Source organism: Candidatus Oscillochloris fontis (genome assembly GCF_004138135.1).
In the GTDB taxonomy this organism is placed as follows: domain Bacteria; phylum Chloroflexota; class Chloroflexia; order Chloroflexales; family Chloroflexaceae; genus Oscillochloris; species Oscillochloris fontis.
The window spans coordinates 1-53,949 of the sequence record NZ_RYFD01000030.1 but is presented as its reverse complement, the minus strand read 5'-3'; the positions used below and the strand labels follow the sequence as shown (position 1 = coordinate 53,949).

Annotated in this window: 42 protein-coding genes; 14 read left to right on the top strand and 28 right to left on the bottom strand. The window is 57.1% G+C overall.

Features of this window, described 5'->3' with window-relative positions; translation table 11 throughout:
- Nucleotides 1–370: 370 nt before the first annotated feature.
- The 9 genes from EKD03_RS12235 to EKD03_RS12195 all read right to left on the bottom strand — a co-directional run bounded on the left by EKD03_RS12235 (nucleotide 371) and on the right by EKD03_RS12195 (nucleotide 12,030).
- Entirely contained in the window at nucleotides 371–1,981 is a 1,611-nt protein-coding gene (locus tag EKD03_RS12235; protein ID WP_129630994.1) for a type I restriction-modification system subunit M, read from the bottom strand.
- Nucleotides 1,978–2,670, bottom strand: a complete 693-nt coding sequence (locus EKD03_RS12230) for a DUF4276 family protein (RefSeq protein ID WP_129630991.1) — start codon at nucleotides 2,668–2,670, stop codon at nucleotides 1,978–1,980. Before EKD03_RS12230 ends, EKD03_RS12235 begins: the two co-directional genes overlap by 4 nt.
- Complete coding sequence (locus EKD03_RS12225; RefSeq protein WP_129630988.1) at nucleotides 2,667–3,779, bottom strand: AAA family ATPase; 1,113 nt, start codon at nucleotides 3,777–3,779, stop codon at nucleotides 2,667–2,669. Before EKD03_RS12225 ends, EKD03_RS12230 begins: the two co-directional genes overlap by 4 nt.
- Nucleotides 3,780–3,998: 219 nt before the next feature.
- Nucleotides 3,999–4,787 carry an ABC transporter permease gene (locus EKD03_RS12220; protein WP_129630985.1) on the bottom strand — a complete coding sequence of 263 codons (789 nt, stop codon included), beginning with the start codon at nucleotides 4,785–4,787 and terminating at the stop codon, nucleotides 3,999–4,001.
- Nucleotides 4,784–5,695, bottom strand: a complete 912-nt coding sequence (locus EKD03_RS12215) for an ABC transporter ATP-binding protein (protein WP_129630982.1) — start codon at nucleotides 5,693–5,695, stop codon at nucleotides 4,784–4,786. The genes EKD03_RS12220 and EKD03_RS12215 overlap by 4 nt, the downstream gene beginning before the upstream one ends.
- Before the next feature lie 27 nt (nucleotides 5,696–5,722).
- On the bottom strand, nucleotides 5,723–6,958 hold the full coding sequence (locus EKD03_RS12210; protein WP_129630979.1) for a restriction endonuclease subunit S: 1,236 nt from the start codon (nucleotides 6,956–6,958) through the stop codon (nucleotides 5,723–5,725).
- Nucleotides 6,948–9,902, bottom strand: a complete 2,955-nt coding sequence (locus EKD03_RS12205) for a type I restriction endonuclease subunit R (protein WP_129630976.1) — start codon at nucleotides 9,900–9,902, stop codon at nucleotides 6,948–6,950. Before EKD03_RS12205 ends, EKD03_RS12210 begins: the two co-directional genes overlap by 11 nt.
- 245 nt (nucleotides 9,903–10,147) lie before the next feature.
- Entirely contained in the window at nucleotides 10,148–11,029 is an 882-nt protein-coding gene (locus EKD03_RS12200) for an LLM class F420-dependent oxidoreductase (protein ID WP_129630973.1), read from the bottom strand.
- A gap of 296 nt (nucleotides 11,030–11,325) precedes the next feature.
- Nucleotides 11,326–12,030: a hypothetical protein gene (locus EKD03_RS12195; RefSeq protein ID WP_129630970.1), complete on the bottom strand. Its 705-nt coding sequence runs from the start codon at nucleotides 12,028–12,030 to the stop codon at nucleotides 11,326–11,328.
- Between the two features lie 166 nt (nucleotides 12,031–12,196).
- On the opposite strand from EKD03_RS12195, the gene EKD03_RS12190 reads away from it, so the two are divergent.
- The 8 genes from EKD03_RS12190 (at nucleotide 12,197) to EKD03_RS12155 (ending at nucleotide 22,005) form a co-directional block, all read left to right on the top strand.
- On the top strand, nucleotides 12,197–13,486 hold the full coding sequence (locus tag EKD03_RS12190; RefSeq protein ID WP_129630967.1) for a hydroxymethylglutaryl-CoA reductase, degradative: 1,290 nt from the start codon (nucleotides 12,197–12,199) through the stop codon (nucleotides 13,484–13,486).
- A 359-nt stretch (nucleotides 13,487–13,845) separates the two neighbouring features.
- Entirely contained in the window at nucleotides 13,846–14,895 is a 1,050-nt protein-coding gene (locus EKD03_RS12185; RefSeq protein ID WP_129630964.1) for a hydroxymethylglutaryl-CoA synthase, read from the top strand.
- A 20-nt stretch (nucleotides 14,896–14,915) separates the two neighbouring features.
- A complete protein-coding gene (locus tag EKD03_RS12180; protein ID WP_238613507.1) occupies nucleotides 14,916–16,079 on the top strand; it encodes a thiolase C-terminal domain-containing protein in 1,164 nt (387 codons plus the stop codon).
- Between the two features lie 23 nt (nucleotides 16,080–16,102).
- Nucleotides 16,103–16,498 carry a Zn-ribbon domain-containing OB-fold protein gene (locus EKD03_RS12175; RefSeq protein ID WP_174842862.1) on the top strand — a complete coding sequence of 132 codons (396 nt, stop codon included), beginning with the start codon at nucleotides 16,103–16,105 and terminating at the stop codon, nucleotides 16,496–16,498.
- Between the two features lie 157 nt (nucleotides 16,499–16,655).
- A complete protein-coding gene (locus tag EKD03_RS12170; RefSeq protein ID WP_129630958.1) occupies nucleotides 16,656–17,792 on the top strand; it encodes a TolB family protein in 1,137 nt (378 codons plus the stop codon).
- Between the two features lie 163 nt (nucleotides 17,793–17,955).
- Nucleotides 17,956–19,095 carry a M48 family metalloprotease gene (locus tag EKD03_RS12165; RefSeq protein WP_129630955.1) on the top strand — a complete coding sequence of 380 codons (1,140 nt, stop codon included), beginning with the start codon at nucleotides 17,956–17,958 and terminating at the stop codon, nucleotides 19,093–19,095.
- A gap of 171 nt (nucleotides 19,096–19,266) precedes the next feature.
- Nucleotides 19,267–20,577 (top strand): WD40 domain-containing protein, encoded by a 1,311-nt coding sequence (locus EKD03_RS12160; protein WP_161569255.1) that lies wholly within the window; start codon nucleotides 19,267–19,269, stop codon nucleotides 20,575–20,577.
- Between the two features lie 18 nt (nucleotides 20,578–20,595).
- Nucleotides 20,596–22,005 carry a pyridoxal phosphate-dependent decarboxylase family protein gene (locus EKD03_RS12155; protein ID WP_129630949.1) on the top strand — a complete coding sequence of 470 codons (1,410 nt, stop codon included), beginning with the start codon at nucleotides 20,596–20,598 and terminating at the stop codon, nucleotides 22,003–22,005.
- Nucleotides 22,006–22,039: 34 nt separating this feature from the next.
- On the opposite strand, the gene lpdA is transcribed toward EKD03_RS12155, so the two are convergent.
- Nucleotides 22,040–23,452, bottom strand: coding sequence for a dihydrolipoyl dehydrogenase (lpdA, locus tag EKD03_RS12150; protein ID WP_129630946.1), 1,413 nt, complete (start codon nucleotides 23,450–23,452; stop codon nucleotides 22,040–22,042).
- A 250-nt stretch (nucleotides 23,453–23,702) separates the two neighbouring features.
- Here lpdA and EKD03_RS12145 point away from each other — a divergent pair, with 250 nt between their 5' ends.
- The 3 genes from EKD03_RS12145 (at nucleotide 23,703) to ybeY (ending at nucleotide 25,294) form a co-directional block, all read left to right on the top strand.
- Nucleotides 23,703–24,254: an inorganic diphosphatase gene (locus tag EKD03_RS12145; protein ID WP_129630943.1), complete on the top strand. Its 552-nt coding sequence runs from the start codon at nucleotides 23,703–23,705 to the stop codon at nucleotides 24,252–24,254.
- 7 nt (nucleotides 24,255–24,261) lie between these two features.
- Complete coding sequence (locus EKD03_RS12140) at nucleotides 24,262–24,708, top strand: NUDIX hydrolase (protein WP_129630939.1); 447 nt, start codon at nucleotides 24,262–24,264, stop codon at nucleotides 24,706–24,708.
- 106 nt (nucleotides 24,709–24,814) lie between these two features.
- On the top strand, nucleotides 24,815–25,294 hold the full coding sequence (ybeY, locus tag EKD03_RS12135; protein ID WP_129630936.1) for an rRNA maturation RNase YbeY: 480 nt from the start codon (nucleotides 24,815–24,817) through the stop codon (nucleotides 25,292–25,294).
- A gap of 128 nt (nucleotides 25,295–25,422) precedes the next feature.
- Here ybeY and EKD03_RS12130 read toward each other — a convergent pair whose 3' ends face one another.
- The 4 genes from EKD03_RS12130 to EKD03_RS12115 form a co-directional block, all read right to left on the bottom strand.
- Nucleotides 25,423–26,646 (bottom strand): MFS transporter, encoded by a 1,224-nt coding sequence (locus EKD03_RS12130; RefSeq protein ID WP_161569254.1) that lies wholly within the window; start codon nucleotides 26,644–26,646, stop codon nucleotides 25,423–25,425.
- Nucleotides 26,630–27,796, bottom strand: a complete 1,167-nt coding sequence (locus EKD03_RS12125; RefSeq protein ID WP_129630932.1) for a methyltransferase domain-containing protein — start codon at nucleotides 27,794–27,796, stop codon at nucleotides 26,630–26,632. Before EKD03_RS12125 ends, EKD03_RS12130 begins: the two co-directional genes overlap by 17 nt.
- Nucleotides 27,738–28,880 carry a M20 family metallopeptidase gene (locus EKD03_RS12120; RefSeq protein ID WP_238613506.1) on the bottom strand — a complete coding sequence of 381 codons (1,143 nt, stop codon included), beginning with the start codon at nucleotides 28,878–28,880 and terminating at the stop codon, nucleotides 27,738–27,740. The genes EKD03_RS12125 and EKD03_RS12120 overlap by 59 nt, the downstream gene beginning before the upstream one ends.
- A 110-nt stretch (nucleotides 28,881–28,990) precedes the next feature.
- Entirely contained in the window at nucleotides 28,991–29,956 is a 966-nt protein-coding gene (locus EKD03_RS12115; RefSeq protein WP_129630930.1) for a 1-phosphofructokinase family hexose kinase, read from the bottom strand.
- Nucleotides 29,957–30,043: 87 nt separating this feature from the next.
- On the opposite strand from EKD03_RS12115, the gene EKD03_RS12110 reads away from it, so the two are divergent.
- Nucleotides 30,044–30,961: an isoaspartyl peptidase/L-asparaginase family protein gene (locus tag EKD03_RS12110; RefSeq protein ID WP_129630928.1), complete on the top strand. Its 918-nt coding sequence runs from the start codon at nucleotides 30,044–30,046 to the stop codon at nucleotides 30,959–30,961.
- A gap of 47 nt (nucleotides 30,962–31,008) precedes the next feature.
- Here EKD03_RS12110 and EKD03_RS12105 read toward each other — a convergent pair whose 3' ends face one another.
- The 3 genes from EKD03_RS12105 to EKD03_RS12095 all read right to left on the bottom strand — a co-directional run bounded on the left by EKD03_RS12105 (nucleotide 31,009) and on the right by EKD03_RS12095 (nucleotide 42,495).
- Nucleotides 31,009–36,012, bottom strand: a complete 5,004-nt coding sequence (locus EKD03_RS12105; RefSeq protein WP_129630926.1) for a hypothetical protein — start codon at nucleotides 36,010–36,012, stop codon at nucleotides 31,009–31,011.
- A gap of 64 nt (nucleotides 36,013–36,076) precedes the next feature.
- Entirely contained in the window at nucleotides 36,077–40,297 is a 4,221-nt protein-coding gene (locus EKD03_RS12100; RefSeq protein ID WP_129630924.1) for an adenylate/guanylate cyclase domain-containing protein, read from the bottom strand.
- Nucleotides 40,298–40,350: 53 nt separating this feature from the next.
- Nucleotides 40,351–42,495 carry an ATP-binding protein gene (locus EKD03_RS12095; RefSeq protein WP_238613505.1) on the bottom strand — a complete coding sequence of 715 codons (2,145 nt, stop codon included), beginning with the start codon at nucleotides 42,493–42,495 and terminating at the stop codon, nucleotides 40,351–40,353.
- A 302-nt stretch (nucleotides 42,496–42,797) separates the two neighbouring features.
- Here EKD03_RS12095 and mce point away from each other — a divergent pair, with 302 nt between their 5' ends.
- Together mce and EKD03_RS12085 are read left to right on the top strand one after the other, a co-directional pair.
- Entirely contained in the window at nucleotides 42,798–43,229 is a 432-nt protein-coding gene (mce, locus tag EKD03_RS12090; protein ID WP_129630920.1) for a methylmalonyl-CoA epimerase, read from the top strand.
- The gene (locus EKD03_RS12085) at nucleotides 43,226–44,224 is read left to right on the top strand and encodes a DinB family protein (protein WP_129630918.1); all 999 of its coding nucleotides are present in this window, start codon (nucleotides 43,226–43,228) and stop codon (nucleotides 44,222–44,224) included. Before mce ends, EKD03_RS12085 begins: the two co-directional genes overlap by 4 nt.
- Nucleotides 44,225–44,664: 440 nt before the next feature.
- On the opposite strand, the gene EKD03_RS12080 is transcribed toward EKD03_RS12085, so the two are convergent.
- The 11 genes from EKD03_RS12080 to EKD03_RS18835 form a co-directional block, all read right to left on the bottom strand.
- Nucleotides 44,665–45,363, bottom strand: a complete 699-nt coding sequence (locus tag EKD03_RS12080) for a class I SAM-dependent methyltransferase (RefSeq protein WP_129630916.1) — start codon at nucleotides 45,361–45,363, stop codon at nucleotides 44,665–44,667.
- Nucleotides 45,364–45,365: 2 nt separating this feature from the next.
- Nucleotides 45,366–46,376 (bottom strand): rod shape-determining protein, encoded by a 1,011-nt coding sequence (gene mreB, locus EKD03_RS12075; RefSeq protein WP_129630914.1) that lies wholly within the window; start codon nucleotides 46,374–46,376, stop codon nucleotides 45,366–45,368.
- Between the two features lie 201 nt (nucleotides 46,377–46,577).
- The gene (locus tag EKD03_RS12070; protein ID WP_129630912.1) at nucleotides 46,578–46,991 is read right to left on the bottom strand and encodes a F0F1 ATP synthase subunit epsilon; all 414 of its coding nucleotides are present in this window, start codon (nucleotides 46,989–46,991) and stop codon (nucleotides 46,578–46,580) included.
- 57 nt (nucleotides 46,992–47,048) lie between these two features.
- Entirely contained in the window at nucleotides 47,049–48,467 is a 1,419-nt protein-coding gene (gene atpD, locus EKD03_RS12065) for a F0F1 ATP synthase subunit beta (protein ID WP_129630910.1), read from the bottom strand.
- Nucleotides 48,468–48,510: 43 nt separating this feature from the next.
- Nucleotides 48,511–49,383, bottom strand: a complete 873-nt coding sequence (locus EKD03_RS12060) for a F0F1 ATP synthase subunit gamma (RefSeq protein WP_129630908.1) — start codon at nucleotides 49,381–49,383, stop codon at nucleotides 48,511–48,513.
- Nucleotides 49,384–49,453: 70 nt separating this feature from the next.
- Nucleotides 49,454–51,019 (bottom strand): F0F1 ATP synthase subunit alpha, encoded by a 1,566-nt coding sequence (atpA, locus tag EKD03_RS12055; RefSeq protein WP_129630906.1) that lies wholly within the window; start codon nucleotides 51,017–51,019, stop codon nucleotides 49,454–49,456.
- Nucleotides 51,020–51,130: 111 nt separating this feature from the next.
- Complete coding sequence (gene atpH, locus EKD03_RS12050) at nucleotides 51,131–51,619, bottom strand: ATP synthase F1 subunit delta (RefSeq protein ID WP_129630904.1); 489 nt, start codon at nucleotides 51,617–51,619, stop codon at nucleotides 51,131–51,133.
- Between the two features lie 85 nt (nucleotides 51,620–51,704).
- The gene (locus EKD03_RS12045) at nucleotides 51,705–52,199 is read right to left on the bottom strand and encodes a F0F1 ATP synthase subunit B (protein ID WP_129630902.1); all 495 of its coding nucleotides are present in this window, start codon (nucleotides 52,197–52,199) and stop codon (nucleotides 51,705–51,707) included.
- A 68-nt stretch (nucleotides 52,200–52,267) separates the two neighbouring features.
- Entirely contained in the window at nucleotides 52,268–52,501 is a 234-nt protein-coding gene (atpE, locus tag EKD03_RS12040; protein ID WP_129631000.1) for an ATP synthase F0 subunit C, read from the bottom strand.
- A gap of 87 nt (nucleotides 52,502–52,588) precedes the next feature.
- On the bottom strand, nucleotides 52,589–53,623 hold the full coding sequence (locus EKD03_RS12035; protein WP_238613504.1) for a F0F1 ATP synthase subunit A: 1,035 nt from the start codon (nucleotides 53,621–53,623) through the stop codon (nucleotides 52,589–52,591).
- A 117-nt stretch (nucleotides 53,624–53,740) separates the two neighbouring features.
- Nucleotides 53,741–53,949 (bottom strand): hypothetical protein (locus EKD03_RS18835; protein ID WP_238613503.1); only part of this gene is annotated, 209 nt, incomplete at its 5' end.

Sequence of the window (53,949 nt, the reverse complement as noted above, 5' to 3'; positions counted from 1 at the left end):
TGACTGATTTCCCCTTCCATCAATGCGGACAACCCGGTTGCCGTCGTTTGACCGAAGGAGCTAATGAGATAATCACTATAGAGGTCGAACAGTTCATCGTTTTTCATAGTTCAGATTGTAGCATATCCCTGATTTTCTGGGTGCGTAAGGTGAGTTATGCAGATTATGCAGATTATGCAGATTATGCAGATTATGCAGATTATGCAGATTATGAAGCAAGGAGCGAGAGGGCGCTTCTTCTCTGTGCGTCCTCTGTGTCCTCTGTGTCCTCTGTGTCCTCTGTGTCCTCTGTGTCCTCTGTGTCCTCTGTGTCCTCTGCGTTCTCTGCGGTTAATCTCTAGAGTCCGCTACGTGCAACTCGCTCGGTTCCTTACTCCGGCAAAAGCGGCAGGCCAAGCTCTTTGAGGAACTTGTTATGCTGCTGGGTTGACGCCGCGATCTTCTGCTCTAGCTCAACCAGATTGGCATTGACCACGTCCAGATCAATCTCCGCATCCGACACGGCGGTGCTGATGTAGCGCGAGATGTTCAGGTTGTAGTCATTCGCCGCGATGGTTTCCATCGTGACGCGCCGCGAGTAGCGATCTTCTTCTTTGCGATACTGGTAGGTGTCAATGATCTTGGCGATCTGCGCCTGCGATAGGCTGTTCTGGCGCTTGCCTTTTTCATAGTGTTCGCTGGCGTTAATGAACAGCACATCGTCGGGCTTCTTGCACTTTTTCAGCACCAGAATGCAGACCGGGATGCCGGTGGAGTAGAAGAGGTTGGCGGGCAGGCCGATCACGGTGTCAATGTGGCCGTCTTTCAAGAGTTTCTGGCGGATGCGTGCCTCTGCGCCGCCACGGAACAGCACGCCGTGTGGCAGGATGATCGCCATGGTGCCTTCCTGCGCGAGGTAGTGAAAACCGTGCAGCAAAAAGGCGAAGTCGGCGGCGGATTTAGGCGCCAGACCGTGGTTCTTAAAGCGCACATCCTGGGCCAGCGTGTCGGTTGGCTCCCAACGGTAGCTAAAGGGCGGATTGGCGACCACCGCAGCAAACTGCGGCTTTTTGGCCGGGTTATCTTCGCGCAGCATCTCCCAGTCGTTCAGCAGGGTGTCGCCATGCCAGATCTCGAACTCCGAGTCTTTGACACCGTGCAGCAGCATGTTCATTCGCGCCAGGTTGTAGGTGGTGATGTTTTTCTCTTGGCCGTAGATCTTGCCGATGCCGTGCGCACCGAGCCGGTTGCGCACATTCAGCAGGAGCGAACCGGAGCCGCAGGCGAAATCGAAGACGCTTTCGAGGCGCTTTTTGAGGCCGGTGCTGGGGTCCTGGCTGTCGAGTGTGACGATGCCGGACAGGATGCTAGAGATCTGCTGCGGGGTGTAGAACTCACCGGCCTTTTTGCCGGAGCCAGCCGCAAACTGACCGATCAGGTATTCGTAGGCGTCGCCCAGGGTGTCGCTGTCGGTGGAGAACTGCGCTAACCCCTCAGCAATCTTGGTGATGATAGCACAAAGCTTCGCATTGCGATCTTCATACCGTTTACCAAGTTTTTCCGAATTCAGATTGATTTCGGAGAACAGACCCAAGAACGTACTGGCGAAGGATTCTTCTTCGATATATTTGAAAGCATCGTGCAGGGTATTCAGCAGTTCGCTATCATGGATGCGCGCCATTTCGACAATGCTGCCCCAGAGATATTCGGGTTTGATGACATAATGCACCTTACGGCGCATCTGCTTTTCAAATTCTTTGATGTCGTCGGGGTTATGCTTGTACCAGAGCATCAGTGGCGGCGCGTTGGAATCGGCCTGCGGATATGGGTAATCCGTCCCCAACTCGCGCTTGGTGGCCGCTTCGTAGTTATCGGACAGGTAGCGCAGGAAGAGGAACGCCAGCATATAGTCGCGGAAGTCATCGGCATTCATCGCGCCGCGTAGCTGGTCGGCAATTGCCCAGAGGGTTTTGCCCAGTTGTTGGTGGTTCTTATCGGTCATAGATCTGGTATCTCTGTAGATAATGCCACGAGTCTTTTGAGCCATGCAGCAAAGTGGGGGCATTTTGCTGCTATTGATGGAATACCAATTTTTTCTGCAATCAGCGAGCCTGCTGAACTTTTACGACCTTGATATTCCGGTATGAGTTGAATGATCCGTTTTGAAGGTGCGGTGTTTGGGTTGTCATTGATTAATTCAGGACTGTCAAACTGTGAACAGACCTCAATAAGTTGGGATATTGCTTTATTATGGTTGATAAACTCCCAGTCAAAGCAACGAGGATCTGAAAGAATAAGTGCTTCAAATTCGTGTAACTGTATATATGGAATAAATCTAGGATCTGAAATATCTTTCTCAAAGGCTTGTTCCATAATTTCTACTCGATCATACGCATCGTTTGATTGCTTTGCTAAAGTAAATTCCGGGAAGTCATTGGGTAATGCGTATAAGTCAAACATTGTAGTAAAGAAGGCGTCATTATTTTGATCTTCTTTCATCCATAAAGTAACGTCTTTTTTTATTTTTATGTACTCTGTTATTCCACCACGATAAATTTTTCCACTTCTTCTGCTAGTTTCTATACGCCGAACATCAACAGAAATCATGTACTGACCGAGAAAGTGTGACAGTACACGATTCACGAAGGTCTCCTCTGTCTGGCCTTCGACAATAAAATGCAATCTGATCATTGTGCAGGCTTTCCTCCAATGACGTTTTTCTCCCAAAGTTCAGCAATTGAGTACTCCTCTAACCAATCCTTTAGCTTGTCTTCATTTAATCGTCTGAATTCAGAAGATCTTCGCGGTCGATCTACAACAATTATCTGGTTTGGTAAAAAATGATCAATTAACGTCATTGACTGAGTTGCTAAAATAATTTGGGTGTGTGTCGCGATACTTTGTAGAATTCCTGCCAGGATGCTAATTGCATACGGGTGTAATCCCAATTCTGGTTCATCAAGAATGACTACCATTGGAAGTTCATTCTCTGGTTGTAATAACAGTGTGATAAGCGCCATTATTCGCAATGTGCCATCAGAAGCTTGATGTGGTCCGAAAACTATGTCGGTATCTTTCTCGCGCCACTGAAGGATTACAGTATCATTTACCGGTTCTAGGACGAAATCAGCAAAAAAAGGTGCTACTTGTCGAATGGTTTCGACAATTCGTATATAGTATTTTGGATTGCTATCTCTTAATCTTAGTAATAATGGCGCAATATTTGCTCCATCTTCTTTCAAGAAACGATTATCATTGATGTTCCATTTCTGTTTGATACGTGCAGTTTCGGAGGTATTGTGGAATTGATAAACAACACACTGTTTCATAAGGGACAGAATCTTTCGGGCTGTCCGATCTCCTTGCTCAGCCTTTAATATGATATTTGCCTCTCTGTGTCCTGCTCCCAAAGATATCCAATTCCTTGCATCTGTTGATGTATTCGGGGTATATCTAATACGCTCTTCTGCAAAAATTAGTGTATCTGTTGCAGCATGAAACAGCCGGAAGTAGTATTCGTTTATTCCTTCTTTTGTCTGAAATGTGAGATTGGCGCTGATTTGCGGAGTTATTGCCGCACCATCGTGCAGTAGCGCATTTGCTCCTCCTATTCGACCAAGGAAGAACTGTAAATTTCCTGGTGATGGGGTCATCCAATTTAAGAGTTTAAAAAAAGAAATAAGATTAGACTTTCCTGAACCATTAGCTCCTATCAGAATATTGATCGTATCTAGTTTTAAGTTGTCTATTTTTTCGATAGATTTATAGCCTTGTAGGCTTAACGATGTAAGCCGTTCCATATAAATGCCCTCCTATACTAAATTATTTGCCCTGATTATATCATAATAGGCGTTCGGTGCTACCCTTCGGGCGCACCGTATGGCTTCGACAGGCTCAGCCAACGGTGCGGTGGCTTCGGTGCGCTGGCTGAGCCTGCGCTGGCTGAGCCTGCGCTGGCTGAGTTTGTCGAAGCCACCCCGCCGCCTCATAAAACCTTGGCGTCTTTGCGTCAACAATAGCTATTGCGCTTGATCTGCATTCCGCCACCACGCGAAGGTTGCCGCAATCCCTACGATAAAAGCGAGCGATACCACAATATAACTGTGCAATTCAATACGCTCGGTGCTCGCCCCACTGAGACTAGCTATCAGCCCTGGCACAGACCACGGAAACCAATCTCCCCAACCCATGACGATGGCGATTTGGGCAAGTGCCATCGTGAGAATGGCCCAACCAAGCGGAAGCATGTAGCCGCGTCCCGCGCTGGCAAACAAAGCGACAAACGGCACGAGCATAGAGGTTATGAGAACGATGAGCATAAGCGACCAAAATGATGCCCATTGTAATTCGGGAGACCAGTCGGGAATAGTGACGACCGTTCCAATCCCAAGTCCGATCACGAAGATCATGAGGGTGAGTCCTAGCATCCAAAGGGCAATCACTACAAACTTTGCGCCGACGATGATCCCGCGTGGGGTGGGGAGGGCTAGTAGTTCTTTCACGGTGTGATCGGAAAACTCACGGCCAAAGACCCACGCCGTAATGAATGCAAATAGGATGCCTGCCCCAGTAGCAGTTCCCAGTAAGAGCATTTGAAAGAATGTGGGCCAATCGGCCACACCTGCGGTGATCTGTGCTTTTACGCCGATCAATCCCATCGTCCGCGCACGCTCCGGGTCTTTCAGGATGAACATGAATAGTCCGTCTACGATGGGAAGGATCAAGAATCCGGCGGCTGTTAGCAGAGCGACTTTGGATCGGCGTGCTTTGAGTGTCTCGGCCCAAAAAGCAGCAAGGAAAGTGTTCATTTCCGTTCTCCTGTTAACCGCAGGAAATGCTCTTCCAGATCCTCCTGTTCCACAGCGAGCCTGAATGGCGGTATTCCTGCGTTGACAAGAATGCTTGCCACCTCCTCCGGTGCGTTTATGGCGCGCTCTTCGTTCAAGATAAGCGTGGTGTCGCTGATCTTTACGGTGAAGCCGGCCTGAGTCAATGTGCTTTGTGCGGCTTCAAGATTGCGCGTTTTGATTTCAAGGCGCTGCAATCGCATTTCTTCCAGTTTCTCTGCATCGAGCTCCTCGATCAAACGCCCCTTGTGGATGATGCCGATGCGCGTGGCGAGGCGGTTCACCTCCGTTAGGATGTGGCTGGACATGAATACGGTCACGCCTTTTTCGTGGGCGAGACTCGCCAGCAGTTCACGAATCTCGACTACGCCTGCTGGGTCGAGGCCATTGGCGGGTTCGTCGAGGATCAGCAACGTTGGTTCGTGCAATAACGCGCGCGCTAGGCCCAGGCGTTGCAGGTTACCTGTCGAAAGTGTGCCCGCTTTTCGATCTGCATAAGGGGTAAGCCCCATGCGCTCGATGACATGGGTTGTGGCGTTCCTGCTCGAAATCCCTTGCAGGCAGCGGGCGATCTCTAGGTTTTCCCGAACGCTCAATTCAGGATAGGCAGCAGGACTCTCGACCAAATAACCGACCTGCCGCCATGGCCCGCGCTCATTTGGCCCGATGACTTGCCCTAGTACCTTGACCGACCCCGCACTTGGACGGATCATGCCTAACAAGGCGCGGATGGTGGTGGTCTTACCTGCGCCGTTGAGTCCGAGAAAGCCGTAGATTTCTCCGTGTCTCACGCGCAGACTGACCGATTCAACCGCGCATACGTGACCGAAGGATTTTGATAATCCGCTTGTTTCGATTGCAAAATCCATGCTGCGCCTTCATATCATGTAGTTCTGTTAAGGAAAGATCTGCTGCATCAAGCCTTTTTTGTGCGCCTTGAGCAGATCCACCTTCTGAACCTGTGCGGCGATGAGGTTGTCGAGCGAGGTCAGGAAGTCGGCGATGCGTTGTTGTTCGGGGAGTGATGGGAAAGGAATTTCTATTTTGCTCATTACCCCGTTCATAAGCTTCGGATTTCCGACATAGGAAACATGATTTCTTGAAACGTTGTTAATTAGGGCAGCCATGCAAGCGTTAGCAAAACCATCTTCACTTATTAAAACCCCACAAACATTTGTGCAAAAAAATTTGCCTAGCCGATAATTTACATCACCGGCATTTGCGCCATCAGTCGTCCATGTAATAGCATCTTCATAGAGATACTTCGAGTAAAAACCTGCTAATCCATTATTTTTTGTCTGAGATGAATAGACTGGATATGGTATTTTTTCTGTCTTTGTATCTTGTACTAAATTCATAGAAAGAACTTCGCCACGAGTGACCTTGAAAACTTCTCCAACTTCTTTGATCTCCCACTTCCCCGCCTCCTGGAACTCCGGAAATCGCAAGCGCGGCACCGTCTCGCCCTCGGCGGGGAAGAGGTGTTGCAGCAGCCCGCTCTTGTACACCCTGAGCGCGTCGAGCTTCTGGCTCTGCGTAGCGATGAGTTCATCAAGGGAGTCGAGGCAGTCGGCGATGCGCTGTTGTTCAAGTGGTTTGGGAATTAACACTTTGAGTAGTTTCAACTGGTTCGCATACAAATGAACAACAGTATCGCCTTGGGCTTTTTTTGCAATTTCTATCTTAAGTGAACCGTTTAGCAAATAGCTCAAAAAGATGCCGTTCTCGTTTGTCCTGAGAATGTTCAAATCACCACCTAGAGCAACACCATCAAGCAAGACACAAGATGCTCTTGCGATATCCAACTTTGTTTCCCCTGATGATGGAATTAACACATCATTCTTTTGACTGAGAAAAAGTTCAGATGCAGGTAAACCTGTTTTTGAGATAACTTCGTTGATAATCTCATTGTAAATCGTGTAAAGTTCTCCGTAACGAATACATAGAGTTTCTCCTTTTAAGTTGATATCTGCCTTCGAAATGCCTTTCCCTTTGTAAAAAGAAGCGATACCACCTAAAGATTTCTCCTCCCACTCCCCCGCATCCCGAAACTCCGCGAAGCGCAGGCGGGGTGTCGCTGTGCGTGGTAGTTCGTATGGCGTCTCGTTGGGGTCGCTGTTATTATTGCTCATAGGCACCTAACCCAGAGATCTCGCGCCCAGCGGCGCGCTTCTTGAGCAGGGGCATAAGGTCGTCCATCAGCGCCAACTCCTTGTGGGTGCGCACCTTCCAGCCCAGCCCCAACGGGGCCAGCAGGTCGCTCAACTGCTCGCCATCGAAGATCATGCGGTGCAGGATGCCATCAACAAAGGTGTGCAGTGCGGCGCTAGTTATACCGTGTTTGTCGGCAACGGCGGCAAGCTGGCGGGCGTCCTGTTCGGCCTTGAAGGTCTCGTAGCCGCTGCGGATCTCGCGTTCGTTCAGCGCCTGGCCGGGCTGGAGTGTGTCAATATAGGCAGCAATATCCTCGCGCTGGTCGAGGAACTTGGCATCGGCGCAGATCAGGCCGATCAGCTCCTCGCGCTGCATGGTCTGCTTACCCGGTTTGGCCTCGGTGTAGTGGGCGATCAGCTTCATGATGTAGTCGTAGTCAATGATCGCCGAGGCAAACAGCACAAACTCGAAATCAAGCTGCTGCACCTCTTTGCTGGTGGTGGCCTTGTCCTGCTTGGCCTTCAGGCGCTGGGCGACATCCAGGTAGACGCCCCGGAATGCCTGCAACTGATCGCGGGCGATGATCTGCTCGATGCTGGCGGTATGCTCGGCGGTCAGGTCGGTATACTGCTCAAGCTGGGTCTTGAGGCGCTGCACCTCTTTGAAGCGTTCGATAAAGACGCTGCGTGCGGCGTCGCCCTTGAGGTTGGACACGGCTGCGGGTGCGCAGGCCAGCCCCTGCGACTGCATGAAGAGATCGAGCTTCTGGACGGCTGCGGCCAGCTTGTCAATCACCACCGGGGCCGGATCGACCAGCCAGATCTCTTTGGCGCGATCAAGATGTTCGCCGGAAAAGAGGGCGATGGCATCGTTGACCGCATCTTCCTGCTGGCGGAAATCGAGGATATTGCCATCGGGCTTGGTGTCGTTCAGCACGCGGTTGGTGCGCGAGAAGGCTTGAATCAGCCCGTGGTACTTGAGATTCTTATCTACATAGAGCGTATTCAGGTATTTGGAATCGAAGCCGGTGAGCAGCATATCCACCACAATCACCAGGTCAATCCTCTGCGCGTGCGGCACATCCTGTAGGGGGTACTGCTGATCTTTGATCCGTTTTTGCACATCCTGATAGTAGAGATCGAACTCGTTCAGGCTGTGGTTGGTGCTGTAGCGCCGGTTGTAGTCGGCAATGATGGCCTTCAGTGCCGCCTGTTTCTGGTCGGGATCAACCGTATTGTCAGCCTTCTCCTGCGGCAGATCTTCCTGAATCTGCTGCACATCCTTGTTGCCGTTGGCGGGGGGTGAGAAGACGCAGGCGACGTTCAAGGGCAGGAAGGAGGCATCGGCGGCCTGTTTTTCGGCCTGAAGCTGCGTGAAGAGATCATAATACTCAATCGCGTCGTTGATCGAACTGGTGGCCAGCAGCGCATTGAAGCGTCGCCCAGCGGTGGCGGCGGTGTGTTTCTCAAGGATCGCTGCGACAATCGCCTGCTTCGCCAGCGTTTGCCCCGGCGTGAGCGCCTGCATGCCACTGGGCTTGTAGTAGTCCACATGAAAGCGCAGCACATTGCGATCCTCAATCGCATGGGTGATGGTGTAGGCATGAAGCTGCCGCTGGAAGATGTCGGCGGTGGTCTTATAGGAAGCCTGCTGGCCATCAATCTGCTGATAGGTCGCGTTCTGTTCAAAGATCGGCGTGCCAGTAAAGCCGAAGAGCTGGGCGTTGGGAAAGAACCCCGTGATCGCCCTATGGTTCTCGCCAAACTGCGAGCGGTGGCATTCGTCGAAGATAAAGACGATGCGCTTGTTGCGCAGTGCTGCCAGCCGCGCCGTGTAGTTATTGCTCTCATCGAGCGCGAGGCCGAGCTTTTGGATGGTGGTCACGATCACCTTGTCGGCATAATCGGTGGAGAGCAGCCGCCGCACCAGCGCCGCCGTATTCGTATTCTCCTCGACACAACCCTCCTGAAAGCGATTAAACTCTTCGCGGGTCTGCCGGTCGAGGTCTTTGCGATCAACCACAAACAGACATTTTTCGATGTCGGGGTTATCCTTGAGCAGCGTGGACGCCTTGAAGGAGGTCAGCGTCTTGCCGCTGCCGGTGGTGTGCCAGATGTAGCCGTTACCCGCATTGTGGTGGATACACTCAACAATCGCTTTGACCGCATAGATCTGATAGGGGCGCATCATCAGCAGCTTTTGCTCGCTGGCGACCAGCACCATATAGCGGCTGATCATTTCGCCCAGCGTACACTTGGCCAGAAACTGCTCGGCAAAGCTATCGAGTTGGGTGATTTTCTGATTATCTACACCAGCGAACTGATAGAGCGGCAGAAAGCGCTCATCGGCATTGAAGCTAAAGTGGCGTTCGCTATTATTGGCGAAGTACCATGTGTCGCTACGATTGCTGACGATGAAGAGTTGCAGAAAGCAGAGCAAGGTTCTCGTGTAACCGTTGCCGGGGTCGTTTTTATAATCAACAATCTGCTGCATAGCGCGGCGCGGACTGATCGGCAGGTTCTTCAACTCGATCTGCACCACCGGCACGCCATTGATCAACAGCAACACATCGTAGCGATGGTGGCTGTTGTCGGTATTCATGCGCAACTGGTTGACCACCTCAAAGGTGTTCTTACACCAGTCGCGGAGATTGACCAGGGTATAAAAAAGGGGCGTGCCATCGTCGCGCTCGAAGCTGTTGCGCTCGCGCAGAGTACGGGCAGCCATAAAGACATCGGGCGTAACGATCTGTTCCAGCAGCCGCTGGAACTCGTTATCGGTGAGCGTGACCCGATTGAGTTCCTGGAACTTCGCGCGGAAATTACGCTCTAGCGCGGCGCGGTCGCGGATATCCGGGCGGTAGGTATATTTGAGATCCTGGAGCTTGACGATCAAATCTGCTTCGATGTGCTGCTCGTTCATGGGCAATGCTCAGTGACTACAGATAGATGGCCCTCTAGCTCTCCATAGTACACCATCCGCGCTGGCTTCGACAAGCTCAGCCAGCGTCGTAACTGTTCACACTTGGGGTAAAAGAAACCTCGTGTTGACGCAAAGGCGCAAGGACGCAAAGGTTTTGTTGCAGGCTTTGCGTCTTTGCGTCAAAACCTAGAGGCTAGGAGAAGTGTGAACTGTTACCGCCCCCGCATCCCCACCGCTAGTATGGACTATAGGTCGGCGACAGCGGGGATGATCTGCTCCTTGAAGACCGTGAGCGGGGCCAACTCGGAGACGTTCGGCATGTTGAAGATGGCGTGGTGTACGCCGAGGGCGGCCAGAGATTTACAGTGGGTGATGATGTCGTCCGCACTCTGTGCGCCGGGGGCGATGTGGGCCGTGCCGAGGGTGGTCACCTCGATCTCCTCGTAGGGCCGCCCCAGTTGCTCACAGTGGCGCTTGAGTACGTCGAGCTTATGGCGGATCGTGTCGGCACCCATGCGGTCGAACAGGTTACAGGCGTCGGCATACTGGGCCACCATGCGCAAGGTCTTCTGTTCGCCTGTGCCGCCCACCATGATCGGCGGACGTGGCTTGCGTACTGGCTGGGGCTGATTCAGCGTTTCGGCCAGATGGAAGTGCTTGCCTTCAAAGGGCGCTACCGTGCCCGCCCACATCTGGAGTACGATCTGTAGTGCCTCCTCCAACTGCTCGAAGCGCTCCTTAAGCGGCGGGTAGGGCGTGCCCAGCCCCTTCGCCTCACGTTCGTACCAACCCGCCCCGATTCCCAGCCATGCGCGTCCGCCCGATAGCACGTCCAGGGTGCTCACTGTCTTGGCGAGGATGCCGGGGTAGCGATAGATCACACCCGTGACCAGCGTGCCGAGTGTGACGCGCCGGGTGACGGCGGCCAGAAAACTTAGTGCGCTGTAGCCCTCCAGCATTGGGTCTTCAGCCGGCCCAGCGAACTGGATCTGGAAGAAGTGGTCCATCACCCACAGGCTGGCGAAGCCAGCCTCATCGGCGCGCTGGCCAATCTCGGCAAGGTGCTGGCCAATCGCGGCATCGCCGCCGGGCCAGGTGAAACTCGGAATCTGTAGGCCGATTTTCATCTCGCTGCTCCTATCTTGCGACAGATAATGCGCAGCCGCATAGGCATTCGGTTAAGGAATACCGCGTAGGGGCGCGTCACGACGCGCCCCAGGCGTACCCACGCCGTATGTCGCTGCGATCATCGCACCGGAGGGCGCGTCACGACGCGCCCCTACACAGGCACAGGGTAGCACCGGCTTCCAGCCGGTTATGATGCGCCACCGACCGGCAGGAAGCCGGTGCTACCTTGGGGCGTAACCGAACACGTATGCGGCTGCACCGCCCCCGAACCCCCGCAGGCGCACGATGGCTAGTCTTACTCCGCCCTGATACTCAGCACATACAGACTCTGCCCGTGCCAGATGCCCACCACCTCAACCGCACCAAAGTGGGTATTGCCACTCGCATTCAGTTGATCCAGCAGCGCACCGCGTTCAACCGGGCCACTCAGTTTGATCTGGCGTGCATTCGCATCGGGAACCCCACCGCTGCCCAGTGTTTCGACCAAGAGCGCCGAGGACTCGCTGATCAGGATCTGGGCGCGGATGCGTACCGCCTGATTGATATACCCCCCAGTGTTACTGAGTAGTTGCTCAATATTCAGATCGCTGATCTCCAGTGCTTTGAGCTGAATCTGCTCCAATTGGTAGGGATAGCCCCCATTGGGGCCGTAGTTGCCCACTGCACTCAGTGTGCCACTGGCTTGGACAAGTTGCCACGCGGCGGCCTGCGGGTTTGCGGCGGGGATCACCAGAGGCTCCGGTAACCAGATACTCCCGGCAATTTCAAGCGCTTGCGGCGATTCGCCATGCGCAAAGCTCAGCCCACCTATAAGAGCCGCTCCACCATCCATTGGTATCAGATACCCAATCGTCTGGATCGCCTCTTTTGGCGGACGCTCAAGTACCTCCGCCAAGCCGGGGACGGTTGGCTGGGGAATTGGTGTGGTACTCGTGGTGGCTGGAGGAGCGCTACAACCCACAAGCCCTATCAGGATGAACAGAGCAAAAAACCAGCGCATGAGCCTATTATAGCACCTATCTGGTAGCCTGAGACAGCGGCTTGATAGGTTTTGAGAGCTTTTCCAAGCCATTGAAAGACCATGCTGTGCTAAAATCCTCACAAGTGTCCGAGCGGTACGTCACCATAATCTCGTTATAAGGACTGATGGAGGATAGTCATACACTATGGGCACCAAGAATTCCCGGCTGCAAGGGTTCTACCAGCTCAATCCTTTTGAGCGGCTCCAGATGGTCAAGTCGTTCGACGGCCTGGTCGATGAAGACCTGAAGGCGCTCCACGGTGGACATGGCGTACTCTCGATTGAGCGCGCTGACAAGATGATTGAAAATGTGGTCGGCACATACAATCTGCCGCTGGGGATTGCAACCAACTTCCGCATTAACGGTCAGGACTACCTGATCCCGATGGTGGTTGAAGAGCCATCTATTGTGGCTGGGGCCAGCTATGCAGCACGTATGGTACGGGCGGGTGGCGGCTTCAGTGCGGATAGCACCGATCCGGTGATGATCGGTCAGGTTCAGTTGGTTCATGTTGCTGCACCACACAGTGTGCGTCACGATATTTTGGCTCGTAAGCAGCAGATCCTCACGTTGGCTAACGCCCAGAGTCGCTCGCTGATCACCTTGGGTGGCGGTGCGAAGGACGTTGAGGTGCATATCTTCCCTACTAGCCCCATGGGGCCGATGCTGGTGGTGCATCTTGTGGTGGACTGCCGCGATGCGATGGGGGCTAACGCGATCAATAGTATGTGCGAGGCGATTGCGCCGTTGCTGGAGGAGATCTCCGGTGGGCGCGCCTATCTGCGCATCCTCTCCAACCTGAGCGACCGTCGCTTGGCCCGTGCCCGTTGTGTGGTGCCGGTTGCGGCTCTTGAGCGCGACGGCCTCTCCGGTGAGGCGGTGGCTGAGGGGATTATGTGGGCCTATGCCTTTGCGGCGGTTGATCCCTATCGCGCCACGACCCATAACAAGGGCATTATGAACGGCATTGACCCGGTGATCGTCGCGACTGGCAACGATTGGCGCGCGATTGAGGCCGGTGCGCATGCCTATGCTTCGCGCAGTGGTACCTATACCTCGCTCAGTACGTGGGAGCGCGATGCCGATGGTAATCTGGTGGGAACACTAGAGATGCCCATGGCGGTCGGGATTGTCGGTGGGGCCACCAAGGTTCACCCGGCAGCCCAGGCGGCACTTAAGCTGCTCCACGTCACGTCGGCCAACGATCTCGCCGAGGTCTGTGTCTGTGCCGGTCTGGCCTCCAACTTGGCCGCGATGCGCGCCTTGGCCACCGAGGGCATCCAGCAGGGCCACATGGGCCTGCACGCCCGCCAGATCGCCATGGCCGCTGGTGCCCACGGCCACTTGGTTGATGAGGTCGCTCGCCGTATGGTGCAGGAGCGCAATATTAAGCCTGCCCGTGCCGAAGAGTTGGTTGCTGAACTGCATCACTAACGCTACAGCCGCCCCTTAATAGGAACTTACGCCTCCCGGCGGGGGTTCGGGGGAGGCTTCGCCTCCCCCGAAGAACTTTTTTCTCTGTTTTTGGCGGCGAAGCCGCCAAAAACAGAGAAAAAAGCGGGTCTGGGGCGCAGCCCCAACATGGGTTTTAGGGCGTTAGCCCTAAAGTTCATGTCAATGGGCGTAGCCGCCCCAAAAACTCCATCGGATATGTTCCATAATCTCAGACAATAGCTTGCAACCTGTAAGCCTGTGTTTGCTATGCCCTTGATTCCCTGCCCTGGGCGCTTATATGGTAGTGCCTAGCTTGCTCATACCCGTCATTTGGTTCGTAACCCAGAAGGAGATGCCGCATGATGAAGCCGAATCGCCCTGTCGGCCTGATTGGCTATGGGGTGTATGTGCCACGCTACCGGATCGCTGCGAAGGAGATCGCTCGCATCTGGACCGATGGCCACGGGCCTGTGCCGGTGGAGGCCAAGAGTGTCCCCGGCCCCGATGAGGATACGGTGACGATGTCTATCGAGGCGGCGCGGAGTGCGCTGGCGCGGGCGGGAATCCAGGCTGACCAACTCGGTGCGGTCTGGATCGGTTCCGAGAGCCATCCCTATAGCGTCAAGCCCTCCGGTACGATTGTGGCCGAGGCGTTGGGTACGTCACCCTGGATCAGTTCGGGTGACTGGGAGTTTGCCTGTAAGGCGGGGAGTGAAGCGCTTACTGCGGGTATGGCGATGGTGGGCAGTGGCATGGCCGACTATGTGATGGCGATTGGGGCCGATACGGCCCAGAGTCGTCCCGGTGATGCACTGGAGTATACCGCTTCGGCAGGGGCGGCGGCATTGCTGGTTGGCCCGGCTGATCAAGCCCTGGCGACCATTGATGCGACCGTCTCTTTTGTCACCGATACACCCGACTTCTTCCGCCGTGCTGAGCGCCCTTATCCGAGCCACGGCAACCGTTTCACCGGCGAACCGGCCTATTTCCGCACGATTCAGTCGGCGGCCAAGCGTCTGCTCGATGACTTGGGGCGCACTGCGACGGATTTCACCTATGCGGTCTTCCACCAACCGAATGCCAAGTTTCCCCAGGCGGTGGCCAAGCGGCTCGGCTTTAGCGATGCCCAGATTGCGCCTGGCCTGCTCTCGCCAAAAATTGGCAACACCTATTCGGGCGCGGCGCTCTCTGGTCTGTGCGCGACGTTGGATGTGGCCAAGCCCGGCGACACCATCTTCGTGACCTCGTATGGCAGTGGGGCTGGCTCGGATGCCTATGCACTCACCGTTACTGAGGCGTTGCTCGAACGACGTGAACGCGCCCCGTTGACGGCAGCGTATCTGGCTCGGTCGGTCTTTATTGATTATGCCGTCTACGCCAAGTGGGTCGGTAAACTGGTGATGGGGTGATAATGATGAGCAAGACATCTATGGATGCCTATATCATTGGGGTGGGAGCCACGCAGGTAGGCGAGCATTTTGTACGCAGCCTCGCCGATCTGGCGAGTGAGGCGGTGCGGGCGGCCTTTGCCCATGCACCTCAGCTTGATGCTCAGCATGTTGGAATGGTCTATGTTGCGAATGCGTTGGCTGAGACGATGGCCAGCCAGAGCCAACTCGGCCCCTACCTCGCCGCTGCGGCGGGCCTCGTGGGGGTGCCCGCGCTGCGGATCGAAGCAGCCGGGGCGAGTAGTGGGGTAGCGTTGCACCAAGCGGTGCAGGCGGTTCAGTCGGGGGCGTGCGCCGTTGCAGTAGTGATCGGGGCGGAGAAGGTGACGGATCGCCTCGATGCGCCGCTGGAGGCCGGGTTGGCACTGGCCGCCGATGCCGAGTCGGAGGGGATTCACGGGATTACCCTCACTGGCCAGTGGGCCTTGTTGATGCGTCGCTATATGCACGAGCACGGCTATAGCATGGATGCCTTCGCGCCCTTCCCGGTGAATGCACATGCCAATGCGGCCAAGAATGCCCAGGCGCTCTACCGCTTTGCGATCAGTGCCGATAAGTACCGCAAGGCCAATCCGATTGCTTCGCCACTGAATATGCTCGACTGCTCGACCGTGGCGGATGGTGCGGCGGCGGTGATCGTGGCCTCCGAGGCGATTGCGCGTGAACTCCCCGGCCCGCGTATCCGTGTCGCCGGTACCTCGGTCGCTACCGATACGCCCACGCTCGGTGCGCGGCGCGATCCGCTCGATCTCGTGGCGGCTCGCACCAGTGCGCAGGTTGCGCTTTCCCAGGCTCAACTCAGTTTGAATGACGTGCAGGTGCTCGAACTCTGCGACCCGCACGGGATTGCCGCCGTGTTGGCGCTGGAATCCATGGGCTTCTATGAGCGCGGCACTGCCCCGCGTGAGGCTGCCGATGGCGCGATCAGCCCGACCGGGCGCACGCCGCTGGCAACTGCGGGTGGCTACAAGGCACGCGGCGATGTCGCCGGGGCGAGTGGCATGTATCAGGTGGTTGAGTTGGTGCGCCAGCTCACCGGCAAGGCCGGGCCGAGCCAGGTGGCCGGGGCGCGGGTGGCGCTGGCCCAGGTGCTCGGTGGGGTGGGGGTGACGGCGGCGACGACGGTGCTGGTTGGCGAAGAGTAGCAATTCCACCAGAGGAGAGAGATATGGATATCGCACGACACTGGCGTGGCCACCCGGCCCGCTATCGCCTCCAGGGGGAGCGCAACCGGGCTACGGGTGAGGTGCGGGTGCCGATGCAGCCGCTGGCGCTGGGTGAGACCTCCGATACCTGGGAAACCCTGACCCTCAGCGGGCGTGGCGAGATCTACAGCTTCAGTATGCTACGCCAAGTTCCTGAAGGCTACGAACCCTTCGCGCCCTACCCGATTGCCCTGGTGCGCCTCGCCGAAGGTGCCCTGATTACCGCCCAACTCACCGATTGCGCCGAGTCCGATCTGGAGATCGGCATGCCGGTCGAGATGGTCACCCGCCAACTGGTGGATACGGGTGCCGATGGGGTGCTGGTCTATGGGTACAAGTTTCGCCCGGTGGTACAATAGGCGGTAGGATACCGCCATATAGGGATGGGATATATACATCCGGTGGAGGTTCGGGGGCGGCTGTGCCGCCCCCGAAGATATTTTTTTGGGGTTTGGGGCCTCAGCCCCAAGGACTTTGTACGCTCCCATCCCTATACCTTGATACCATTGGATACACATGAAGCGATTATCTGCGACCATCCTCGTTTTCCTCCTGCTTCTCCTCGCGGCATGTAGTTCTACCGCCCCCAATGCGACTACCCCAACACTAGGTGCTGCGGGTAGTACGCAATTGCCCGCTCCGCTCTATGTGCTCGACAACGGTCAGATTGCGCGGATTGAGCGTGATGGTGTGAGCCGTGCGCTGGTGACATCTGAAACCATTGAGGTTCAGGGTTTCCCGCCGGTAGCCACCTTTGGCATCTCACCCCAAGGCAACCTCGCCTTTGTGGTTGGTGATCTGAAAGCGGATCGGCTTGTCTTGAGCGGGCCGAAGGGTGAAGATCGCCGCATTCGTTACGAGGCTGAGGGCCATGAACTGAGTGATATTGTCTGGTCGCCCGATGGCAGCCAGATCTACTTGCGCCTGTTGAACAACCTCGATCCGCCCGATATTCCCAGTGGTATCTACCGTATGGAGGCTGCCGGTGGCCCTCTGGAACTGCTGCTCGCGGATGATCCGCTCCCTGATGCGGCCAATTCAATGCAAATGGCGCACGAGTATCATCCATTCAAGATCGCGCCTGATAGCAGCCGCCTGCTGGTCGAGATTGATGATCTAACCCAGAATAGTTGTACATTGGGAATCTTGCCGAGTGATGGCAGTGCGTTTCTGCATTTGAGTCCGCCGGATGGCTTGGTGATCTATTGTGGCGACGCCGACTGGAGTGCGGATGCACGTCGCGTTGCGCTGTTGGCCGGCGATGGCGCTGGGCCGCAGCTCTGGCAGGCAGACGCGCAGACCGGGGCGATGACCGCCTTGGCGACTACGAACGTTCTGGCGCGTGCGCCGCTCTGGTTGCCCGATGGGGGGCTGCGTTTTATCTGGGCCTCACGTGAGGGGGGCCAAGGGAAGTTGCAGTTTGCCTTGGCGCAGATCGCGCAGTCGCAGGGAACGCCCACCATGATCGGGCCGATCTTCCACGAACCGCTGGGGCAAGTCTTGTGGGCGGTTGATGGTAGTGGCGCGATGACGGTAGTGGCTCCTGAGGATCAGGTGCTTGATCTGCGCTGGATGCCGGTGCATGGGGCAGCGGTGGCTTTGCCCAACACCAAGCAGCGGATTGGCGATCTTGCCTGGGGGCCAGTGGAGTAGGTACGAGGTAAAACTGTTCATACATGCATGGGGTAGCCAAAACCTTTGGTTGACGCAAAGACGCAAAGGGTTTGATTAGGGTTTTATTCTGAAGGCTTTGCGCCTTGGCGTCTTTGCGTCAAAACCGGGATGCTAGGATAGGTACGCTACGAGGAGCCAAGTGATGGCCGGGATCATCCTCTATATCGTCACGTTGGGGTTGGAGTTGCTGAGCGTTCTAGTGCGCTTCGCTCTGGTGAGTGCGCTGGTGACTCTCATTGCTGGTGGACAGATTGGTGTGGGGGTGGGTATTCTGGCTGGGCTGGCTCCAGTAATCTACTCGTTGTTGGTGTTGGCGGGCATTCCGAGTGGCCACATCCTCATCCGGCGCAACTTGGCGGCCCGCCCACTCACTCGCTCTGAGCAGGCGCAACTTGCCGCCGCTGTGGCCCCGATGCAAGCCCAGGGGCTGACCTTCCCTAAGCATGTCTTTGCCTTGGATACTGAGGGCTTGAATGCCGCTATCTCTGGCCGTACCCTCTACATTCACCGCGACCTCTTTGCGAGCCGCTTCTTGGCGGGGGTGATTGCCCACGAATTGGGCCACTACACCTCACTTGATGGGCGTCTGATGCTGGCTATTCGTGCTCTGACGATCCCCGGCGGTTTTGTGATGGCTGGCTTTCTGCTCCACCTGCTGCGCTGGCTGGCCCACGCAATTGCGTGGCTGCTCGGAGCGCTGCTGACCCTGATCTTCGCCATGTTGCGCATGAATCTAAGCTGGATCATCGGATGGATCTTTGGGATGAGTATCCAAATCATGCGGATGCTGATCATCTTTGGGGTGGGTGGTGTCGGTTCGGCGTTGCTGGGATCAGCATGGCGCTCTTACTTTATTGAGCGTGAATATGTCGCCGATGCCTTCGCGGCGTCGTTGGGCTATGCTTATGATCTAATCGCGTTTTTTGAGACCGAAGTCTTGACTGATGTGACGATTCCCTGGTATGAACAGCCTACCCATCCCTCAACAACCCGCCGCATTGCTAATCTTGAAGCCGTGGCCGTAGACTCTCTCCAACTCCGTACCCTGCCCAAGTCCACAGCACGCGCGCATGCTGCCGCTTCTCCCTTGCTCAATCAGGTTGCTCCATCGCATACTCCAAGCTACCAATCTTGGCCGTTTATTGCTATTACCATTGCATCACTGGTAACAATCTTGCTTGCGGTCTTTATCTTCACTACGCTACACCATCCCCGCACGCAAGATACATTCCAGCCCACACCTGGGCCGACGCCAACTCTGGGGGTACCGGTGAAAGGTTAAAATGATAAAACTGTTAACTAACGAGGTAGTGTCGTAACTAGCTATTATGTGGCATGTTGTAGTACGATAGGATATGCTGTCGTAACAGTGTGTATGCGCTATTCACGGAAAGTGCTTGGTATGGGTGCGTTTCCCCCCACGGTCATATCAGAGCAGGAGCGGGAGGATGCCATGTCGCAGCCTGATCAGAGTTTGCTGCGTGAGGCGTTAGTAACCGCCTACGAGGGTCAGTGTGCGATCACCGGTTGTGCGGTTGCAGAGGCGTTGGATGTGACCTTGATTGACCCCAAGGCACCTGCCGAAACAAGTAATGCGCTGCTGCTGCGTGCCGATCTCTGTCGTCTTTTTCGTGCCGGTCTGATAGCAGTTGATGCAATTAATCTGAAGGTTGCAGTTGCACCTGAGGTTGCTGCGGCTCCCGAATATGCGACGTTGAGCCAACAGACGTTACGCCAGCCGGCACGTATGACGATGCGTTGTAGCCGCCAGTTACTTGATGCGCATTACCGGCGCTTTAATCTCCGCCAGATGGCCAATCGCTCGTCGGCGGTGAACCCGTTGCCTCCCGCTCAGACACTCCATCCAGTCCAACGCCGCACCATCTCCGTTAAGAGTTGGGTCAATAGTATTGCGTATAGTCGTGATGGTCAGTATTTGGCAACTGGTTCGTGGGATGGGATGGCGCGCATTTGGCGGGCCGAAGATGGCTATTTGCTCCATACACTGCATGCCGATCTGGGTGAGGTTAATAGTGTGAACTTCAGCCCCGATGGGCGCGTGTTGGTCGCAGCGGGGCGCAATCAGGTGGTGCAAGCATGGCGGGTGGGCGATGGCTCACCACTCTATCGCCTTCAGGGGCCGGGTGGGCATAGCGGGGCGGTCTTTAGTGTTGCCTTTAGCCCCGATGGGCTGAATCTGGTGAGTGGGAGCTGGGATCATACGGTCTGTCTCTGGAACCTGATTGATAAGCAGCCCGTCCGCCGCTTTACCGACCATGCCGGGGCGGTGAATAGTGTCGCGTTTAGTTCCACTGGGCGTCTGATTGCTACCGGTAGCCACGACCGCAATGTGCGTATTTGGCGCGTGGCTGATGGAACATTGCTGAATACGCTCCAGGGCCATACTGATGCGATCTTTAGTGTTGCCTTTAGCCCTGATGGACGGCTCTTGGTCAGTGCGGGGACGGATGGCTCGATTCGGCTCTGGCGAGTGGCCGATGGTTCGCTGCTCTATGTGCTGCAAGGCAATAGCGGGGCGGTCTTTAGTGTCACCTTTAGCCCCGATGGTATGACGATGGCGAGTGGTGATTATAATCGTTCGGTGCGTCTGTGGCGTGTCATTGATGGAACCCTGATCCATAATATCAATGCCCATGGTGAAGGTGTGACCTCACTGGCCTATAGCCCCGATGGGAAGGCTCTGGCGAGTGGTAGTTTTGATGCTTCAGTGAAGATCTGGGATCTGCACGGGGAACCCAGTTGAGTTAGAGGAGTTTGTTGAATGACCCCCGACGAGTTCCGTCGCTACGGGTATGCGATTGTTGATTATATCGCGGGCTACCGGGCAGGAATCGCCGATCTGCCGGTCTGGTCGAGCATCCAACCCGGCGAGTTGCGGGCGGCGTTGCCGGTTGCCCCACCCACTGAGGCGGAGCCGTTTACCGCCTTGATGGCCGATCTGGATCGTTTGATCAGCCCCGGCCTTTCGCACGTACAGCACCCGCGCTTCTTTGGTTATTTCCCGTCCAATGCTCATTTGGCCTCGGTGCTAGGGGATATGCTCAGTTCTGGATTGGGCCAACTGGGCCTCAATTGGGCCTCTAGCCCGGCGCTCACCGAGCTTGAGGAGTTAATGACCGACTGGATGCGCCAGATGCTTGGTCTCTCCGACGCTTGGCGCGGTGTGATCCAGGATACCGCCAGCACCAGCACGCTGGTGGCGCTGCTCTGCGCCCGCGAACGTGCCAGTGGCCATAGCCAGGTGCGTGGTGGTTTGCAGGCCGAACCCGCTCCGCTCCTCGTCTACACCTCTTCCCAGAGCCATAGCTCGGTTGAGAAGGCGGCGCTGTTGGCTGGATTTGGGCGCGAGAATGTGCGCCAGGTTGATCTGGATGCTAACTATGCCATGCGCCCCGATCATCTGGCCCAACTGATCGCCGCCGACTTGGAGGCCGGACGCCGCCCATGTGCGGTCGTGGCCACGGTTGGTTCTACCGCCACCACTGCGATTGACCCGATCACTGATATTGCCGCGATCTGCTCCGAGTATGGCCTCTGGTTGCATGTTGATAGTGCGCTGGCTGGTTCAGCGATGATTCTGCCCGAATGCCGCTGGATGTGGCAGGGTATCGAAGCCGCCGATAGCCTCGTGCTCAATCCGCACAAGTGGCTCGGTGTGGTCTTCGATTGCTCACTCTTCTATGTGCGTGATTCCAACCATCTGGTGCGGGTGATGTCTACCAATCCGAGCTACCTGCGCACCGCCGCTGATGGTCAGGTGACCAACTACCGCGACTGGGGCTTACCGCTGGGGCGGCGCTTCCGGGCGCTCAAACTCTGGTTCCTGATCCGGCTGGAGGGCGTGGTGGGGTTGCAGGTGCGTCTGCGCCGCGATCTTGAACATGCCCAGTGGCTCGCCACGCAGATTGATGCCGCCACAGACTGGCAGCGCCTCGCTCCGGTGCATCTCCAGACGATCTGTGTACGCCACGAGCCACCCGGCATGAGCGCTGCCGAGGTGGATCAACACACCCTGCGCTGGGTGGATCAGATCAACACCTCAGGGGCGGCCTTTCTCACTCCGGCGCTGCTCGATGGGCGTTGGATGGTACGCATCAGTATCGGGGCGCTCACCACCGAGCACGAGGATGTGGCGGCCCTGTGGGCGTTGATGCGCGAGGCGGTGGTGTAGAGACGCAAGATCTTGCGTCTCTACACCACCAATTCTAAAGATGAATCGGGGTGCCATGTTCTAAGGCATGCGCCGCTTCTCCAATCGCCTCGTGCAGCGTCGGGTGGGCGTGGATGGTGTTGAGCAGGCTCGTGCCTGTCGCTTCGTGGCTCAGCGCCACCGAGGCTTCACCGATCATCTCGGTGGCGTTGGGGCCAATCAGGTGGATGCCGAGGATCTCATCATACTGGCGCTCGGCCACGATCTTAACGAAACCGAAGCGATTCTGGGCCAGGGCACGCGCCTTGCCGTTGGCCGAGAAGGGGAACTTGCCCACCTTCACATCGTAGCCCTTCTCACGCGCCTTGGCTTCGGTTAGCCCGATGCTGGCGATCTCTGGGGTGCAGTAGGTACACCCGGCGATCTTGCCGTAGTTGATCGGGTTGACGCTGTGGCCCGCAATATGCTCGACGGCCAGGATGCCCTCGGCGCTGGCCTTGTGGGCCAGCCAGGGCGTGTTGGCGGTGCAGTCGCCCACCGCGTAGATGCCCTCGGCACTGGTGCGCATAAACCCGTCGGTGACAATATAGCCCCGGCCATCCAGGTTGACCCCGGCATCCTCCAGGCCGATTCCGGCGGTGTTGGGCAGAATGCCAATCGAGACCAACACCTTCTCGGCCCCAATCTGCTGGGTCTTACCGGCGCTATCCTGCACCGTCACCAACACTTGCTCGCCACTGGAGTCAATCTGCTCCACCTTCGCCCCCGCCAGCGTCTTGATACCTCGGCGCTGAAACGCCTTCACCAGCTCCGCGCTCACATCCTCATCTTCATTGGGGACGATGCGTGGCAATGCTTCAACTACCGTCACCTCGGCACCAAAGGCGCGGAACATGGAGGCAAACTCGATCCCAATTGCCCCAGCCCCAATCGCCAACAGATTTTTGGGCACCTCGGTCAGTTTGAGCATGTCGGTCGAGGAGAGGATGCGCTGGCGATCAAAGGGCGTCCCCGGCAGCGGGCGCGGGCGTCCGCCGGTCGAGACGAGGATGTGTTTGGCGGTGAGGGTCTGTTCGCCACCCGCATTCAGTTCCACCCGTACCGTCCCGCGCCCGGCGATCATGCCCCGCCCGGCGATTACATCCACCTTATTCTTCTTCATCAGGAAGGCCACACCCTCGGTACTGGCCTTGACCACCGCATCCTTATGCTTCATCGCCCCGGCCAACTCGAAGTTGACATCGCCGACCTTGATCCCAAAGCGTTTCGCCTCGCGGATCTCATCGAGAACATCGGCGGCATGCAGCAGTGACTTGGTCGGGATACAGCCCACATTCAGGCACACCCCGCCCAGCGCGGCGAACTCGACAATCGCCACCTTCATACCGAGTTGGCTGGCCCGAATAGCAGCTACGTACCCCCCCGGCCCTGACCCGATGATGACCAGATCGTACAGCGCATCGCTCACTGATTGCCACCTTTCCTCATAGCGCTCACTCTGTGGCTATTGTAGCACGCTTGGGGTGCCACCTTCGGTGGGGGTTCGGGGGATGCTTCGCATCCCCCGAAGATCTTTTTTTGTTGTGTTTTGGCGGCGAAGCCGCCAAAACACAACAAAAATTAGGGTTTGGGGCGTAGCCCCATGTAGCGCAGCCTTCGCTACCTAACATGTTATAATGCCATCGGGTACTATGCTCTCTTGAAGGAGAAGGTTTTTCATGCAGAACTATTGGCATGATCTGGAGCCCGGCCCGAATGTTCCTGATGTCATCCAAGCTGTGGTCGAGATCCCTAAGGGATCACGCAATAAGTATGAGTTTGATAAGCGCATTGGTGCGTTTAAGCTGGATCGCGTGCTCTATTCTGCGGTGCAGTATCCTGGCGATTATGGCTTTATGCCCCAGACCTACTATGACGACGGTGACCCACTCGATGTGCTGGTCATGACCAATCTGCCCACCTTTACCGGCTGCATCGTCGAGGCGCGCCCGCTGGGCCTCTTCAGAATGCTCGATAAGGGCGAGCATGATGATAAGGTGCTTGCCGTCTTGCACTACGATCCCTTCTTCCAGGACTTTAAGGACTATACCGATCTGCCCGCCCACTTCCTCAAGGAAGTTGAGCATTTCTTCACCGTCTATAAGGATCTGGAAGGTAGCCGCGTCGAGCCACTCGGCTGGGAGCATGTTGATGTGGCGAAGGAACGCATCCTTTATGCGGTAAATTCCTACTGGGACATGCGGGCTGGCCGCTTGCCTAAGAAAGCCTGATGGTGGCATGTCCTCACGCGCCAATAGACCAAGCCTCCACCGCACGGCCTACTCCGCTGGCGGTGTGATCTATCGGATGGTAGGTTCACAGGTGGAGGTTGCGCTCATCGCTACCGAGCGTGGCGAACGCTGGGGCTTGCCCAAGGGGCATGTGAACCGTGGCGAGACGGCTGAGGCTGCGGCGTTGCGTGAGGTGGCTGAGGAGACGGGGCTGTCGGGCGAAATTGTCAGCTATTTGACGACGATTGAGTACTGGTTTCGGGCTGGATCGTCGCGCATCCATAAGTATGTTGATCTCTTCCTCATTCGCTACGCCAGCGGTGAGGTGCGCCCGCAAGAGGCTGAGGTTGATGATGCGCGTTGGTTTTCGCTCGATGACGCCATGCGCCTCGTCTCGTTTGAACGTGAACGTGATGTAATCATCAAGGTAGCTGATCTGTTGCGTGAAGCGTAGGGGCGAGATTGGTTTTTGACGCAGAGACACAAAGACGCAAAGATTTGGGGAGGTTCTCTACTTTGCGTCTTCGCGCCTTTGCGTCAATCCTATGTTGAGGTGATACATGCAGCATGTGGTCGAGGTCTCACTGGCCGAGCAGCTTGAAGGCACCTTGCCGCCCGATCTGGATCTGGATCTGGTGGAGCAGGCGATTCTGGCGGTGTTGGCAGCGGAGGCGCAGGCGTTGGAGGTGGGGGTGCTGATTACCGATGATGCCCACATCCATACGCTGAACCGCGATTATCGCGGGGTGGACGCGCCCACCGATGTGCTCTCCTTCGCCGATGATGGCCCACCGGCGTCGTTTGTCGTCGCCGGGGATGGCCCGCGCTACCTGGGCGATATTGCGATCTCCTACCAGCGTGTGCTGGCTCAGGCTGCTGAATATGGCCACAGCCCCGCCCGTGAACTGGTCTATCTGGCTGTTCATGGCACACTGCACCTGCTCGGCTACGACCACGAGCGTGGCCCGGAGGATGCTGCCACGATGCGCCTGCGTGAAGAGGCAATCATGGCCGAACTGGGCTTGTTACGCGGGGCGTAAGGATAGGTAGTAACTGTTCACACGGCCCCGTCGTAACTGTTCACACTTCTCCTAGCTTCCAGTTTTTGACGCAAAGACGCAGAGGCGCAAAGCCTGCAACAAAACCTTTGTGTCTCTGCGCCTTTGCGTCAAACGGTACGTCCGGTGCGCCCGCGCCGCTTGCGGATCAAGGGGATCAGCGGGAGCGCCATGCCGATCGAGAAGATCCCGCCGACCGCAAACAACGCCCCCCACGATGATCCGTGGTCGAGCATCCACCCTGCGACCACCGGCGCCAGCATACTGCCCCCAAACCCAATGAAGGCTTGGAAGGCTTGGGCTGACCCCAGCCGTTCCGGTGGCGACCACTCGGTGATCGCGGTTGAGTAGATCGCTGAGTCGGCAGACATGAGTAGGCCGAGCAGGCAGCCGACCACGATGATCAGTGGCCAGGGTGAGGTGTGCAGGAAGCCGAAGCCCAGCGAGATGACCCCACTAGAGATGGCGATCAACAGGGCGGCGCGTGCCCGCCCCATGCGGTCGGAGAGCCAGCCGCCCATGAAGACGCCGGGGGTCCCCAGCCCGGCCATCAGCGCGGCCCACTGGCTGCCCTCAGCCGAGGCGCTTGTCGCATCCATCCCGTGGATGAGCAGCGCACTGGCCAGGAACGCCGCTAACCAACTGCGTGAGACATACAGTTCCCAGGAGTGGCCGGTGTAGGCACTAATCGTCCGCATCACCGGCCCATCGCGCAGCACCCCCATATCCAGGCTACCGCGTCGCCCCGGTGGGGTACTGGCACCCCGTGTGGCATAGATCGCCAAGGGGATGGCACTACTCGCCACAATGCCCAAGATGAGCGCCGCCGTTGGCCAGTCTACCCGTGCAATCAGCAACCCACTGCTCCAGAGCGAGAGCGCCCCACCCAGGTAGAAGGCCGAGACATACGCGCCCACCGCCAGCCCGCGCTTTTCGGCGGGGACGGCGAAGGCCACCACCCGTGTCCCCGGCATGTAGATTCCGGCCAGCCCGATCCCGGCGAAGAAGCGGAAGAATGCCGCACTCCAGACATCGCGAGCCAGGAACGAGAAACCGAGGAAGGCCAGGCTACTCACGATGCTACAGCCGATGATCACGCGCTGGATCGGAATACGATCCGTCAGCGGCAGCAGCACGATCACACTCAGCACGTAGCCCGCTTGGTAGGCCGCAAAGACCCAGCCGATAGCTGCGCTACTGGCATTCCAGTCGGTGCGCAGCAGCGGCAGGGCCGCAGCGGTAAAACTTGCCGGTAGCAGCACCAGGGCGAGAACCGAACCCAGCAGTATGATCCGCCAATAGCCCATTTCGACCGATTTAGGCGGCGTAGTCATCGTCGTCATCATCGTTGCTAGGGCGAGTCTTTGGCGGGGCGACATACCGTCGCACTGGCCCTTCTTGGCGCACATACTCCTGGATTGTGGCGGGTTGACCAAGCACAATCACGCGGTGCTTATCGAGGGGTTTCAGCACACGGGCCGCCCCATAGCGCGCCGATTCGAGGACGCGCACATTCCCCGCCAGCACCACCGCCCGTCCGCCGGGGCGCAGCACGCGCGCAATCTCGGAGAGCACCTCGCGGTAGAGCGTGGGCAGCACCGACTCATCGGCGATCTGTTTGCCAAAGGGCAGATTGACCGCCACCTTGTCCACTTCACCATCCTCCAGCGGCAACTTGCGTGCATCCCAACGGCTCAGATTGATCTCACCGCGTGTCCCGCGCAGATTGATCTGCATCGCGGCCAACGCATCGCCATTGATGTCGCCGCCGTGTATCTCGGCGAAGCGCCCGGCGGCGGCGCGTTCGAGGAGCAGCGTCCCCGATCCCGCCATCGGATCGAGAAAGACATCGTTCGCCGATGGATAGGTGAGTTGCACCATTGCGGCGGCCAGAGCTGGGCGCAGCGAGGCAGGTAGATGCTTGATCTTATCGCGTTGGCGCATGCTGGCATCAGAGAGCCGGATCGTACACAGAAGTTCGTTCTCAATCAGGGTGGCCCAGATCTCCAGATCTTCGCCCTCCTCAACCGGATGCCAGCGCCCCGGCCAGCCATCGCGCACCGCATCAGCGACAGCGCGGCCCACATCGCGGCGCATAAACTTCTGATTGCCTACTGTGCGCGCAATCACGCGGAAGCTGCCATTCTGCTTGCTGCTCCCAGTGGCGCGCCGCCAAATATTCAGGGCGTCTTGGATCGCCTCGGAGTTGCGCACCGCAGCATGAATCTGGCGCAGCCCACGCTCATCATAGGCGACCTTAAAACCACGCGCCGCCACGACAAACACATCTTCACTGACCCGCAGCTTCAGCAGCGCCTTGGGGCCAGCACGCATATCAAAGATGACCAAATCGTCACGCCCAGGCACCGCACGCAACGCCATCAGGCGTGGTGCGCTTCGTTCGTCCTCGGCGGGGATAGTATTCTCAACTTCGCGCCACGCGAGTTGACCCAGACCGGGGATAGTTTGGAGTACATAGATCATAGTAGCCGATCACATCCATAATAATCTGATACAAGGTGGTCAAACTGGCCACATCCACCCACTCATCATCGGAGTGCAGGCCCGCGCCGACTGGCCCGAAGCAGATCGCCGGAATCCCGGCGTCGGTGTAGTAGCGTGCGTCGGTCGAAAAATGCTCGCGGTAGAAGCGCGCCGGTGCGCCGGTATGCTCCGCGATCAGGCTGGCCAGCCGCTGCACCTGCGGGTGGTTGGGGTCGGTACGAAGAGGAACCGCCGGGCGGGTGCAGAGGATCTCGGCATCCGGGAAGTACTCTTCGAGAATCGCCGTGATCGACTCGACACTCTCATCGGCGGTGAAGCGCACATCAAAGGTGAAGGTGGCCGAACTAGGAATCTGGTTGTTCGAGCCATCGCCCACCTGGATGAGCGTCGGTGAGACACTGGTACACCAGCTATCGGCGCTAGGTGGTGGGAAGCGGCGTTCAAGTTTAGCAATGCCATGCGCCAGTGCATAGACCGGATTGTGGCCTTCCCAGGGCCGCGAGCCGTGGGCGGGCGTACCGCGCAGGCGCATATCAATCCACATCGCGCCCTTATGCTCATAGAGGATGCCCAAATCGGTCGGCTCCAGACAGAGCATAAAACCACAGCGCCAGCCTTCTTGGAGCAGGCGAGCGGTACCCAACTCGCCGCCAATCTCTTCATCGCTCACAAACTGGAAGCCCACATCAGGGCGTTCGCTCCGCGCCGCCAGATCGCGCACAAGGCGCAGCATCACTGCCACACTCCCCTTCATATCCTGGGCACCCCGGCCATAGATTCGCCCATCGCGCACCTGCGGGATGAACTGGGCTGGACGACCCACCACCACATCCGTGTGGCCATTCAGCATCAGCGCCGGGCTACGAGTCGGCTGGAGCGTCGCCACAATCGCTGGTTTGCCCCCCGCCTGCGTGTACTCCACAAAGATGTCGGGAATCGTGGCCAAGTACGCCGCGACATAGTCCATCACCGCGTTCAGATTCTCTGGGCGGCTGGCAATCGACTCGATACGGATGAGGTCGCAGGTGAGTTGGGTCAGTTCTGCGGCGAGATCTGGGTGCATAGAAGCCTCCTCTTGTACTCCCGCTAGTCTACCATAAAGTGGGGGGGTGTTTTTTATCCGCAGATTATTTTTTTATCCGCAGATTATTTTTTATCCGCAGATTACGCAGATTACGCAGATTTTTTAGGATAAAACAAAAAATAATCTGCGAAATCTGCGTAATCTGCGGACAACAACCTAGAAACCTCGGCCAGATCAATTCGCCCACCACCAATCGTCAACGCATCGGCAGTACCACACGCCACCCCCAGGCGCAACGCCTCGTGTAGCCCCAACCCACGTACCAAACCCGTCGCCAACCCCGCCGAAAGCGAGTCGCCGCTGCCCACCGTGCTCACCACCGTAATCGCGGGTGCTTTCACCCAGCAGACCCCGCTGGCGTCGGCGGCGACCGCCCCCTGCGCACCGAGTGAGACGGCGGCGAGTTCGATCCCCATGCTCCGCAGGTGGAGTACCGCCGCGCTCGCTGTGTCCACATCGTAGATGCGCCGCCCCAAGACCGCTCCTAGTTCACTCGCATTGACCTTGATCCCGTAGGGGCGCGCTGCCAAGGCGCTCTGGAGCGCCTCGCCACTAGTATCCACGATCACCCGCCGCCCGGCTGCGTGGAGGTGCTGGAGCAACGCTCCCAACTGGCTCGCCGCCACCCCGCGTGGTAGGCTCCCGGCAACCAAGCATAGGCTGGCTTCTGCCGCCACCTCCACCACCAAGGCAGCAAAGCTGGCCCAATCCGCCCCACTCAGGATCGGCCCGGCCTCGTTCAACGCGGTGGCGTCGCCTCCAGCACGGTTGACGAGCAAGACGCATGTGCGCGTCTCCCCGGCATGGTGCTGGCTCCAACGCCCCTGAATGCCCTCCGCCGCCGCGAGGTCGGCCAGCAGCGCACCACTGCGTCCGCCCAGCGGCGCACACACAACCGCCGCCTGGCCCAGCGTGTGCGCCGCACGCGCCACATTCAGCCCCTTGCCCCCGGCGGCAACCAATACCTCGTCGGTGCGCTGGACACTGCCCAAATGGAGGTCAGCAAAGACCATGGTGCGATCAATGGATGGGTTGGGTGTGATGATCAAAAGCATACAAAGTTCCTTGTTGCTACCAACTACGGTTTGTGGTAGAGTGTATCTCCTACGCTCACCATACCACTCTGCATGGAGTAGTCATCTATGCCTATTGCACTTGTTGTTCACGGCGGTGCGTGGGATATTCCTGATGATCAGGTTGAAGCCCATCACGCTGGTTGTCAAGCGGCGCTCAAAGTTGGTTGGCAGTTATTGCGCCAGGGCGCGAGTGCGCTTGATGTCTGTGAAGCGTCCTTGCGGGTGATGGAAGATGACCCGATCTTTGATGCGGGAATAGGTTCGGTGCTCACGACGGCGGGTACAGTTGAACTGGACGCGGCGGTGATGGATGGCACCACTCTTCGCTATGGGGCAGTGGCTAATCTACGCCGTATTCGCAACCCGATCTCATTGGCGCGCAAGGTCTTAGAAGGGCCAGCGACCATGTTGGTTGGTGAAGGTGCCGAACAGTTTGCTATCGATCATGAGATTCCGCTGATCGAAAATCACGAACTGATTGTCGAGCGTGAACGTGCTCTTTGGGAAGCCTGGAAGGCAAGTGGGGCTGTTCTGCACCACGGGCAACCCCGAAACATCCAACAGATCGCCGATCCTCCTTATGCCTCCGAGGTGGGTGGTCACGATACGGTCGGTGTCATCGCACTCGATCAGCATGGCAACTTGGTGGCCGCGAACTCTACGGGTGGTACGCTCTTCAAACTGCCTGGCCGCATTGGCGACACCGCCCTCATTGGAGCTGGCCTCTATGCCGATAGCCAGATCGGTGCGGCTGTCTGCACTGGCTGGGGCGAGTCGATCACCCGTGTGGCCCTGGCTCGCCGAGCCATCGATCTCCTCGAACGTGGCCTCGCCCCCCAATCCGCCGCCGAATCCGCCATCCGTAGCCTCGCCCGCCAGCCATTGGGCGGCAGCGGTGGGTGTATCCTGCTCGCCCCCAACGGCCAGATCGGTATGGCATGGAATACCCGTCGTATGGCCTATGCGTATCAGGTGGAGGGGTAGCATAAAGCTTCCCGGAAGCTTTATGCTTCCGGGAAGCTCACCGGAGCTTAGCGATTCACCTGTGGTAGATATACCTGATAGCTTGGGATTACTAAACGAGCCTCACTACTATTGCCACTGGCGTCACGTGCCGTCACCACGAGTTCACGCACCATACCCGTCGTAATCTGCTGCGAGTATTGGCGATCCTGAAGGTGGTTCAGATTCTGGGTCTGCCATGTCGTACCATTACTCGTCCATGCGACTTGTACCTGTAGATAGGCGGCGGCAGTCGTCTCATCATACGCCTCAGTAGTGATCGTCACCCTTCCTAATGTTGGGGTTAGAGTGATACCATTGACCACAGGCGGTAGAACATCTTCCACTAATGTCTCACTGGCATAGTTGGGATCAACATAGGTGATTTCCAGCACCGTTTGTTCATAGCGTCGTACTTCGCCCACATGTGATCCAGTTGCACGGAACTGTGCTGGTGAAACGACCAGTGTATCTATCGGTGTCCCTGCGCTGACGGTTCGTTGCACGCCATACGGCTGATCTGGCAGCCAGGATTGTAGGATGGTCAATGCTGGATCATTGCTCCGCGTGCGACTCTCTTGAATGATCGGTGTTGTAACATAGGGGTCAAAGCCAGTAAGGATTGGCAGGGTCGTAGCCTGCACCATGCGGATACCACGCGGCTCGGCTGGAGTTGCTCTTCCGGCAAGCAGGGTGACATCATAGCTGATCGCGGGCAATATCGGTTGCCCCAGTACCGTCTGATCTACCCCCGTGATGGTGGTTGTGCCGGGGCGTAGGCTATCGGCGATGGTGCTCGTCGTGTGTAGGAGGCTGCCGAAGTCGGTCTTCTCAACTTGGAAGCTGGTCGTAATCGTAATCAAACGGGTGAACGTTGGTTCACCACTGGTCGGATCTGCCTGGATCGTCATATCCTGTAGCTGCATAGGAGTCAACACGAGTGGCCCGGCCTCATGCGCTGGCTGTGGTGTGGCGACTTCGACGCGCAGGTATGGCAACCCGTACAGAACCCATTCACTCAACACCTTTTCGTCATAGACGCTAAAGCTGGTGATGCCACGATCCCGCAGATACCGCTGTTTCGCCTGCGCCAACGCGGCACCAATCGTCGGCTGCCCTGGTTGCAGGATCTGGCTCGTGAATAAGAGTTGTAGCCGTTCACTAAACCCGGCCACCTCATCATCGCCATACCCATAGCCAGTATTGCCAATCAGATTGCCACCGTTGCGTAGGATGGCACTGGCAAAATCGGCCTGATACTGTGCGGTACTCAACGAGGTGTCTGTAGCATTCAGACCTGAATGACAGCCGACCGAATAGACGAGGGTCGGACGATCATTGCGGCGGAAGTAGGCGGCGGCAGGAGTAGCCGGAGTGGCATTCTGGAGCGGTGCAACATCAAACACTCCCGCGCCGGGCGTCAGGTAGTCTGCCGGAATGGCTTCGGCATGGCTAAAGTGGCTGTTCAGTACCATCAGGGCATAGGGTGTATGTGCGCCATTGTAGGCTGCTTGATTGGCGATCTGGTTGAATTGGCCACCAAACCACGTGTTGGTGAAATCGGTGGCATTCCATGTATCGTTAATCAAGCGCGTCACTGGAACATCCGCGCGCACCAGGTTGTCGGCTAGTTGGGTACTCGAATCAGTCAGGAAGTCGTAGCCTGTAACGAGTGCCGGATTGTTTGTATCGGCACGAATAACGTAGCGCGTGGCAACTGGGTTGCTCAACACCGCCTGTAGGTAGGTGACAATATCGGATGGGCGTTCAACTAGGCGTCCGATGCCAAGATCGGGGACGAATAGCTCGCGCCCGCGCCATGCGGTCGTTTCACGATCCGCATAGAAGTTGTCGGTCTTCACGTTGCGGAAGAAGAGACTCCCACCCAACGCCGTCTCGCGCTTGAGTCCGGCATTTTCAAAATCCAAATCCCCAATATAGGCGCTCTCGTTACCGATATTTGTCTCATCTGTCGTGCGATAGAAGGGTATGACTTCATCGCCACCAATAATGACAATATCGGTAACATTCGGATAGTGTACCTGTATCGCCTCATCAATCACCATCCAGATCTGGCGGGCAATGGCATTCGCCCGTGCTGGCTGCTGTGGTCGGTTATCCCACTGTGTATAGAGTGCTGCAAGGCGGCTAGCAGTTGTTGGATCAAGATCCGTAGCCAGATTGATGACTACGCCGTTACTATCGGTTAGCAATGAACTATTCGGATTGAGTAGATCAGCAAGGCTCGTAAGGGCGCTACTTTCACCCACAAGCGCACCATACTGCTGCTGCATCCGGGTCGTATGCTGAATAAAGAGCGTGCGTACCGTTGCATCGCTCGGATGATTGAGACTAGCTTGCCCCGACTGAATTGCAGCATTAGCCATAAGGCCCGGTTCGGCATGGATCTGGAGGGTATAGGGCGGGCCAGCAGCGCCCTCAGCACTGATAACCACCAGATAGACGAGGCCACCACGGGGTAAAAATGCACCGATGGATTCGTCGGATGTGCCAGGGTTGGCCGAAATCGAACGGATACGGGCAATCGAGCGGATACGGGCAATCGAACGGATGCGAGCAATCGAACGGATACGAGCGATGCTCTCGATACTCCCCTGCTCATCAATGACCGTATTGTCGCCGGTCTGATCGAGGCTTACCCCATCATTCACCATCGCACTGATGTCACTACTGTCAATCAGGGCGAGATCATAATCCGCTGTAAGGTTGGTCAGGCTGGCACTGATCGTTGCGCCGGGGGGGAGTAACACGGCGAAGATATCCGCATCGTCAGCAGAAGCGATGTGGCCCTGGTATTCAGCCCGATTTGCCGTTAAGATGGCTTGGTTGGCGGTTTCGATGCTATTGTTCGGCTCACTTTCATTCAGTACAGATGGTGGATCAACTGTACCAATTGCCACCTCAACCGTGCTTGAATTAGCATAGTTTGGTACGAGGAGCGCTTCTGATGGGCTCATCGTCGTACTAAATGCACCAGAGTGGGTCGTCGCATTGATGATGATGAATTGGTCGCTTGCCGATGGAACGAAGCTGTTGTTCAGTGTTAGAAAGAGGCTGCCATCAAGTGTGGCATGCCCATTGATTGTCAGTTGGTCATGTTGTGTCGGGCTAGGTCCGCCAATATCAATCGCCAGAGCGGCACTTGGCAGTTGGACATAGTTGGCATTGATCGTAAGGTGTTGAATGCCCTCCCCCCCCGGCGCAAGCGTGCCATAACGATTACGCAACTCACCACTTCCACCATTAATGGACAAAACGCCCGTACCCTGAAGCGTTCCGTCAAGCGTCATTTGCGGGCTGGACGGGCTATCAAGGGTGAGTGTTCGACCATTGAGATCGAGCGTGCCACCGGCATCTACGACCATCTGCGGCAGGGTAAGATCGTTTGCGAGGCTGAAATATGCTCCCGACAAGATAGTTACCGGGTTGGTGAGTATGAGGGAGCCGAGGGAATTGATCCGTGTATTGGTACCACCGAATTGCAACGTGGAAACATTAATTGAACCATGATTATCGAAGTTGATGCCATCAAAACGTAGGGTATCGGCATCTGCCCCTCCGGAAATAATAGACGATATCGAGTCTATATACAGATCACCATTGATGGTTAATGAATCAGCCAGCCGCAGATCGCCCTGGTAGAACGAGAGCGGGCCGAGGCTCCCGCGCGCCAGGGCATAGCCGCCGCCCTGCCCCCAGATGCGAATGCGTCCCTGCACCGACCCATTGCCGATCACGGTTGGGGGCGAGTCTTCGGTCTCATGAATCACATCTAGCCATGTCTCATTCGGGCTAGGGGCAAAGGTGCCATTTACGGTGAAGGTGGGTGTGGTATCCGGGCCACCACTGCGCAGGCTCCAGTAGTAATTCGCATAGGCGGTGGCCCCGGCATCAACCGTCAGATCGCCCCGGATGGTGGCATATTCGAGGCCCGTATTGGAGCCTGCACTGATAGACACCGCGCCTTTCCACTCGCCATTCGTGAGTAACTGATTAGCGCCACTGAAGCGGGTTTGCGCCACTTCCACACTACCACTATTATTGAAGGTGGACCCCTGAAAGACCAACGTCCCCTCGCCGGTGATGGTCGTGCTTGCATCAAGAGCGATGTCACCGGGGACAGTGAGAGTCTGCCCACTATCAATGCGGAGCGTGCCGCCATAGCCATTTGCGATGAGATTCTGAATCGTCAGCGTCGGTTCGGCCAGCCGCAGTTCGCCCTGGTAGAACGAGAGCGGGCCGAGGCTCCCGCGTGCCAGGGCATAGCCTTCACCCTGTCCCCAGATGCGGATGTGTCCCTGCACCGAGCCGTTGCCGATCACGGTTGGAGCCGGACTCTCTATGTCATGAATCACATCCAGCCATGTTCCATTCGGGCTGGTGGCAAAGGTGCCATTCACGGTGAAGCTAGGCGTGCTATCCAGACCGCCCCCGCGCAGACTCCAATACCAATTCGTATAGGCGGTTGCCCCGGCATCAATTGTTAAGTCGTCGCGTATGGTGGCGTTCTCAAGGCCCGTATTGGAACTTGCACTGATAGCGACTGCACCCGTCCACTCGCCATTCGCTAGGAGTTGATTACCACCACTGAAGCGGGTCTGCGCCACTGCCACGCTGCCACTATTGTTGAAGGTGGCCCCCTGAAAGACCAACGTCCCCGCGCCGGTGACCGTTGACATACTACCAATGCCAACATTACCAGATACCGTGAGGGTCGCATTGGCCTCGATAGTCAGCGTTACATACGTAGAGATCGACAAACCCGTAATACTTGTATCGGTATTGATTACTGGCTGGTTGGTGGCGGAAAAAATCGTTACTTGATCGGTAGCAAGTGGCACACCACCACAATTATTCCAATTGGCTGGGGTATTCCAGTCCGTACTAACAGTGCCTGTCCAGGTACATGTAGCTGCATGAGCGTTATGGGAGGAAAGGAGTGCCAGGAGCAGCATAGCGAGGGTGATTGTCAGCAGGACAATCCCATGACGGTACAGAGAGTGCTTTGCCATATTGTCCTCCCTAGACAATAAGCAGCCGAGGCTGTTAATCCGTTAGCGTTGGTATATAGGGGGTCTAGTGATAGCCGTGCCGCGTACGGATACGTTCAGCCGTGTCTAGATCGTGGCGTGCGCCAATAAGATGAAGCTGTGCTACTGCTGTATCAAGTGCGCCTTGCCCTAGTTGGGCATACCCGATTACGGGGGCGAGATCGGCTTGCATCAGTAATGTGCGACAAATTTCGTGGGCGCTATCTGCTTCACGTAGTAGCGCCAAGCTACGTTCCAACTCGATCCAAGCGGTAGCGTGATCACCATAGGTTGCCAAGATCTGCGCATACATCCGGCGTGTGATACCTTCTTCACCGTGAGCCTCTAGGCGTTGGGCCGTCTCCAATGCTTGCTCAATTGCAACCCGCGCACCATCAAGATCACCCTGTTGTAGCGTCAACTGCGCCCGATAGCGCTCAAGTTCGGGGCGGACATCCTCGGCACCTTGGGCCGTCAAGAGATGATCGGCACGATCAAAATAGGTTGCGGCGCGCGCAAGGTCGCCGTGATCCAGCCATGTTGCGCCCAGATTGAGCTGTAGAACCGCAATACCATACTGCGAACCTAGTTTTGTGAACTGGCGTAGACTGCGTTCAAATTGTTCTACTGCGGCATCATAGCGGCCTACCAATTTGAAGAGATCGCCTAAGTTGTTGGCGATCATGGCCTCACTATAGACATCACCAACCGTCTGGGCTAACTCGATAGCCTCTTCATAGGTTGTGCGCGCCGCTTCAAGTTCGCCCAATTCATGGTACAGGGTGGCTAGATCGTTCAGCGCATCGGCCAAGCCTTTAAGATCATGAACGCTTCGGTAGAGCGTTACTGCTCGTTCAAGCACCTCACGGGCACGGCCATTTTCGCCCATGTTGATCCATGTATTTCCGAGCAGTTTAAGGGCATGGGCTTGATTATGCTGATGGTTGTCCTGTTCGGCTGCTTCCAATGCGCGATTGGTGAGTTCAAGCGCTTGTTGATAGCGACCCTGCCGTGCATGCATGCCCGCTCCTAGTAACAGACAGCGCACCTTGATTGGATGCGTATCTGCCACTGGGAGTATTTCGGCACGGCTAATCCATGCAAAGGACGTTTCATAATCGGCACGCTGCTCATGCACACGGGCGATATGGTGGAATAGACGTAGTTGTGGAATCAGTGCTGTAGCATGCAGCATGGCCAGTGCAACTTCGTAATGAGTTAGCGATAGATCATAATTACCGACCAAGTTGTATAACCAACCAAGACGCTCATGAACTTCAATAACCACATCATCTATCGAATCTGCATGCTCATGTGTAATATCAGACGCATGCTGATCAAGCAGCTTCATTGCTTCAGTAAAGAAGGTAATGGCCTCACGGTTTGCGAATCGCTTTTGAGCCAAGCGGCCTGCCCGCACATGATACGTAAAGGCTTGCGACCACTGTTCGGCAAGCAGGTAATGGCGTGCTAACAGGCTTAATTGATCATCAGCATCTGCGCCCCCCGCCGCTTCGATGATCTGAGCGATACGCTGATGGAGCTCACGTCGCCGCGTAAAGAGGAGGCTCTCATAGGTGACATCACGGATCAGCGCGTGGCGAAAGAGATAGTCCAGGGCGCTATGTGATGATTCGTGCGCAATCAAGGCCGCCTGATCAAGCCGGTCGAGTTGATAGGAGAGCGTGTCCGCACGGCTCACTAGATGGGCTAAAATCGCATAGGTGAAATGCTGCCCAATGACCGACGCAACCTGTAAAATGGCATGGGTCTGTTCCTCAAGGCGATCAAGCCGTGCAGTAATGACCCCCTCGATACTATCGGGAATACGTATGGCGCTTGCGGGAACACTCAGATGGTAGCCTTCGGCAGTACGTACCAATTCACCGTTATCGCGTAGCCCATGCAGGAACTCTTCAATAAAATAGGGGTTGCCGTGGCTTTTTGCCAACAGCAATTCTTCCAGTTCTGGTGGTGGTACTGATCCAAGGATGCGCCGAATAAGCTCACGCCCTTCATCACTTGATAGCAGACCAATCTCTAAGATCAGACACTGGGCCAGATGACGATAGACTGCATGAATAGTTGGCTCAGGACGATGGGCAGCCAGAATCAAGAGTGGTGCAGTTGCAAGTTGTTCAAAGGTTGTTGCTAAGAGATCGAGTGATGAGGCATCAATCCAATGTAAATCATCAAGAATGATAACGTGCGGGCGCTGGTGGGCAGCAGTAAGGAGAATCGCCGCAATCATTTCGCGTCTACGATCACGGCGTTGCTCGGCACTCAACGCCGTGATCAGACTCGTCTCGACGATTGGTAAGCCCAGGATTTCACCCAACAATGGGATGAAACGCTCCAGATCCGGTACAAGTTCGGTAACTCGTGTATGAACCTGTTGCACCATAGAGGCTATCGTTGCCCCATACGCTTCAGGAATTAACACTAAGCGTAACAACTGGCGTAGGGTATTGAAGGGTGTTGTCTGGTTGTAGCTTTCACTTGCTACCTGTAACAAGCGGTAGGGTGACTCTAACGACTCAGGATCGTCGCATGGATGCGCCAAGCGGCGTAAGGTTGCATCAATCAGGCATGTCTTACCAACACCCGCTTCACCAATGAGTACTACGAGTCGCCCGCTGCCGCCAAGGGCCACTTGTCCGGCTGCGGTCAGTTGCGCAAGCTCGCTGACTCGACCAACAACATCATGGCTAAGTCCAATCCGCCGCTGTGGGGCTTTCTCATCAAGTAGCGGACGCACAACTTCTGCAATCGCGACGGGTTGCTCAATCCCTTTGAGATTGACAGGTGGTAACTCGTGCAAGAGAAAACGGTGTTCAACTGCGCGGCGTGTCGCGGGTGAAATCACGACACTCTGCTCACTTGCGCTACTCATCAGGCGCGCGGCGAGATTGACCGCCTGCCCCATCACCGTATACTCGTGTCGGATCGTGCCCCCAACCAGCCCTGCAAATACGATGCCGGTATTAATCCCGGCACGCTGATGTATGTGTAACGGGCATTCCGGCAATATCTGGCTAATCTCGGCATTGGCCGCCTCAAGGACATGCCGCATGATGAGCGCGGCACGCACGGCACGTTCCGCATCATCTTCATGGGCAAACGGCGCACCGAAGAGTGCCATGAGCTTATCACCATGGGTGTACATGTCTACTTTATTAACAATTCCACCAAACTGATGAATAGCCTCTTGTGCTCGCTGATAGTAGGTATTGAGTATCTGTGCTGCGAGGCTCGGATTGTGTCGCAGAAAGGTGAGCATGTCACTAAAGGGCCAGAAATGGATAAAGAGGGTTGTGACGGGGCGAAATTCACCAACCAAGCTCTCGGTTGCTAACAGAAAGCGCCGAGGCATGCTGTGTGGAAGGTATGGTTCGAGGGCGGCAATGCGCTCCGCAAGGGCAATGATCCCGTCAACGCCGCTATGATGGGCTTGCAGTACGCATTGCTCGATGAGGCTACGGCTCGTCGAAGCAATTGGTGGTGGTACTGGCCCTTGAACCTCACACAGGTGAAAGAACCCCGTGCGGCGAACGGCCAGATCTGCATCATTGATCAGTAATCGTGTTGCATCTGAGATTACAATTTCACCGCTTCTCGCAATCTCCTGCGCGAGTGCTACACGATTAACATCTTCCCCGGTGATGACCAGTTCGATATGACTCTGATCCCCGACATGGGCCGCGAATACACGTCCACTATGGACACCGATCCGTAACTGTAGCCGAAAGATACCCGCCCGGGTGCCGAGGGCGCTAAATTGGGTCATCCGCTTTTGCATGGAGAGGGCAGCATGACACGCTCGATGGGCATGATCGCCACCAAGCGTGTGTGCATCAAAGAAGGCGGTTAGTGCATCGCCGCCAAACTTGAGCAATGCCCCGCCATGCATGCTTATCTCGACGACGAGCGCATCAAAGAGGGCATTGATAATACTGGAGATCTCTTCTGCACCCTGTTTTCCTAAGCGGCTCAATGTTCCTGAAAGTGCCGTAAAGCCAGAGAGATCGGCAAAGAGGATTGAGCCCTCCCAGAAGGCACCGCTCACGTTCCCGGGGGTTGGGGTGTTGAGGTGTTGTACGATGACTGGTTCGGGGACAAAAGTTGCCAGCGCACCTATCTCACGCTCTAATTGAGTAATAGCCGCAGCAATTCCCTCTTGCGTTGGCGTCGTGGAGGTGACATGTGCGAATAGTTCCTGGTTCAACAGCCGTCGCAGTATCGCTGTGGGCCGAGAAACAGGTTGCATTTTTTGTTCCTAGCGTATATGGAAGTGTATAGGATGTAACAAAGCTTTTTCCATTATACCATCCCCGCCACCGGCAAGGTGAAAAAGAACCGACAGCCTTGCCCCAACGTACTCGTCACCCAAATCCGCCCACCATGCAATTCCACCAGCGCCCGACTGATGCTCAGCCCTAGCCCGGTGCCACCAATCTTGCGCGTATTGGTGTTATCCACGCGGTAGAAACGCTCCCAGATGCGTGGAAGATCCTCTGGCGCAATCCCAATTCCCTCGTCACGCACACTCACCACGATCCATTGCCCCACCGGATGATCCTCCGGCAGATCGCGGCGCTGCGCCTCGCGGATCATCAACTGGATCTCGCCACCCTCCGGGCTATACTTGATCGCATTGGTCAGTAGGTTGAAGATGATCTGCTTCACTTTGTCGCGGTCAGCATAGATTGGTGGAATTTCACCCACAATGTCAATCAGCAAGCGGTGTTTGATCAGTGATGTATTGAGTTGGGTGGTTAGTTCGTAGACAATGTTGGTCAGCGAGATCACCCAGCGATTCAGTTTGACCTTGCCCGCCTCAATGCGCGACATGCCGAGCAGATCTTCGACCAACTGCGAGAGCCGCTCGGCTTCATTAAAAACGGTGGTAATGAATTGTTGCCGCTCCTCCGGCGCAAACTCGCGGGTGCGCAACAGTTCGGTGTAGCCCAGGATCGAGGTTAGTGGAGTGCGTAGTTCGTGCGAGACAATCGAGACAAACTCGTTCTTCAGCCGATCCGCCTCGCGTTCGCGGGTCACATCACTCACCGCCCACAACCGCCCGGTGATACGATCCTTGCTGTCGCGGGTCGGTACCGCACGTAGTTCCAGATCTTGACGCGGGCTGATCAGATGCACCGTCGTGAGCAGATCATTGCCCGGTGTCCGCTGCATCTGATCGAAGAAAGCGGTCAGTTTGAGTGGCTCTTGCAGTCGTGGTAGCAGATGTTCAATCAGATCCAGCGTGACATGGAAGGTTTCGTGGTGCGCCACCCCGTGCAGACCCCACAACAGATCCCACGCTGGGTTGGAGCGCAGCACCTTGCCGTTGATGTCAATCAGTGCCAAGCCGGTGGGCAGATTGCTAAAGACCTGGCCTAAGTAGAGTGCGTTCTCAATCGCCTCCTGGTAGCGCAGCGCCCGACTGAGCGGCAACGCCGCACGCGCACACAACGCACGCACAAAGGCCAACTCATCCTCACCGAAGGCATCGGAGCGCGGGCTACTCAGGATGAGCACCGCCGCTGTTGCGGTATTGATGATGATCGGTGCGGCCAGTTCGGCGTGTAAGCCCGCGCTCGCCGCGTGCAACCCCGGCTCCACCGTCACATCGCGCACCAACAAGGCGCGCTGGCTGATCGCCGCCTGCCCCGCCAGCCCGTTATGGATACTCCAGCGCTGCCGGGGGTCACTCTGAAGGGTCGGCTTCACCTCAGCACTAAAGCCCTCAAAGGTATGCAACACCAACTCATCCTGCTCGTGATCCACCAGCGCCACCGCCCCCGTCTCAGCCCCACTGGTCTCCATTGCTTGCCGCAACAGCAAACTGAGCATCTCGTGCAGGTCAATCGCGGCATCCAGATTGCTCCGCAGCGCAAGCAGGCGCTGTTTATCATCACTGCGCAGGGTGATTCCGGTGGGCGTATCACTACTCCGTTCGGTACGCGCTAGGTACTCTGGCTGTGCGCCCGCCGCCGCAATCGCCGCTGCAAGTTGGGGCACCACGCCATGGATCAGCGCATCCGAGACCACCTGCACATCCGCAGCATCCTCGGCGCGCAGTTCGAGCACCCCCCACAAGCGCCCACCCCAACGGATGGCGACCCCCACATAGGCCGCCCGTGCTGCGGGCAACTGCGCTCCCGCCGTGCCCCCGATCCCTAACCCGATCATGCGGCGGGTGATCGCATCTTCACGCGCAACCGTCCGTGTCAACGAGTCGTTCCACGGGTAGGGCCATGCATCGGGCGAGTAGAAGTGCTGCCGACTACTTCCTGGGCGCGCCGATTGCAGCCAGCAGGTGATCCGCGCATCACGGTAGTGGATCTGCTCGCGCAATACCAAAAAGAAGTTGTGCAGTCGCAGGGGTAACGGCTCATCCGCCGCTAAGAGGCGCGCCACATCACGAAGGAGGCTCAATTCCTGTACCGATTGATCGGACTGCATTGCCATCGCTACTAGCCTATAGAGAGGGTGTGCGTGTCTATTGTATCCTAAGATATGCCCGCATAGCCCTAACCTCAACGCATATTCTTGCCGAAATAACCTATCGGCGCGTATAATACCCGCATCCGCTTAGAGTATGGGCAAAGCCACCTCCGGTGGGGGTTCGGGGGCGGCGCAGCCGCCCCCGAAGATCTCTTGTTTCTGATTTTTTGGCGGCGCAGCCGCCAAAAAATCAGAAACTTTGGGGTTTGGGGCGTAGCCCCCAGGACTTTACCCATCCGCTACACCTTGGAGGCAGAGACATGTTTACACTGATTGACCATATTGGGTTTGTGGTTGCCGACGTGGATGCGGCGATTGCGCACTACCGCCAGGCATTCGGTATCATGGAGTGGGAGCGCATTGCGCTGCCCGAACGCCACGCCGATATTGGCGTGGCCCGGATGGGCGACACGCTCCTCGAACTGATCGCCCCAACCTCCGAAGATGCCAGTTTTGCCAAGTTCCTGCGCGAGAAGGGGCCGGGGATACACCACATTGCCTATCGCGTTGATGATATTGCCGCTGCTCTGGCTGAGTTGCGTAGCCGAGGCGTGCCAATGATAGACCGCGAAGCCCGCCCCGGTATTCACAATACCCTGGTCGCCTTTGTCCACCCCAAGGCGGGCGGGCAGGGTGTTCTGGTTGAACTGGTGCAGCACCAGTCGGCCAGCCACGAGGAATCCCACGCATGACCAGCGACCAAGATGAGAATCGCCTCCTGCTCTGTAGTATGAGTCTGGGCTATACCGCCTACCATGTCTGGGCTACCCAGGCACGTCGTGAGCGGTACTATAACATCGCCCGGATCTTTGAGGCTTCGAGTATGGTCAAGCGCATCCGCGCCGAACGCGCCTTCGAGGCGCTCGGCGAGGTAGGGACGACGACGGAGAACATCCGCCGCGCCCTAGAGGGCTTGGAGCCAGAGACGGTGGCAACTGGCCCGGTGACGGGGACAACCCCGCTCTCACGCGATCTGATGAGTCGGGCGGCTCGTGCCCTTGCCGAGCAGCGCGATCTTACCGCCGAGGAGATCGGCGACCTCGGTGTGTGTGGCAACTGTGGCGAGTTGATCGAGGGCGATCTGCCAGATGTGTGCGCCATTTGTGGTACGGTGCGCGAAGGCTTCATCCGCTTTAGCGCAGCCGAATCGATGGGTGTCTTTGGCCCCAGCACGATCATGCGACGTTTGGAACAGACCGCTGCAACCCTGCGGGCGATTGTGGAGGGCTTGAACGATGCCCAACTCTCGTACCGCCCCATCACCCATTCGCTCAAGGAGTTGATTGGCCACCTCACCGATATGGATGTGGTCTTCCGCGAACGGGCTTGGCTGATCCTCGAAACCAAAAACCCACGCCTACCTAGCGCCCATCCGCCCACGTTGGCGCGTGCCAAGCCCTATAACGATCACCGGATTGCCGATCTGCTCGAAGCCTACCAGACGAGCCGTCACCAGACGATCAACCTGCTACGCGGCCTCACTCCGGCGGCGTGGCATCGCACTGGCTACCACGAGATCTTCGGTACGATTCCCCTCACCCATCAGGGTAACTGGGTTATCGAGCATGAGCGCGGCCACCTGATCGAGATGGCCCAGATCCGCCATGAACTCCTAGCCCATCAATCTGATCCCAACCCGCTCAAATTGCCCCAGAGCGTCATTCCTGAGGTGCTACGCGGGGAGTAGATGCGCCCTTGGTGGGCGAATCTGCCCCGGAAGATCTTTTTGTGTTGTTTTTTGACGGAACAGCCGCCAAAAAACAACACAAATTCGAGTTTGGGACGCAGCCCCAATAGCTTTGCACCATACCCTATCTTTATCGAGACCTACCAAGTTTTTGGTTTGTGGAATGTACCAACACTGTCAGTAAGTGAAGGTGGGAACTGGCTATTGCGGAGGATGTTTTGGCGGATTGGTTTGACGAACGAGGCATACTAGAGATTGAATCCGTCAACATAGATGATGGTGCGCATAGTTTTTCCAATATAGCAGAACCCCCATCGAGTACCGATGAGGGTTCGCGCCGCACCACCGAAGCGGTGCGGGGAGTGTAGATCCATGGTATCAGACCTGTACCTATATGTCAACAGGAACAGATGTGTTTATCAAGGTAAGCCCCAACCTTCTCACACATAACTCCGCTTCAACAAGCGCCGCACCAACTTGCGCGGCCCGCTGCGCAACGCCCGCGCCGCCAGCGCCGCAAAGAAGAGTCCGATCAACTTGGGGGTTGAGCTACGTGCCGCGACGAGGGCGCGCAGCGCTTCGGGGTCACGCAGTGGCAGCGGCGATTCCTCACGCACCTCCACCTTCAGATTGCCCGTCTGCCACTCGCGCTCGATCCAAAAGAGATCGGGCATACTACGCTGGAAGAAGTAGTAGGCCGGATTATACTCGTAGAGGTAGTCGAAGAGCTCGCCGAATGGCTCCTCCGGCTCCTTGGGGTGCAACACCAGCGTCTCGCCCTCCAGGTTCACATACCAGCGGTGGAACGACCAGTGGAAGAGCCGCTCGGCAATCTCGGAGGGGCTTTGGATGTAGCCCGCCTTGCAGGTGCGCTGAAGCTCATTGGCGAACTGCACCGGCTCATCCATATGCTCCAGGATGTGCGAACAGATCGCATACGCGAATGCCCCGTCCTTAAACGGCAAATGGTGTGCATCGGCCACCACAAACGGGCGATCCACCACTAAGTCGCCACCGCGCTCGCGGTTGTCGGAGCCAAGGAAGCGATCCACGAGCACATTCGAACGCGGATTGGGGTTGTCGCCGCTGCCAATCTCTAACACCAGCCCAGTCGCGGGGGGATTGAGTTTCTGTTTCATAGTTAGTTCAGGTCATCCCCGCTGAGGCTATCGCGCAGGATGTCAATATTCTCCAGAGCTAGGCCGGTACCAATCGCCACACACGAGGCGGGCTGATCGGCCACATAACAGGGAACCGCCGTCACTTCGGTGAGCAACTCGTTAATCCGGCGCAGCATCGAGCCACCACCGGTCATCACCATGCCCTTATCAATAATGTCCGAGGAGAGCTCTGGCGGCGTCTCGACCAGTACGGCGCGCACCGCACTCACAATTGCCTCCAGCGGCTCCTGGATGGCCTCGGTGATCTCGTTGCTATCTACCTCGATAGTGCGTGGCAACCCCGCCACTTGGTCACGCCCACGCACCTGGGCGGTTAACGGGCGCTCAAGCGGCAAGGCCGAGCCAATCTCGATCTTCACACTCTCAGCAGTCCGTTCACCAATCAGCATGTTATATTTGCGCTTGATATAGGCCGCAATCGCCTCATCAAACTTATTGCCACCCACACGCACCGAAGTACTGACCACAATATCATTCAGGGAGATCACCGCGACCTCAGTGGTGCCGCCGCCAATATCAATGATCAGATTGCCCGATGGCTGCGCCACCGGGATATTGGCCCCAATCGCGGCTGCCAGTGGCTCACGGATCAACCACGCCCGCGACGCCCCGGCCTCCAGCGCGGCATCACGCACCGCTCGCATCTCCACGCTGGTGACCCCGGCGGGGATACAAATCATCACCTCAGGTTTGGAGAAGCGGAAACGCCCGGTGGCTCGCCCGATGAAGTACTTCAGCATCGCCTCAGTCACTTCATAATCGGCGATCACCCCGTTGCGCATCGGACGTACCACCTCGATGCTCTCCGGCTCACGTCCTAGCATCGCCAGTGCATCCGCGCCCACCGCCTTCACCCGGCTATCGCGCTTGGAGAGCGCCACCACCGATGGCTCCGAGAGGACGATCCCCTTCCCCTTGACATATACCAGCACATTGGCTGTACCCAGGTCAATCCCGATCTTCCGCGCCATATATCCCTCTATATTCGTACAGACGTATGCGCCTGCGTGTTGTGTCGTGGTGCCATGATTGGCAGAGCAGGCGTCATTATACACCACAACGGGCGAGAGGTTGCCCTCTCGCCCGTTGGGGGGTGGGGGCAGCAAGTTGCCCCCGAAGATCTTTTTTGTTATTGTTTGGTGGCGAAGCCACCAAACAATAACAAAAACAGTCTACTGCCGCCGGATGTTCTTCATCTGGGCGACTTGGAGGCGCACGACCTCCTTACGCAGTTTGATTTCAGCCATCGCAATATCACGATCTGTCTGCGCATTCTTCAGCCGCTCTTCGGCCAGTGCGCGTGAACGCTCAGCACGGGCCTCGTCAATCTCATCGGCGCGCTCAACCGTATCGGCCAGAATGATGACCCGGTTTGACAACACCTCCATAAAGCCGCCCGAAACGGCAAAGGGGATGCGCTCACCATTCTTAATGATCGTCATCTCTCCCGGCTTGAGGATGGTCATCAGCGGCTCGTGACGAGGCAGCACGCCGATCTGCCCATCGCGGGTGGGGGCGTTGATTTGATCAACCTCTTCGGAGAGGACGACCTTCTCTGCGGTCACGATCTCAAGATGCATGGGCATAGATGTATTCCTTGTGGTGGGCTAGGGGTGGCCATGTGCCACCCCTAGAGCGCACCCCTACTTCTGTGCCGCGTCGTAGGCCGCCAGAACCTCGTCGAAGCTTCCCTGCATGTAGAAGAAGCCCTCCGGGATGTGGTCACCCTCACCGGCCAACACCCGCGTAAAGCTCTTGACTGTCTCGGCCACCGGCACATACTTGCCAGGACGCCCAGTGAACTGCTGGGCCACCGTGAAGGGCTGCGAGAAGAAGAGCTCGATCTTGCGGGCGCGCGATACGGTCAGCTTGTCATCATCGCCCAACTCTTCCATACCGAGGATGGCGATGATGTCCTTCAGGTCGCGGTAGCGCTGGAGGACGCGCTTGACATCCTGGGCCACGCGGTAGTGCTCCTCGCCCACCACGTGCGGGTCGAGAATGCGCGAGGTTGAGGCCAGCGGATCGACCGCCGGGAAGATGGCGCGCTCGGCGATGCTGCGCTCAAGCGAGATAGTCGCGTCGAGGTGGGCAAACACCGTCGCCGGAGCCGGGTCGGTGTAGTCGTCGGCGGGCACGTACACCGCCTGCATCGAGGTGATCGAACCACGCTTGGTTGACGTAATGCGCTCCTGCAACTCACCCATCTCGGTGCCCAGGGTCGGCTGGTAGCCCACCTGCGAAGGCATACGCCCCAGCAGCGAGGAGACTTCGGAACCGGCCTGCACGAAGCGGAAGATGTTATCCACGAAGAGCAGGATGTCGCGGCCCTCATCGCGGAAGTACTCGGCCATGGTGAGCGCAGTCAGACCGACGCGCAGACGCGCTCCGGGTGGCTCATTCATCTGGCCGAAGACCATGACCGTCTTGTCGAAGACGGTGGTCTTGTCGTCAATCTGGGATTCGCGCATTTCGGCGATCAGGTCGTTACCCTCACGCGAGCGCTCGCCCACACCGGCGAAGACCGAGAAGCCCGACTGCTCCTTGGCGATGTTGGCGATCAGTTCTTGGATGACCACGGTCTTACCCACACCGGCACCACCGAAGATGGCGGTCTTACCACCACGGGTAAAGGGGGCGATCAGGTCAATGACCTTAATGCCCGTCTCGAAGACCTGGGCCTCAGTGCTCTGCTCCTCAAACGAGGGTGGTGCGTTGTGGATCGGGCGGCGCTCGACACTGGCCGCTACCGGCCCGGCCCCATCAATTGGCTGGCCGAGCACATTAAACACCCGCCCCAGCGTTGCTGGGCCGACCGGCACAGCAATGGGGAGACCCGTATCAATTGCCTCTAGCCCGCGACGCAGGCCATCGGTGGTACCCATCGCCACCGCCTTGACATAGCCATCGCCAAGCTGCTGCTGTACTTCGCAGGTTAGCGATGCGCCACCATCGAGCGGAATTTCCAGCGCGTTATAGATTTCGGGGATCTGGCCAACTGGAAACTTGACCGTGACCACCACGCCGATAATCTCGACGATTGTCCCTTTTCCGTGCGACATTGTTATCCTCCGTCCGAGGGCAGGTTCCTGCCCTCGTTGGTTGCTACTCTGCGAGGGCGGCCGCGCCGGACGCGATCTCGCTCACTTCCTTGGTGATCGCGGCCTGACGTGCTTTGTTGAAGGTCAGGGTGAGATCCTTCACCAGATCCTTGGCGCTCTTGGTTGCATTCCGCATGGCGACCATCTGAGCCGAGTAGAAGCTGGCAATCGATTCCAGAATGGCCTGGTAGATCTGTGACTCGACATAGCGAGGCAGCACCTCGGACAACACCTCTTCCTGGCTCGGCTCATAGGTAAAGTCAGCGCGGGCACCGCTGGCCGGAGTTGGAGCCTCAACCGGTGCCAACTGCTTGATCGTGGCGCGCTGAACCAGGGTATTGATATACTCGCTATAGACAATATAGAGTTCGTCGTAGCGACCAGATTCAAATCCCTTGACGGCTTCAATCGCCACGCCAAGAATATCCTCGATCTTGGGGGCATCACCGATCTTCACCATCTCGCCCGCCAGCGTATAGCCTGAGCGCAGGATGAAGTCACGCCCCTTCTTGCCATAGGTAAAGACATCAACCTCGCGGCCCATGGCCCGCTGGTCAAGAATGAAACGTGCTGCTCGTCGCACCACGTTGGCGATCAGGCTACCACACAGGCCACGGTCGGGGGTGACGATAATCAACCCGACCCGTCGTACCTGGCTACGCTGCTCAAGGAGTGAACCCTTCTTCGCAGAACCAACCACGCGCACGGTCAGTTCACCAATCAGATCGCGCATCCGATCAGCATAGGGCCGGGCTGCCAGCACATTACGCTGGGCCCGGCGCATCTTGGAGGCTGCGACCATCTCCATTGCGCGGGTGATCTGGGCCACATTCTTGACTGAGCGGATGCGCCGCTTAATTTCTCGGCTACTCGCCATATGTCACTCCATTGCAGACCGTAGATGATAGATTGTAGACTGCCTACAATCTATCATCTACCATCTCCAATTAGTTGTAGTTGCTCGTGGCCTTAAACTCCTTGATTGCCGACTCGAGGGCGTTCTTGACTTCATCGCTGGGGAACTTGCGATCCAGCTTGTTGTCATCAATGAGTTTGCGCACCTCGGGGCGGGCCGTCTTGAGGAAGGCGATGAAGTCGTCACGCCACTGGGTAATCTTGGCGACTGGCACATCCTCAAGGTAGTTGTTGTTGGCTGCATAGAGCATTGCTACCTGATCAGCCACTGGTAGCGGGTTGTACTGGAGCTGCTTGAGCAACTCCTGGAGCCGCTGACCACGGTCAATCTGGGCCTTGGTGGTGGCGTCCAGATCCGAGGCAAACTGGGCGAAGGCCGCCAAGTCGCGGAACTGGGCCAACTCACCCTTCAGTTTCCCGGCCACCGAGCGCATCGCACGGGTCTGTGCCGCACTACCTACGCGGGAGACCGAGATACCGACGTTCAGCGCGGGGCGCTGGCCAGCATTGAAGAGGTCAGATTCGAGGTAGATCTGGCCGTCGGTGATCGAGATCACGTTGGTCGGAATGTAGGCCGACACGTCGTTGGCCTGGGTCTCGATGACTGGCAGCGCGGTCAGCGAACCGCCACCATTCTCGGCGTTGAGGCGCGCAGCGCGCTCCAACAGACGCGAGTGCAGGTAGAAGACGTCGCCGGGGTAGGCTTCGCGTCCGGGGGGGCGACGCAGCAGCAACGAAACCTGGCGATAGGCCACGGCGTGCTTGCTGAGGTCGTCATAGACGATCAGCGCATCCTTGACCAACTTGCCGTCCACCATGACCCCGTTCTCCATAATCTCCTCACCCATCGCACAACCGGCGTAGGGGGCGATATACTGGAGTGCCGCCGACTCGGAGGCCGAGGCGGAGACGACGATGGTGTAGTCGAGGGCACCATACTTCTCTAGCACACCCACAACCTGGGCGACCTGAGCACGGCGCTGGCCGATGGCGACATAAATACACACCATCCCCTCACCCTTCTGGTTGAGGATGGTGTCGAGCGCCACCGCCGTCTTCCCTGTCTGGCGGTCGCCAATGATCAACTCACGCTGACCACGACCAACCGGGATGAGGGCATCAATTGCAACGATACCAGTCTGGACAGGCATATCAACCGACTTACGGGTGATGACGCCAGGGGCGATGCGCTCAATCGGGCGCAGCGTATCGCTCTTAATCGGCCCCTTACCATCAACAGGCTGGCCGAGCGGATTCACGACACGACCGAGCAGGCTCTGGCCGACCGGTACCGAGATGACGCGCCCGGTGGAGTTGACCTGATCACCCTCTTCGATTGATACGGATTCACCGAGGATGATCGCGGCGACATTATCCGACTCGAGGTTGAGGGCGATACCGAAGATCGGCTCGTTACGTCCAGCCTTGACTGGGAACTCCAGCAATTCGGACGCGACGACATTCTCTAGCCCCTCGATACGTGCGACACCGTCACCAACAGAGGCGACCGTGCCGACATTTACTTGGCGCGGCTTGAGATCGACGCCCGCAGTAATCCCGGCCTTAAGCCGGGAGATAAGGTCTTCAGTGATAGTCATAGAGTAAATCTTCCTGAGTGAAGTGATAGGAGAGAGGGGACAGGGTCCAATAAACAGTTCTGGTCATTGAGCACATACGCCCCTCCGAACCTGTCCCCTGTTCCCTATCCCCTAACTGGTGATCATATTCCGCTGAATGGCGCTGAGGCGTGTACGTAGGCTATTATCGAGCACTCGGTCGCCAACGCGGATAATCAGACCGCCGATCAGCGACTCATCAACCGCGAAGGTAGCGCTCAAATCACTCCCATAGCGCGTGCGCAGGTCGGCAACAATGGTGGCCTGCTGCTCGACACTCAGGGCAACAGCACTGGTAACAACGGCGGTAAGCGCCTGGGCGGACGGATTGGCGGCGAGGGTGCTGAATGCTTGGGCCACATCAACGACCCGATCGATCAGTCCTTCTTTTGCTAGGCCAAGCAGGAAGTTACGTACCTGCGGCAGTGCATCGGCGGGCAGCGCAGCATTGATTTGCTGTGCTACATCACCAGAGGGAGCGGTGATTTTGGTCGCCGCCGCCTGCAACTGCTCAAGGGCCGCGCCGAATAGCGCGTCGTAGAGTGTCCCCGCAATCGCCTTGGCATCAACTGTGGTTGCCATATCGTTATCCATGAGGGTTGCCACCCATTGGCAGAACGAAGGGAGTTAGCCCCCCCTTCGTCAGCCTCCAGGTGGACAAAGCCCGCTAGTTCCGGCGATCCAGGGCGGAGAGCGACTCGGCGATCAGCTTATCGTGGCCCTTGGCCTGCAACTCAGCGCCGATCACCCGCGAAGCGGTGAGCGTCACCAGTTCGGCGATCTTGCCCTTCGCATCGCTCAGCAGCGTATCGCGCTCCTGGGATGCATTAGCACGAGCCTCTTCGCGGATGCGATCAGCATCGCGGCGGGCCTGGGCAATAATCTCGACCTCCTGCACCTTGGCCCGTTCGTGGGCCTGCGCTACAATCCCAGCGGCCTCCTGGCGTGCCTTGGCCAGTTCCGCCTCGTAGTCCTTCTTCGCATTGGCGAGTTGCTGCTTCACTTGATCCGCCTCAGCCAAGCTATCCTGTACGCGCCGGGTGCGCTCACTGAGCATGTTCAGCACCGGCTTGTAGAGGAACTGACCGAGCAGCCAGACCAGGAAGATCACATTGAAGAGCTGTCCTATCAACAAGCCCCAATTGATACCCAACTTGTCCACTGTTTACTCCTCATTTACGCCCGTTGCCACCATAAAGGTCACCAACGGGTGGGTCTGGTCGGATACAATTAGATAATCTTGAAACCGATCAGCAGACCGAACACGAGGCCGAAGATGAAGAGCGCCTCGGTCAGTGCGAAGCCGAGGAACATATAGGTGCGCACGAGGCCCTCAGCCTCAGGATTGCGGCCCATCGCCTCAATCGCGCTCCCGAAGATCATACCGATGCCCGCACCCGGGCCAACAGCGCCGATACCAATTGCCAGCGCCATTGCGAGAAGTCGCAACCCGTCGTCAGTCATTCCCGTCGCTTCCATTGCCGAATTCCTCCTAGAAAAGTGTATCTGTCAAGATGAGAGTGGCGGATCGCCCCCAACGAAAAACGCGATCTAGTGAGCCTTGGCCTCATTGCCAGCGTGGCTGTGGTCATCACCATGATCACCACCGTGGGCCTGCACCGCCAGCGCGGCGAAGACGACGGTCAGCACGGCGAAGATAACGGCCTGGATGAAGGCCACAAAGACCTCAAGGCCGTAGAAGGGCAGCGGCAACAAATAGGAGAAGAGGAAGATCATCACTGCGAGAACCACCTCACCACCAAAAATGTTGCCGAAAATTCGGAAGGCGAACGCGATAATACGCATGATCTCGGAGAAGAGCTCAAGTAGCCCCACAACGGTCATGATCACGCCTTCCTTGGCCGGGTTAATGAAGAACTTGCCTAGGTAGCCAATCCCTAGCGCCTGGAAGCCCCAGAACTCCACCATAAAGACCGCCACAATGGCGAAGGCAAAGGTGACGTTCAGGTCGGCAGCCGGAGCGCGCAAGAAGGGAACCATCAGGTTGCCGTTGTGATCACACGCACCGGGGAAGGTGGCTAGATCAACAATTGTGCCGCTGCCGTGCTCTTCAGTGGCCGCCTCGGTACTGTGGCTTCCCTCTGTGGCCTCGGTGTTGTGGCTCTCTTCCGCTGCATACGGGCGGCAGACACCGATGCTCCCAACCCCTGGCACTAGCGCGAGCATATTGCCAAAGAGGAAGAAGAGGAAGATGGTCATCGGCAGAGCAAAGAACTTCGCTACGTTCTTCTTGTCCACTCCACGCACAAAGTCGTAGAAGAACTCAATTAACAACTCGATGATGTTCTGGAACCCGCGTGGTACCATCTGGAGCCGCTGACCAATGCCAAATGCAATCCCGACCAGAATAGCATCTACCAGCAACGTCATCAAAACTGCGTTGGTGAAGGGCAAGATCGTCCCCGCCGAACAGTGCTCACCCTCAATCGTGCCGCCGATGCAGAAGAGTGGTTCTGCGGCGGCAGAGATGTGTAGGTCTTCCTTGGTCATCCGAAAGCCGAGGAAATACATGACGACACCAACAACCGCCAGTACTCCCAAGACTGTGAGGATCCGATTTCGCATCGTGGCGATCCCCTCTCCCTTTGATTAAATTGAGAACTCTTTCACAAACATTCTGCCTGAAGCACAAAAAAACGTCAACTGTTCGCCGCTAGTCGGGAGGGTGAGCAGTTGATATTCCTATGAGATGCCTAGCAGAAAATCGCCCGGAGTATACCATAGCTCAATGGGCGCTGCAAACGAGGAGTGAATATCGGATGTCACGAGAAGTTTTGCACCAACTATCAGCCGTTGGCTGAGTTTGCCGAAGCCGTATCCGTTCACGCCCCCCCAGCAGGCAGTAATTGTGGGGCAGGCTGATTCGCCCAATACGCCGTAACCGCAGCGAT

Bases quoted from the DNA above. Each gene is read 5' to 3' on its own strand.
- EKD03_RS12235 (WP_129630994.1), bottom strand. From the start codon at position 1,981: ATGACCGATAAGAACCACCAACAACTGGGCAAAACCCTCTGGGCAATT.
- EKD03_RS12230 (WP_129630991.1), bottom strand. From the start codon at position 2,670: ATGATCAGATTGCATTTTATTGTCGAAGGCCAGACAGAGGAGACCTTC.
- EKD03_RS12225 (WP_129630988.1), bottom strand. From the start codon at position 3,779: ATGGAACGGCTTACATCGTTAAGCCTACAAGGCTATAAATCTATCGAA.
- EKD03_RS12220 (WP_129630985.1), bottom strand. From the start codon at position 4,787: ATGAACACTTTCCTTGCTGCTTTTTGGGCCGAGACACTCAAAGCACGC.
- EKD03_RS12215 (WP_129630982.1), bottom strand. From the start codon at position 5,695: ATGGATTTTGCAATCGAAACAAGCGGATTATCAAAATCCTTCGGTCAC.
- EKD03_RS12210 (WP_129630979.1), bottom strand. From the start codon at position 6,958: ATGAGCAATAATAACAGCGACCCCAACGAGACGCCATACGAACTACCA.
- EKD03_RS12205 (WP_129630976.1), bottom strand. From the start codon at position 9,902: ATGAACGAGCAGCACATCGAAGCAGATTTGATCGTCAAGCTCCAGGAT.
- EKD03_RS12200 (WP_129630973.1), bottom strand. From the start codon at position 11,029: ATGAAAATCGGCCTACAGATTCCGAGTTTCACCTGGCCCGGCGGCGAT.
- EKD03_RS12195 (WP_129630970.1), bottom strand. From the start codon at position 12,030: ATGCGCTGGTTTTTTGCTCTGTTCATCCTGATAGGGCTTGTGGGTTGT.
- EKD03_RS12190 (WP_129630967.1), top strand. From the start codon at position 12,197: ATGGGCACCAAGAATTCCCGGCTGCAAGGGTTCTACCAGCTCAATCCT.
- EKD03_RS12185 (WP_129630964.1), top strand. From the start codon at position 13,846: ATGATGAAGCCGAATCGCCCTGTCGGCCTGATTGGCTATGGGGTGTAT.
- EKD03_RS12180 (WP_238613507.1), top strand. From the start codon at position 14,916: ATGGATGCCTATATCATTGGGGTGGGAGCCACGCAGGTAGGCGAGCAT.
- EKD03_RS12175 (WP_174842862.1), top strand. From the start codon at position 16,103: ATGGATATCGCACGACACTGGCGTGGCCACCCGGCCCGCTATCGCCTC.
- EKD03_RS12170 (WP_129630958.1), top strand. From the start codon at position 16,656: ATGAAGCGATTATCTGCGACCATCCTCGTTTTCCTCCTGCTTCTCCTC.
- EKD03_RS12165 (WP_129630955.1), top strand. From the start codon at position 17,956: ATGGCCGGGATCATCCTCTATATCGTCACGTTGGGGTTGGAGTTGCTG.
- EKD03_RS12160 (WP_161569255.1), top strand. From the start codon at position 19,267: ATGTCGCAGCCTGATCAGAGTTTGCTGCGTGAGGCGTTAGTAACCGCC.
- EKD03_RS12155 (WP_129630949.1), top strand. From the start codon at position 20,596: ATGACCCCCGACGAGTTCCGTCGCTACGGGTATGCGATTGTTGATTAT.
- EKD03_RS12145 (WP_129630943.1), top strand. From the start codon at position 23,703: ATGCAGAACTATTGGCATGATCTGGAGCCCGGCCCGAATGTTCCTGAT.
- EKD03_RS12140 (WP_129630939.1), top strand. From the start codon at position 24,262: ATGTCCTCACGCGCCAATAGACCAAGCCTCCACCGCACGGCCTACTCC.
- ybeY (WP_129630936.1), top strand. From the start codon at position 24,815: ATGCAGCATGTGGTCGAGGTCTCACTGGCCGAGCAGCTTGAAGGCACC.
- EKD03_RS12130 (WP_161569254.1), bottom strand. From the start codon at position 26,646: ATGACTACGCCGCCTAAATCGGTCGAAATGGGCTATTGGCGGATCATA.
- EKD03_RS12125 (WP_129630932.1), bottom strand. From the start codon at position 27,796: ATGATCTATGTACTCCAAACTATCCCCGGTCTGGGTCAACTCGCGTGG.
- EKD03_RS12120 (WP_238613506.1), bottom strand. From the start codon at position 28,880: ATGCACCCAGATCTCGCCGCAGAACTGACCCAACTCACCTGCGACCTC.
- EKD03_RS12115 (WP_129630930.1), bottom strand. From the start codon at position 29,956: ATGCTTTTGATCATCACACCCAACCCATCCATTGATCGCACCATGGTC.
- EKD03_RS12110 (WP_129630928.1), top strand. From the start codon at position 30,044: ATGCCTATTGCACTTGTTGTTCACGGCGGTGCGTGGGATATTCCTGAT.
- EKD03_RS12105 (WP_129630926.1), bottom strand. From the start codon at position 36,012: ATGGCAAAGCACTCTCTGTACCGTCATGGGATTGTCCTGCTGACAATC.
- EKD03_RS12100 (WP_129630924.1), bottom strand. From the start codon at position 40,297: ATGCAACCTGTTTCTCGGCCCACAGCGATACTGCGACGGCTGTTGAAC.
- EKD03_RS12095 (WP_238613505.1), bottom strand. From the start codon at position 42,495: ATGCAGTCCGATCAATCGGTACAGGAATTGAGCCTCCTTCGTGATGTG.
- mce (WP_129630920.1), top strand. From the start codon at position 42,798: ATGTTTACACTGATTGACCATATTGGGTTTGTGGTTGCCGACGTGGAT.
- EKD03_RS12085 (WP_129630918.1), top strand. From the start codon at position 43,226: ATGACCAGCGACCAAGATGAGAATCGCCTCCTGCTCTGTAGTATGAGT.
- EKD03_RS12080 (WP_129630916.1), bottom strand. From the start codon at position 45,363: ATGAAACAGAAACTCAATCCCCCCGCGACTGGGCTGGTGTTAGAGATT.
- mreB (WP_129630914.1), bottom strand. From the start codon at position 46,376: ATGGCGCGGAAGATCGGGATTGACCTGGGTACAGCCAATGTGCTGGTA.
- EKD03_RS12070 (WP_129630912.1), bottom strand. From the start codon at position 46,991: ATGCCCATGCATCTTGAGATCGTGACCGCAGAGAAGGTCGTCCTCTCC.
- atpD (WP_129630910.1), bottom strand. From the start codon at position 48,467: ATGTCGCACGGAAAAGGGACAATCGTCGAGATTATCGGCGTGGTGGTC.
- EKD03_RS12060 (WP_129630908.1), bottom strand. From the start codon at position 49,383: ATGGCGAGTAGCCGAGAAATTAAGCGGCGCATCCGCTCAGTCAAGAAT.
- atpA (WP_129630906.1), bottom strand. From the start codon at position 51,019: ATGACTATCACTGAAGACCTTATCTCCCGGCTTAAGGCCGGGATTACT.
- atpH (WP_129630904.1), bottom strand. From the start codon at position 51,619: ATGGCAACCACAGTTGATGCCAAGGCGATTGCGGGGACACTCTACGAC.
- atpE (WP_129631000.1), bottom strand. From the start codon at position 52,501: ATGACTGACGACGGGTTGCGACTTCTCGCAATGGCGCTGGCAATTGGT.
- EKD03_RS12035 (WP_238613504.1), bottom strand. From the start codon at position 53,623: ATGCGAAATCGGATCCTCACAGTCTTGGGAGTACTGGCGGTTGTTGGT.